Genomic DNA, 57671 nt, shown 5'->3' with positions numbered 1-57671 from the left:
CCACGATATCGTTTTCATCTATACCGTATACCTGCAAGTCTTGCCAGGCTTGTTCCATATCATCCTCGGCAAACTCCACTGCCTTTCTGATCGCTATGTCACCACCTGCTATGATGCCCACGATCCAGTCATACGGAACCCCGAAGGTCGGAGGGCACTCCGATGCATCCAATACACCAAGACGTCCGCTGGTGCCGGCACCTATATAAAACATCCTGCCCCCCCTACGCATTCTGTCCGTCGCCACCTTTACCAGCGCCTCTATCTGCGGGATAGCTGCTGCGACCGCTAAGGGCACACTCTGATCCTCCCTGTTCATATTGGTCAACAGCTCGCCAACCGACATCTTGTCTAAATCACTGTAGTTGGAATCTCTCTCCGTCGTGTTAATCATGATTTACTTAAAAAAACAATGTTGCAAGATATGCATTTTTATACGTTAATATAAACAAAAACCGCTAAAAAACGCAAAATTTAATTTATCAATTCGTCCATTCTTCTAAAGACATATCCTTTTTCTGTCAGCTTTTTGATCAGACGAGGTAATTCTTCATAAAATCCTTTTTGTCTCCTAGGATCAGCCCCAAGGTGAATAAGCAGGAAAAAGCCATTCAACCCGCCGTTGCTATTTTCTTCGTATTTCATTATCGAACGCCAAATGGTCTCATTATCGCGGTATCTATTTCCCATCTCAGGATAGGTATAGTCGGCCGTGCTCAGCGTACCCACCGAAAAATTCACTAATTTAAGCCCCTGTTCCTTCGTCCAATCCACAATTTTCTTATTGTACCATTCGTAAGGGGGTAAAAATAATAAAGCTTTTGATTTATCAATACCAAATTTTCCTAATTTGAGATAGGCTGCTTGCAAATCGTTATAAAATTGCTTCTTGTCCACCAATAATTTATTTCTATCTTCCCAATCGCAATAAAGCAAATGTTGATCAGAATGCACTCCAACGTAATGTTTCGCATTCACTAAGCTCTGAACGAATTCCTCATTATCTTTATTATCCAAAAATCTGCCTGTCAGAAAAAAGGAGGCCTTGACATCCTTGTCGTCCAATACGTTTTCTATAATACGCGCGCCACCACCAAATTCATCCGCTGTAAACACCAATGCCAGTTCTTTTTTTGTAGTATCTCCTCGCACAATGGCCCCATAAGGGTCTAAGACTACTTTTTTACAGGAGTCTCCCCCCTTGACTCCCCTTCTTTACTTGCCAATAAATAAACCAGCGATGCTGTTCCATCCATAGTGGGCTCATTGGTACTATAATCGCCATAATCATCGTGATAGACAGCAAGATTCGACTGAAAAGGCGCGTATTCATCTGGTTTCACCAATTGGATACCGATAAGGCTATTGAATATACTACCATATACAGGTCCGTCTACTAGACCACCGTCAATGGGGAAGTTCCCCAAATGCGTAAATGCAGAATGAGGATCTGTGGGCGTGTCGCCATCTGCTGGCAAGCCATATACCATACCGGTTCCCCAAGGGTTGCAGCCAAACAACCAATCAAAATTAGCTTGCTCCAATTCGGAATAGGCTTCATCGCTCGACAAATTCCTGTACCACAAACACTGCATGGCAAATGAAACCGTGAGGTTATTGCTGCACCAAATGAAGGGCACTCCCCTATAGAAGGCATTCTTACTTGCCCTGTCCCACACCTTTTCTATACCTTCTTTGTAATAAGAAATAATTTCTTCCCTTTCGTTTCCTCTCAGCTGCTTGGCCAGTTCATAGTGCCCAATATTGATGAAGGGATACCACTGATAATGGGCTGCCGTATCCGTTTCGAGCCAGGGTGTTATCTTCTCCTGCCGGGCGAAGTGCAGCGCTTCGTCTGCAAACTGCTTCTGTCCCGTGACAAGCCAATTGGTAGCCGCGGCCAATTCCATATCATCCATCCAATTATCTTCTGCATAGATATAAGGTGATTTTACGGAGACCGTCTGTGTCGCTCCTGGCATCAATTTAGCAAAGGCATATGCGCTGATAGCTTTGCTACGCAAGTGATCGGCGTATTCTTTATCTATGGTCTCGAACAAAGCACTTCCCAAATTGAATGCACTGGTAAACTTGGCGGCGGTAGAGCTTGTCCCAGTGGTATTGTTCACGAACTTTCCCCTTTGTTGTGGTTTGCCATCGATAAAATAGACCGGACGCTCATACCCCCGACCATACAGCGAGTCCTCGCTGGGCATCCGCATACCTGCATGGTCCCTATCGTCGGCTATTTGGTTGAACAGAAGATGGGGTTCGGGATGCATCTTCAGCAACCAATCCAATCCCCATTTTGCCTCATCCAACACATCGGCCCTACCGTTTCCACCGTCTAAACCATTGGCTTGTTTGTCATCGCCAAAAACTTCGGGGAAATCGCGATATGCGGCCAACAAGTGGTAAGTGGCATTGGCCGAAGTAGTCGAATACTGCAGATAATCGGATGCGTCATGCCAACCACCTCCGACGTCTATCTTCGTACTATCGGGAAGACCGGCCTGCGCGGCATACAAGGTAAAGCCGTCATGTGTATGGCAACTATCTTTCAGGTAGGGATTGAACAAGGTGCGCTGCTGCCTCAAATAGCGCAAGGCAAAATCGGCGGCACCCTTGTACACATCCGAGGCAATTCTGAATGCCTGTGAACGGCTTTTACCTACGCGGATGTAAAAGGTACCCGTATCTGTAAACTGGGAGAAACGAAGCCGATAGCTTTCTTGGAATGGCCCGTAGGCTCCGAACGCCTCTCCGGCATCGCCGTTAAACACCGTCTTATTGCTTCTCGCGTCTACCAGCTCAAATTCACCTATTTTTTGCGAGGACTTCATGCCCAGTACCACAACTTTAATTCCCTTTGGCGTATAGCCCAATTGATTGATGCGAATATAAGCCTCCTGCTTGTTTTTGGGCAAGCTCGAACAAGCTTGCCCTATAAGCACTGCAACTACGAATATAGCCAAAACACCTCTATGAACTCTCATCATCTGCATACAGTTAAATCTCCGGATCTGCAGGTGTATTGGGATTGTTTAGCCTTTCCTGATCGGGATAAGGATAAAAATTACGATTGCGCTCTTCGGTACTAGTCGGTGGCCCCGGCCTTCCAAAACGACGGCTATCCTCCACTTTTTGTCCCGTCAAATAGAGCTCTGCACAGCGTTGACGATACACCTCCAGCAACAAGGCTTCTTGCGTTATATCTCCACTGTAAGGGGGCAATCCGGCATATACGCCAAAAACATCTCCCGAAGTTTGGGTACGTACTTCATTTATTAGGGCCAGCGCCTCGGTTATCTCTCCGTTATTCCGCAATATTGCTTCCGCTTTGATCAGTTTCATTTCATCGGGCAGAAAGACCGGAATAGAGCTCATTTGCTCGGTAAAAAAGCCGTTTATACTTTTTATGACATCGCCGTCAACCACTACGTCTTCACCCCCCATATAGAAAGACAAACGCTGATCATCTTCGTAGAACAGCCCCGCAGGCAAACCAAAACCGGCCCTTGGCTTATAGTAATTCTGTGTGACCAGGTAATCCCAGATAGGATTGATGCTTTGCGTATTATATTCAAATTCACTCCTCCCGGACAGGTTTACTTGATTGGCCCTATCCAGGGCGGCCTGGTAATTGCCCGCCATGAGATTATATCGCGCACTGTAGGCATAAAGCACGTTTTGCAAATCGAACGAACTGCCGGCCACCAATGTGGTAAAAGCACCGGAAGGAGGAGTGGCGGCAACGGACGAGATGGCTTCATCCAGCAGACGTACAGCTTCTTCAAGTACCTGCTGCCTCGGCACAAAAGTGACATTCTCGGTCGTACTGGTAGCCAAATTAGCCTGCTCAAAGGCTGTAGCCAAGCCCCCAAGTGCCATGGCCTTGAACAGCTTGGCATGGGCTACGATCCCGCTCAATAGAGCTGGGTCGATACCCGAAATCTGAGGGGCATATTCGACGATATCTTCGCTCATGCTCATAATGCGCTGCATGCGCAGCCACAGATTCAAAATGCTCGAATTATTGTTAGGAATGGCGCTTCCCCCGGCCCCTAGTTCCAGCACATTGGTAAAAGTAGCGATGCCTTTTGTCTCCCGGCCTGTCACTCCTTGGTACAGATACAGTGCTTCAATGCCCGAGGTAGCGTAAAACTGCCTTACGCCTATGCTAAGTGCTACAATACCCTCCTGCGTGCTCAATACTTCGGCGTCTGTGGGATTGTTCGGATTTACTGTATCCATTTCGCACCCTGAAAACAGGGCAGAACATATCAAAATAGCGAGCCAAAAAATAGATTTTACAAACCTTTTCATATCTTTCAAATTTATCCTTAATAATTATGTCCTTTCAACAAAAGACATTAAAATGTCATGTTAACACCCAGCACAAAGGTTCTCGGTATGGGCACTTCCACAAAATCGAAGCCCCGCACTCCATTGCTTTGGCCTGCAGCATTGATCTCCGGATCATAACCGCTGTAGTCATCTATCGAGAACAGGTTCCTGCCTGCCAGGCTAAGCCGCATATTGCCCGTTCCCAAGAACTTAGGCCGTAGGGTATAAGAGACGGAAACTTCCCTCAACTTCACATAAGAACCATCCTCGATCCAGTTCTCGAATATGCTCCACAGCGCAGCGGAAGTCCCTTTGGGCACCTCACCCCTCAGTTCGGCCTCATATCCTTCCAGACCACCGTACAGGTTACGTTCTCCCACTCTTCTGGTAAAGTTGAAAACATCGCCTCCGTAAGAAGCATCCAGTTGCGCACGAAATGAAAGATTCTTGCCAACATTAAACTCATTGATCAAGGAGGCTATCCAAGCCGGATTGGGATCTCCGATTACCTTACTCAGGTTACCGCCCGTTGGCTGTCCATCGGCATTTCTTCCCGCCTGTTCGGTTTGCGGTAAACCAGCTGCATTCAACAAAAGAGATCCGTCTTCATTCCTGGCAAAATAAGTGGAATAAAAAGTACCAAGTGGATAGCCGTTCACTGCAGCCACTTGCCCAAACCCGCCTGAAAAGGCCAACATACCACCGGGAATATCGTTCACTTCGTTTTTATTCTTGGAAAAAGTAGCCGTAGCATTCCACGTGAAATTCTCCTTCTGAACGGGGGCACCTCGCAAGAGCAACTCAAATCCCTTATTGGTCATCGTGCCTATATTCTGAAGTTGACTGCCATAGCCGGATGTAGGCGGTAAATTAACCGAGAATAACAAATCTTTCACATCCTTGTTATAGTAGGTAAACTCGAGTCCCAAACGATCGTTGAAAAAGCCTATGTCCGTACCAAATTCCATCTCCGTCTGTCTTTCCGGCTTAATGCCCAAATTGCCCAATAAGCTGGGGGACACAACACCCGGCTGTCCAGAAAAGGAAACCGGATCGTAATTGCTTAACCTGGCATAAGCACCGATAGCGCTCATATTTCCCGCTTGCCCATAAGAAGCCCTCACCTTGAAATTGGACACGACATTTAGGACACTTCCGTTTTGCCAAAAAGCCTCATCAGATAACGAATAACTGACACTTGCCTTGGGGTAGAACTGCGCCCTATCTTCCGATCCAAACACGGATGATTCATCATACCGTAAAGCGCCTGTCACGAACAGTTTGTCCCTGATGCCGAAGGTCTGCTGCACAAAGGCACCAAAAATATTGATGTCACTCCGGTTCTCCGAAGCCACGATGGTGGCGCCATTATCTATCGTCTGCCCGATTAGACCAAGTTGGGTGGCTGTAAGGTTGGTAGAATAAATCTTTTCGACTTGATAAGTAGCCCCAAGCCCTGTTGAAGATTTTAGCCAGCCATTTACCTGCTTTTCATAGGCAATGTTCAGATCATTGTTAAGCAGATAAGTGGTCTGGTCTGCCCTTCTGGAATAGCCGCCATCATAAGTGGGGGTGGTATTGCCCACGGGGATGTAGCCCGTGCCAATCTGTGTGGCATTATCATAGCCCAAGACATAGTTTATGGAAAGCCCTTCTACCGGGGTTGCCTGAATATTGAAATTGCCTATAAAGCGGCCGGTCCTTTGGCCAAAGTCGAAACGGTTGATAGCCTCCAATGGATTAGTCCTTCTCACTACCGATGAAGGTGCCGTGGAGGGATATATCTCTGTCACGGGATCGGGATATGGGTTGACAAAGTTATTGCTGAATATAAAACCCGTCAAAGCGCCATAAGCTTCTTCCATCCCCCCATTGGGGATTTCCGCACTGGTGCTTAAGACATAGTTTGCCCCTATGCCGACTTTGATCTTATTTCCCAAATTTTGATCGATGCGTAGCCTCACGCCGCCACGTTTAAAATTTGTCTGATCTATGATCCCCTGATTGCCCATATAGCTCCCGCTGAAATAGTATTGGGTCTGCGCCGTTCCCCCAGCGACGGAGACGTTACTTTCGGTACCAAGGCCTGTTCGGAAAATATCGCTCTGAAAATCGTACCGTTCGACCGCCGTTTGGCTTAGGTCGTCGGCCGCGGTATTGTCAAAAATATATGGATAAGTATTGTATGGGAGTGTTTTCCTGACGGTATTGGTCCTCAGTTGGGTAGAAAACGTAATGACTGGCTTTCCTTCCTTTCCTTTCTTGGTGAAAATCTGTACTACCCCATTGCTTGCCCTGGATCCGTAGATGGCGGCAGCGGCGGCGCCCTTTATGATCTCTATGCGTTCTACATCATTTGGATTGATATCTACCAACCTGTTTTGGGCATACCCCCCCAGATCCAATAGCTCAGTAGAATTGTTGTTGATAATGACACCATCAACGATATATAGCGGATCTCCGGATCCTACTACGGTACTGGTACCTCTCAACCTCACGCTGATACCTCCGGCAGGGTTTCCCGAATTCTGGGTAATCTGCGCTCCGGATATTTTCCCGCTCAAAGCCTGGTCAATGGATGTTGCTGCACTGTTCTCAAAATCACGCGCATTGACCGAAGAAATGGCATTCCCCAATTCCCGTTTGCTGGTTGCAACAGCCGTGCCCGTTACTACCACTTCGTCCATACGGGAGACGTCTTCCCGCAAAAGGATCTCCCTATTGATCGTCGCTTCGCTGCCTAGCTGGACTTTATCGACATAAGCCGCATACCCAATGAGGGCGTATCTGATGGTATAGCTTGCCGGCACCAAGCTTACGTTTAGCTCAAACTCCCCCCGGACATTGGTGACCGTGCCGATAACGGTATTGTCGATTTTTACCGACACTCCGGACAAAGGAGTTTGATCTAATCTATCCTTGACGATTCCTTTTATTACATACCTCGTCTGTCCTAATACTTGCCCTGCATACACCCAACTGCAAAAAAGGATGACGCAAACAAAACAAACCTGTTTGAATTTGAAAGATATAACCATAGTGTTAAAGTTTTATTGTTGTTGATGATTGAAAAAGATCCATCTATATAGGAAAGCTGATTTTTCCCATCGTTACCGATGGTATAGCTCCGTCCTTCGGAAATTCAATATTCGATCCGGCCATTGTTTCATTGGCCAATACGGCGAACAGTACGGCTTCCTTGGCGTCCGGATTAATTCCCAACTGCGCAGTAGTCTTTTCCAAAGACTTCCCCAGAATATTGCCGATATGCGCCAGTAGTAAAGGATTGTGTGCCCCCCCGCCACTTAAATAGACTTCAAAGTCGGATTGTCCGCCATATTGCAGCAGGGAAAAAGCAATTGCTTGGGCCGAGAAACGGCACAGGGTTGCCATTATATCCTCATTGGTCATGTTTGCCTGTCCACTGGCTGCCATGGCATTTTCCAGATAAGCCAGATTGAACAGCTCCGGCCCGGTAGTTTTGGGAACTGGCAACATGAAAAAAGGATGGTCCATAAGCGCCGCAAGCAAAACCTCGTTGACCGTACCCGAATAGGCGATTTTGGCATCTTCATCAAAGTACTTCCCGGGATAATGCTGTTGTATAAACTGGTCCATCAGCGTATTGCCAGGCCCCACGTCGGTAGAAAACACTTCATCCGATCTAAACCCCGAGGGCAAATACGTAAAATTGGCGATACCGCCAATATTTAATAGTACACGGTTCTCCAGTGGGTCCGAGAAAATCAGGTAGTCGCCATAAACTGCCAAAGGAGCGCCTTCACCACCGGCAGCGATATGTTTCTGCCTGAAATCGCTCAATGTGATAATGCCCGTACCAACGGATACATGGTCGCCATCGCCGATCTGCAAAGTGGCATTTGGATACACAGCTTTTCCATGGATGGACCGCGGCGCGTGAAAAACAGTCTGCCCGTGGCTGGCAATCAAGTCGACCCCTTGTGGTGCAACACCCCATTCCTTCAGGCACATCAGCACCAGTTCGGCATGATATTTTCCTACAACAGCATTCATTAGCACCAGCTTTTCCATGTCCACTGATTTCTTGGAAAAGACAGCCTTCAGATCTTCCTTAAAATCGGAAGTATACTCCATCGTCTTAAAATGAAGCACCTGCACCTTTGTGCCTATCCCAGCTCCCTCAAGCTCGCACAAAGCCACGTCAAGTCCGTCAAAAGAGGTGCCTGACATAAGGCCGATTATTCTTCTGGCAGGTGCACGGGCTATGGAATAGAGTTTATTTATATTATTGTTCATACCCAAACTTAATAGATTACCATGAGCAACAGACTTTCTTTTTACGAAAGAATAGATTAATTGTTCTTTTTTATCGTAAAATTTGAACTCAAAAAACGCAATAAAAAAGACACCATCCACAAAAACGCAATGCATCTTTAAGCAGCCCCTGCACATGAAATCTACCCCATAAAGGGTGTTAGGACATCAATAGGTTTAATATAGCTCGTTAATTAGCTTTACAATATTAAAAATAACAAATCATAAATGCAATTTTTTGCGTTTTTTATTTATAGATAAATAAAAAACGCACATAAACATGCAAATGTACGCTCTCTTTCGGGTAAACAACTGCAAAAAGGGCATATGTATCATGAGCAACAAACTTCTTTTCGGAGATTAAATAGATTAATATGCTAGACAAACAATCTTACCATCCATCGTACTCGCAATAACCCGTCTTCCATTAAGGGGCAACAACGGATTGAGCATTGAATTTGAAATTTTATATTGCCACGCGATTTCTCCGCTTTTCGCATCAACCGAGCTAAGCAGTCCGGAATGACTTGGGACAAGCACGAGGTTGTCATTTGTAGTTATGGCTGATGGATTAAGCTCACTGGAGACACTTGATAACCTGCAGGGTAATTACATAACAAGAAACGAAGAATAAAGTGGCTCCTACCAACATGTTTCAACAAACTACCAAAAGGGCGTAGATTTGACCTTTGTCACCAAGGTAAAAGTATCAACTTAGACCTGACAAAAATCTCAAGGAAGCGACATATAGCACAAAATAAACTTCCCAAGCGATCGATCGCTTGGGAAGTTTATTTTGTGCAATTTTATTTTTCTTACTCTACCGTATCCCACCAAACCGGGTAAGATAAGATTGTTCTCGCTTGTGCTTCCGGGTTTGAAGCCAACCAATTTTCTGCATTATAGTTTATTTCATGGCTACATTGTTGTATTCTACGAGGCCAGTAACGTGGATTTTGCGGATCGCTCGAAGGATAGCATTCGGCTGCAGCCGCATCAAATTCGAAAGGACGTCCAAAATCAGGATAAACAACGCCAAACTGCGGATGGTTAGCTGCATAATCAAACCTTCTCATATCATTCCAGTTCTGCATCGTCAAAGACATGGCAATTTGTTTCTGTTGCATAATTTTAGCCATCGTTAGCTGTCCCGGATTCTGCGCTACTGCCGCACTTGCCAAAAATGTGGCAATCTCAGTTTCTGAAATTACTTCCTTGCCATAAACATCTTGTGGGTACTCCCTTAATTTTTCGTTCATCGCTTCCATATGTGCCCTAATTCCAGCTTTATAGGCGGTCAGCGCATTTGTCAAGTCTCCTTTTCGGAATAAAACTTCTGCTTTTATAAAGCACATTTCATGATAGGTAAGAAGATGTGCAGGTGCATCGGCACGAATATAAAAACTACCGGTAGAATTAATGTTAATCACACTGCTGTTGAAATTAGGGTTGTCTATCGTCATCCCATTATAACGGCTAGCTATATAATTGTCATTCCGAGGATCCGGAAATTGCGCAATCCAATCTAAACGGTCGGAATAGACAGAAATATAAACAGAATCTCCTTGTCTATCTGCTGTGGCATTTGTCGTAAACCATCTATTTGTAAATTCGGCATCACTTCGTTGAGCAGCGGTTGCACGGACATAACCGGATGGATGTGTAGTAGGAGCTTGTCTTGCCGCCATAATTTCATACGCTACAGGACCGCCTTTAGTGCGGATGTCCGAATTAATCATATCCACCCCTTTGGACAAACGCCATTCTTTTTCTCCTGTTGTACTATTATAAAACTCTGCACTTGGTATAATACGTGTTGTGCGCGGGTCCATTACTCCAGAACCACCGGTAAAGGTATTCGTCAATAAATCCGTATACCATTTAGTCATTCGATTTGCGGTTCCCCCCAAGTTGCCATGTTGCATTGAACGAACGATCCCTGCAATCTGTGTTTCCGAGGTATTGATTGCGTCCATCACGGTATTATCGCTGTTTGATTGAGGGGCATTTTCAAGAGCGGCAAGAACAGCCTCTGGATCATAAAAAGATTTTTTGCTCAGGTTATTCAGCCACCTTGCTTTCAAGCCATAGGCCAATTTAATCCATTTTCCTGGATCGCCACCGTTCCAAATATCACCACCGGACAATGGAGTTGCCCCCGCAGGTTGCGTTTTAGACAAGTTTTCAATCGCATTTTCGAGCATTTCCAAACATCCGTAAAAAATGGTTTCTCCATCATCGTATTCCGGCGTAACATCCGAACCAAGCGCATGGGTATACGGCATTTCTCCATACAAATCAAGCATCAACATAAAACCCCAGGCATGGATTAGCTGAGCGGCTCCCACATAATGCCAAGCCTCTTCTGCCGTAGCTTTTTCAATCATTGGTTCCAAATTGCTCGCCGTATAAACGAACCAAGCTTGATATGGCCAAGTGGCCGATGCCAAGGGAAAATTCCACCTAGCAATCAAATCGTTGGTTGCATTGGCTCCTATCTTGGTGATATTTTGAGTAATCCATGATGCCCTCGTACCCGAGGATTCGTAAGCATCGACAAATTGCATTTGTATAGACCTCAACCTTAAATCAGGCGTGGGCACCACATCGCTTGCTTTGCTCGGATTGTCGTTAATATCCAACCATTTTTCACACGATGTAAGGCTTAACAATAGTAAAGCACTTATTATATAAGATAATTTTTTCATGTCTCCTCGTTTTTTAAAAAGTCACATTAAGTCCAAACGCCACGCTTGAAAGAGCAGGAATGCCGTTGTAATCAATGCCAACGGAACTGGAGCCAATCGCACCAGAACCGGCAGCCGAAGTTTCAGGATCCATTCCCTTATAATTTGTCCACAACAATAAGTTCGTTCCGGTTACGGTAGCCGTCAATCCCTTGATCGCTTTAATCCGGCTCAGCACAGCAGGAGGAATTGAATAGGCCAAAGAAAGGGTTCTCAACCGTAACCAATTGGTGTTTGTCATATAGTTTTTAGACTCCAAATTATACGCGTTTTGCCAATAATAGTTGTTAATAATATATTCTCCGCTTAAACTTTGATTACCGATCTGATACATCTGTCCCGCTTGGTATTCAAACGTCCTAGGTTCTGAATAAACGGGAATCGTCACACCGCCAGGCCCAGTAGTCTCACCCGTTCTAACAACACCGGTGATAGATAGCGTTTCACGATCCATAGAACGGCTACTCATTCCATTATTCGTCATATAATAATCTGTGCCATTATAGACATGCCCACCAATCCGATAATCCAATAGGAAAGAGAGGTTCCAGTTTTTATATTGGAAGCTGTTGTTAAGGCCTCCAAAGAGCTTTGGCTCTCTGTTGCCAATTTCATGGGTCACCAGTCCATCAGAAGTCGGCATGCCCGACTCGGGGTTCAACACAAGATATCCTTCAGGGCTTCTCAACCATTCCGATCCGGAGATTGCCATGAAATTCCCGCCATTGAAAGAAGCCGCTTTTGCGTTTCCGACTTGTACGTCGGTCACGTACAGAATTTCCATTCCCGGCAGCAAATCTTCTACCCGGCCACGGTTACCCGAAGCATTGAGGGTCAGATCCCACCTAAAGTTTGTGTTCTTGATAGGCGAAACCTTTGCCGATAATTCGAGGCCCCTGTTTACAATCGTACCAGCATTGGTCCACATCAAAATATAGCCCGTTGTCTGACTGGTGCGGGGTTGCATCAGCTGATTGATACTGCTGTTTTTGTAGTACGTGAACTCCAGGCCCAATCGATTGTCAAAAAGATTTACATCGAGGCCGTATTCTTGCGATTCTGTAATCTCTGGAATCAATTCACGGTTACCACGCAACCAGTCGTTGCGCACACCAACACCCTGACCTCCGTTGTATAAGGTATATTCAGCAGGTGTGACCACATAGGTATTGGTCACGTACGGGTCAGCATCCTTACCCACTCTTGCCCACGAGGCGCGCAATTTACCAAAGGAAAGAATATCATTCTGCGGTATAAACTCGGAGAAGATAAAACTTCCCGATACCGAGGGATAGAAATAGGAACGATTGGCCATCGGAAGCGTAGAAGTCCAGTCGTTACGTCCTGTCACTGTCAGATAGGCGAAATCTTTATAGGATGTGCGAAATTCTCCATACACACCGACCATACGCTTTTGTGTTTGTTGCTGCGCTGCATCACGATCGGTAACCGCTGTGTTAACAAATGTATAATAACCGGGGATAATAAAATTCCATGCTTTTCTTCCGTTGTAATCGATATTGGTGTTCTCTAACATGGAACCCAATAACAGATTCATATCAAAATCGCCGACTTTCTTTTTAAAGTTTGTCATGATATTCGAACTCAGGTATTCATAAGTTCTGTCGTTTTCAGACAACAGTCCGTTTTGATAAATCAAAGAAATACCGGAACCTGGTGATGAAAAACGATTTGTGTTAGACGTATAACGATCCAACCCTACAATATAGTTAACACTCCACCAGTCCGTAATATCTATACCCGCCTTAATATTACCAGTAAACCGTTTTGTCTTGTCAGTTCTCGGCATCTTGTTAAGCACCCAATATGGATTATCAAAATCATTTTGCACCAATTCCCAGTCGAACTGGCGGTATTTGGATCCGTCTTCATTGAGCCAGTGCTCCATATCAAGGTCACGCGGCCATATATAAGCCCCTTGAACCGCACCCTCTCCGCTTGAGTTATAAAGCCCGCCTGAAGTCAACGAGCTCAACTGATCAGCATAGGAATAAGCCACGTTGGCACCCACTTTCAAGATACCATATGTTTGCTCACCATTGAAACGAAACGTAGTCTTGTCGTAAGACGAATTAGGTATGATGCCGTTTTGCCGGAAATCAGAGGCAGAAAGGTAGAAGTTCCCCGTCTTTGAGCCACCCGAAATACTTACCGAATTATCCCAAATGTTTGAGCCCTGAAAGAAATTGCCAAGATTGTCGTACATTACGTCGTTAGATCCAAATGGGGCACCCCACGAACCCAATGTCGTTGTTGCGTCTCCCTCCATCAAGGTGCCGTCTTGTTGATAGAATCCTCTTTTGTAACGATCCTGATATTCGGGCAGGCGATTAGCCCAGTTGGAGATCAAACGAGAACTAAGGCTTACGCTTGCCGTGCCCTCTTTTCCTCTTTTTGTAGTAATCAAAACGACACCAGATGCCGCGCGCGACCCGTAAAGTGCAGCGGCCGCGGGCCCTTTCAATATGGAAATGTTCTCGATGTCCTCTGGGTTGATATCCATCACCCGGTTACTATAAGTGGAGTTGGTCGACTGCGCACCATCAAAGCCGCTATCGCCGTTTATACTCGTTGAGTTGTCATAGATTACCCCGTCTACCACGAACAAAGGTTGGTTGTCCCGTTCAAGCGAAGTTCCCCCACGCAGGATAATGCTAGCTCCGGCACCTGCTCCCCCACTCGTTTGCGTGACATTAACACCTGCAATTTTGCCGGCTAAGGAGTTAATGATATTGCCTGTTTTATTTTTCATCAACTCCTCGCTGTCGATGTCCTGCACGGAATACCCCAAGCTCCTTTTCTCTTTTGTAATTCCCATCGCCGTTACAACCACCTCGTCCAAGCTTTGATCACTCGTCACCAAGGTGACGTTTACGGTGGCAGAACTAATGACCACCTCTTGCGTTATATACCCAATCATCGAAAATCGAAGGGTGTTGCCTGGTTCGGCAGAAATCGTAAAATTACCGCGGCCATCTGTACTGGTTGATACTTGCCTCCCCACGACCGCCACGCTTACGCCAGCCAAGGGGCCCTCCGCGCTATTTACATTACCGCTTACCGTTTGCTGCGACGCAACGCTCGGTGAGCTTTTTTCCATTGCGCCCGTTGCTCCTGAACGGTTTGGAACGCCTTCCTTTTCAGCGAAGCCAAAAGCCCCTAAAGGAATTCCCAGCACAATCATCATAGAGAATCGTATTAATTTTCTCATTGTTTAAAGCGTTTAGTGTATTAAATGGATAATTGTTGTTATTTAGACAGTAAAGAAGTAATTCATTCAAAATCAACGCACAATAGGTGTTTTTTTGTATTATATACCGCCAACTCTTCACACCCATGAGGCGTAACGAAATTGGATTTATCGCTCATCTTAATGTAATCAACTCCGACGCATAGCTTTCATTTGAAATAAACCGTTCAACGATTTTCATGTCAATCAGGAGAAAGTTTCAATTCTGAATCAACGATAAAGGCTTCCTATTGTCAAGAGCAATTCAAGTTGCTTGCCCCTTAATTGTTACGTTCATCCACCTTAATGGATTATATATCCTTTCCAGTAATCCTTTTTGGCTGAGCCAACACTGCATATGACGATGCAAACATCATCCCCATAAGCAACATGCGTAAAAACTGTTTCATTTTCTTTAGTTTTTGTTGATCGATTTAATTAATTATCCCTTTTATGTCGTAAAATTTGAACTCAAAAAACGCAATAAGCCAAAAGACACCATTCAAAAAAACGCAACGCATCTTTAGCAGCCCCTGCACATGAAATCTACCCCATAAATGGTGTTAGGATATCACTAGGTTTAATATAGTTTGTTAATTAGCTTTACAATATTATAAATAACAAATTATATATGCAAATTTTTGCGTGTTTTATTTATACATAAATAAAAAAATGCACAAAAACATGCAAACTCATTCTCTATATCGGGTAAACTACCGCAAAAAGAACACACGCACTACACATAAGACAATTTGGATTAGCTGCTATGGCAACAAACAGGGGGATAAGAAAGCTGTTTAATTAAGCTGGAGGGGATTATTCCGCTTACTAGCTGCTTTTCAGGCGGGTATAATGTCTTTAAAGGATACTTTATAGAACGATCTTTTACTCTTTCAGCATAACCATAGGTAGACATTTAGTCTCCTATCATACTATGACAGCTATCAATTCATTGTTGACAAGCTTTTTTTTGCAAAAAACAAAAGGAGCAAAGCATACTACCGCAAAAAGTAAGCGTATTGTTTCATTTTTAGATCGAGTTTGGAGAATGTTCCTTTCCATGCATGGAAGTCAGTGCTAGAAAAAAATTTACCCACGGCTTGCTATTAGATCGACCTTTGTGGGGTAAGATCTCAATCTTTTAGATAGGACAACATCAATTAGCGTACAAAGTCAAATCGAGTCCATTGCCACTATAAATTACAGTGCCTTTAATCCCTGAGATATACCTGAAATTAAATCCTCCACATTTTCAATGCCCACGGAATAGCGTATCAAACTTTCGGGAATACCCAGCTCAGAACGCTGAAGATCGTTAAGTTCAACGTGGCTCGTGGTACGGGGAGGACCAGCTAAAGTGCCCACAGATCCCAAGCTTGCCGCTAGATGTGCTAGCTTCAACTTCGGCAAAAAGCGCTCAACCTCATCGCAGCCTCCTTTTAATGTGAAGCTGAGAATGCCGCCAAAGCCCTTCATCTGTGCCTTTGCTATATCGTGCGCTTTATGTTCTTCTAAGCCGGGATAGAACTCCTGCTCTACCTGCTTTTGTTCTTGCAAAAATTTAGCGATTTTCATGACAGAGCTGTTTTGCCTTTCTATCCGCAATTCTAGCGTTTAAATGCTACCCCACGGAATAGAGGAGACACGATGGCCCCCTCGGCAAACATTCTTCTCCAGCCCATACTGCCTTGGTACTCTGTCCCTCCACTTTCTTATCCATAGCTATCTGAATTATTGAAAAACTCAAAACCAGCTGCTTCTTAATTTTTACCGACACAGCAAACCACTTTGTGTATAGTCGTATAACGCACGTGAAATCTGTGCAAGCGTCTTATCTGCCTCTTCTTTATCAATACCGTCCGACAGGAGCACCACAACATATTTTCTCCCATCTGGCAAAAAGACTACTCCCGAATCATGGCTGACGGTAGCAAGACTTCCGGTCTTTGTTGCCGTTCTCACGCCCTCCGGAAGCAGAGCCGGTATCTTGCTCCTGAAATGCTGATCCATCAAAATTTCTATCATTCTATCGCACGAGGCCTTATCTATTATATTTTCTTCCGCCAGCTGCTCAAAAAGCAGCATGAGGTCATAAGCAGTGGTGGTATTGTTTAGTCCCTTTTCATAGGCCTTCGAATCTTCCACACCACGCAATACCTGGATGTCTTTGGCGCCCATAGCTCGCATGGTCTTGTTGACATTCTTCGCCCCAACAAGATCAATGACGATGTTGGTAGCGAGATTGCTGCTTTTTGTAATCATGCGGTACAGTAAATCCGAAATTGGCAGTTTCGTTCCTACTTTTTTATAAAGATCGTGCTCGCTATCATTTATAGAATCCTGGGAATAATAGCTTCCGTCGACAATGCTCTTGAACCTATTGTAAACGAGAATAGAATCGTCAACGGAGAACTTGCCAAGGGAGGCTTGGCGAAACACCTCTACCATAACAGGTGTCTTCATGGTACTCGCTGCGTGAAAGTTCTTATGGGCATCGTGCAGGAAAGTTTCTCCTGTCGTCAAATCCTTAAAGGCCACAGCAAATCGTCCTTTTGGATGCTTCTCCATCAGTCCTTCGATCTTCTTCCGCAATGCCACACTATCCAAAATAGCTTGCTTTACGGGAAAAAGTTCCAGTCCGTTGAAATCACCATCTCCCGGAGCTTCTATGAGCAGTCTTTGTATGCTTTTGTCCGCGTTCAATACAAAATGAAGATAGGCATCGTCTCCCATATTGGGATGCACAAATCGAAGTAGGTGGCTATCTCCTCTAAATGGCAAAATAGCTGCCTCGTACATGGGCATATGCACGAATTGAAGCCGATAGCCCGTCTCATGCTTTTGAATTACCGCCTCTCCTGCCAGGGCATCTCTATACATTCCAACACATTCGTCGAGGGCCAGCACCTGCTTCACCGAACTATCCGGATAAACCAATTTATGGGCATTGCGACTAGCACGAGCCGATGCACTATCTAATTCCCTCTTGTAACCACCAATCCAGTCAAATGAATGGGCTCCCATATAATAATCCAATATGTGATTGATAATGGACCAGTAGGCACCAGTAGACAACTGATTGGTCAACACAACAATACCAAGGTTCAGATTTGGCACCATGGCTACTTGCGACACAAATCCCGTCAACAAACCCCCATGGTACAACATTTTCTTGTCCCTGTAATTGGTTGTTCTGAAACCTAACGCATAGCCCAAAAAATCCTTTTGCGCGGGCTCTAACCATTCTGGCTCTTTCGCGATAGGCATTGGGCGCACCATCTTCCACAATTCGTCGGTTGCTTTGGCAGCAAAAAGACGTCTTCCTCCGACTGTCCTTCCAGAATCCAGTTGCGCGATCATCCATTTACTCATGTCTAAGGCGCTAGAAGCTATTCCACCAGCCGCATTTCCCTGGTCACCTATTATAATATCTCGGAAATTTTCGACTACTTGCAGTTTTCCTTCTTTTTTGCGATGCGAATAAGCAAAATTGGGCTGACTACTTAAATCTGAGAAACGGCTAATACTGCTGTTCATCCCTACCTTCTGGAATATCTTTTCCTGAACAAAGTCTTCCCACTCTTGCCCGGAAACACTTTTCACTATCTCTCCCGCTACTATGTACAAGATATTGTCATAGGCATATGCCGTACGAAAATCATACGCAAGCTTCACGTCCTTTAGCTTGGCGATAAGCTCTTTGCGCGTAAAGGTAGAAGGAGGAAACAGCAAGAGATCATTTACGTAAGCAGGCAAACCGCTATGGTGCACCAGGAGGTCGCGAACCGTAAGGTGCGTAGTAACATAGTCGTCGGACATCCTAAACCATGGCAGGTAATCAATGACCTTATCCTCCCATTTCAATTTACCCTCATCTATCAGTATGGCCAAGGCAGTGGCAGTGAAAGCCTTACTATTGGATGCAATGCAGAAAAGGGTATTTTCATCCACCTTCGCCTGTTCTCCCAACTTGCGCACACCATAGCCTTTGGCCAGCACCACTTCCCCATCCTTCACAATACCAATGCTAAGGCCTGGCACTTGAAAGCTATCCAAAACCCGTTCTACATATTGATCAAGGGCAGGAGGCACGGTGCTTTGGGCTTTTCCCGCCAGACTAGCCATCAATAAAACTACAACAAAAAACAGATTGAAACAGCGCATTCTTTTGTCAGAAAAAGGAGACTAAAACTTCATATTAGTGTTTAAAGCAGAAATTCCATTTTTTACAATGGAAAAGCCTCCACAAGCGCTTCGATAAGGTTGTGGAGGCTTTTGAAACTAGTTTGCCTACGGCTTGTCCCACCAAAGGGGTGAATCCAAGCTCACCTGAGTAGGGATATTGCCAGGATTATTCACTATCTCTGAATTAGGTATCGCCACTTGGCGAATGAAAGTGGGAAGAACCGCCCCTAAAGGCATTTGAAAACTTTGGTATCCATAGTCATGTCGACGTGCATCATTCCAGGCTTCAAAGTTGAGGTATGTTGCCACGTATTTTTCTTTAAATATCAAATCAAGCGTCAAGGCCGATGCTCCAACACTAACCGAAGGTTCCGCAATATATGAATCCCTTGCAGCTGCGGCAACCTGAAACTTGGCCATTGACGCGCGAATACCCGCAAGATACGCTTCATACGCACGAGAAGTTAATCCAGCCCGAAATGCCGCTTCGGCCTCTACAAACTTCAATTCCTCAAAAGTCATGATGTAAACCGGAGCCTCTTCTGTAGTCACCGGAGAATTAGTAGATATGTAGCATTCATCGTGCACCGTATTTGCCAAGGGCCCCTGGTTTCCTCCGCCATTGGGCGTTCCCACATAATTTCCATTTACAGTCAAGTCAGTAATTTTTGCTACTCTCGGGTCAACAATTCCATATGTTTCTCCGTTTACGTGCTTAATCAAATTGCTCGACAACCATCCGCCCAACAATGAATTTGCATTGCTTATCGCAATAGAGGCCCAAGGGTTATTGCCCGAAAAGAGGCCCATTTTCATGTCGTCTTCCGCAGAAAGATAGGCATCATCCAGTGCCGACAGAACTGCTTGCGGATTATAAGCAGATTTCTTACTAATCTTATTCAAATACCTAGCTTTCAATCCGTAAGCCGTCCGTATCCACTTATTAACATCGCCCCCGTGTATTAAATCCAGCGTGGGATCAAGCGCCATTGTTGCATCCGTGCTGCCAAAGGCTACAATGGCCTCGTCTATCAGTTGTCCAATTGTCTGGTACAATTGTTCGGGCGAATCATAAACAGGTGTAAACGTTTCCACCCTACTAAAGGCCTCCGTATAAGGTGCCGAATCCCATGTGTCGCTTACTAAGCTCAAGTTATACGCAGTGAGCAACTTACCCACTCCTACGTGTAAATTCGCGCCAGATTCCTCGGCAGCAGTAATCATATCATACGCGTCAGACATGGCATAGTATGCTTCTGCCCAAGAGGTAGACAAGTCCGTGATATCGTAGATATCCGTGGCTGATCCTTCGGATGGACTAGCCAAATATTGCACATAATACGATGCCGTGCTTCCATATCGATAGGCATTCATCCCTGTTCGGTGCGTTACCGATGAGAGCAAGGAGTTCAGACTCGGTTCCGTGACCAGATTGGGATTGTTACCCACATCAAAATAATCACCACAGCCTTGGAAGAAAAGGGTTGCTGATAATAACCCGATATATATGCTTTTCGTAACGTTTATCAATCTCATTTTCATAATCGTGCCCCTTCTCTAATTAAAATCCGACATTTAAGGTGAATAAATAACTTCTTAACGCAGGGTAGGTCATTCCAGCGAAACCTTCTACATTCGACCCGCTATTGGTCGTTGAGTTCTCTGGATCATATCCATTGAAGTCAGTGATCACAAACAAATTGTTGCCAGTTATGCTCGCAGAAACGTTTTTGATGAGCTTGTTACTGAACCACCTGGATGGGAAATTATAGCTGAACGAAAGCGAACGAAGTTTCACCCAGCTCGCATTTTGAACAAAGAATTCCGAATTTCCACGATAGTAATCCCGATAATAACCATTGCCATAATTGCGATCGGTTACTTCATCATATCCCTGGCCCAACCAAACCTGCTGTGTATTGGGAGTGCCATCTGCCAAAACTCCCTCAAACACTACGTGATCATTTCTGTTAAGAGTGTATTCGGCCATACCAAACGCTGCCAAGAAGTTATCCATCTGATTATAATATTTTTGGCCAAACTGCCCATCGACAAGCATGGATAAGGAAACATTCTTATATCTAAACGTATTATGCCATCCGCCTATCCATTTAGGAAATACGTTCCCTAGTTGCTTCACATCGGCCACAGCACTGAGGACCGGAAATCCATTTGCGCCAATAAGCAATGGCCTGTTTTCGTCCACTGTCAGTCCTCCATTGAGTCCCGCAGCTTTCTCTGCGTCCGTATAATAACGTTGATAAGTTCGACCATATAGGATACCATATGGCTGTCCGGGAATAACTCGCATAGATACATTTGAACTCAGGTATCCAAATTCAGAAGCTACAACAATCTCGCCGCCTAGGTCTTCATTGATGGACAGCACCTTATTTCTATTGGCAGAAAGATTTATTTCTGTATCCCAGGTAAAGTTGTTGTTTTTAATCGGTGTTCCACCAATTGTTAGCTCAACGCCTGTATTCCTAATGTCGCCAAGGTTGACGGCAGCAGTGCTGTATCCCGTAGCTGTCGAGATAGGCACGGACATAATCTGATCCTTTGAGTCCGAACGGTATATATTCCCATCAAACCTTAGACGCTGTTTGAAGAAATGCAATACCAAACCAGCTTCATAGGTATTGGTAAATTCAGGTCTCAAATTGGGCTCTCCCAATAGTCCGTTTCTGGTGAAGCCTGTATATCCAGTGGGCAAAGCGGCATAAGGTTGATAGCCCAAGCTAGTAGAATAGGCAAGCGCATCCTTTCCAATTTGAGCATAAGAAAAACGCAATCTAGCGTGATCCATAACTTCCGGCAAACGGACATGATCGGACAAAACATAACTGAGGCTGGCCGATGGATAATAGAACGAGTTATTAGGCTTAAGGAGCGAGGAAGTAATATCGTTCCTTAATGTAGCATTAAGGAACAGGTAGTCCTTAAAGTTTAGGGTAACATCTGCAAATGTACCCATCAGACGGTAATCTTCGCGATTAGTACCTGCCCTAAGCTGATTGGCATTAGCCATACTAAACCAATTCCAAACAGTGAGATCGAAACCTTCAGTAGCTGAACGATATATTTTCCGATCAAATATTTCATTTCCCAACCTTAGAGACGCCCCAAAATCGTCCGTGAATTGATGCGAAATGCTTGCAATGAAAGTGCTGTTGAATGTCCGATATTTTGTATCATAGACATAGTAAAAACCTCCTCCTGGTTGCCCGTCATCATCGCCATTATCTTCCACTATAATCTCACCCTCTAAACCCCGGAAGGCAGGTGCCGTACTTTGCCTGTTGTCCCGGTACGTATCTACGCCCAATGTATAAGTCAAATCCAGCCATTTAGTAGGCTTATAATTAAGTGTTGTATTTCCAATAAAGCGCAACACGTCATCAAAAAAACGATTGGTTTTGGCTACGTATATCGGATTGACCGAAAGGCCAGAATACCCCATATACATAGTTCCATCTTCTTTCTCGTAATTGGTCACATCCCATCGGGGCACCCAATAGGATAACTGCTCATTAAACCTTCCAGCATTGCCGCGATCTCCCCCGCTATTTGTAACGTTTAAATTAGTGGCAATAGAAAATTTGTCACTTGTTCTTATCGTAGTGTTCAAACGAGCTTGTATATTTTTGAAATCGGTAAAAGGCATAATGCCCTTTTGACTGAATTGGGATAGGGAAGAATAGTACGAAATCTTGTCCGATCCACCAGAAATATTAAGGACATTTTTATATTGATGCCCCGTTTCAAAGGCATCTTCTAGATAATTATAGAGCTTAGCGGGGTGTGTGGGATCGATCGCCCTGGCCTCCTCCACCGTAGGTCCAAAAGCAGGCCAAAAGGACGAAGGGTCATACACATTATTCCATCCTTGCGTATACACATCCTGCATTTTCGGTAATTTGTTTACCTCGTCCAGCCCCACCGAGCCTTGATAATTGACTCTTATATCTCCACTTTTACCCTGTTTGGTAGTGATCACTACTACGCCATTTGAACCACGCAAACCGTACAATGCCGTTGCCGCGCCTCCCCGAAGGATATTCATGGATTCAATGTCCTCGGGATTGATATCAACTGCTCGATTACTCATACCCCGGCCCGATGCGGACAATCCCTGTGTGGAAGTACTATTGTCCATAATGACACCATCCACAACAAACAGAGGGGAGTTGTCCCTAGTAGGATCCAGCGAGTTTATACCACGTATCTGGATTTTGGCACCTTGTCCTGGCGCACCTCCCGTACTGCGTATCTGTACCCCCGCTACTTTTCCTTGAAGCGCGTTTACCATGTTCGGCTGCTTATTGAAATTCAAGTCCTCAGAGGTAACGGACTGCGCCGTATAACCCAGAGACCTTTCCTCCCGCTTGATGCCGAAGGCCGTAACCGCCACCTCCGCCAGAGAAGAAGAACTTTCGGTCAACGTTACATCTACAACGCTACTTTCCCCCACTGATACCTCCTTAGTTTCATAACCTACAAACCTGAATATCAAAATGGCATTTGTTGGAACGTTAATGCTGAATTTGCCTTCAGAGTTAGTTGACGTTCCCTGATTCGTCCCTTTTACCAGTACCGATACACCTGATAAAAAGTCTCCATCTGTGCTTTTTACATTACCCGTGATAGTTGTTTGCTGTGCGAATGCATAAGAAGATGCGAACATCATTCCCATGAGCAACATACGTAAAAATTGTTTCATGTTTATTGTTTAAATGATCGAATTATTGAATTATTCTTATATTAAATACCAAATCACAATACACTCCTGCGAAAAGAAATTTGAAACTACGAAATACGCATTTTCATATTCCCCCTTAATAAAATCCCCCAATAAAGGGCATTATAATGTCGTAGGTTTAATACAGTTTGATAATTAGCTAATGCAAGATTAGAAAATAAAAAAGAAACACGCAAATATTTGCGTGTTTTTTAATTAAAAGCGCATAGATATACTATTATTTAACCAAAAAATAGCTAAAACCATGCATTACACCGCAAAGAATCTATCTTTACACCAACATTACGTGTTTAGACACGTAAACTTCATCCCCAACACACAAAAACATGCAACAATCCGTACAATTTCAGTTTAACAAATCTTCGTAAAGCACCTTGATGCAGTCTCTCCTAAAATCATCCACGCCTTTATTCGTATTTAGCCCATTGGTAATGACAACAAAACCGTATTTGTCCTCCGGATGGAAAAACATAGCACTATAAAGACCGTATGCCGATCCCGTATGCCCTACGAGCTCCACGCCAGGAAGCAGTTCCTTGTCATGCCATAGAGCTAATCCATAACCGCTTTTTTCGGTTAAGGCAGTCTGCATTCTACGCGAGCTAGTTTCCGAAATAATATGCCCCTTTTTGAACTGGCCGTAATACATATGCATATCCATGTACTTGGCTAGGTCCACCGCAGATATCTTCATGCCGCCAGTAGGCGATAAGACGGGGGCACTGTATCCAATCCTGTACTCAGAAAGTTCCTTTCGTCGAGGGGCATAAGCGTCGGTAGAAAGCTTAAATCGCTGTTCATCCTCCACGTATTCATACAGCTTCACGAAGCGCGAACTATCGAGGCCATCCACCCAATAGCCACCATAGAGCCCCAGCGGATCCAATATATGCTCTTTAATATAGCGGTCAAATCGCTGTCCAGAGACTTTTTCCAAAATGGTTCCCGCGAGGTTAAAGTTAAGGTTGCAGTACATATATCCGTTTCCAGGCTCATATTCATTGAAGCTGTTTCTCCACGTCGGAGTTTTTGTGGTATCGAGTACATCTAGTGTAAAATAGCCATTTTTATCGTTCAAGCTAGAACGGTGGGAAAGGATCATTTCCAAGGTAATTACCTTATCTGGAAATTTTGGATTCCTGATGCGAAAACCAATCAGGTCACTCACGTCGTCGTTCAAAGACAAGCTACCTTGCTCCACCAGCTGCATCAATGAAGTAGCCGTAAAAGATTTGGAAATAGAAGCGATCCGAAAGATATCTTTATTTTTGAGCGACTTGCCCTTTTCCACATCCTTTAATCCAAAGGACGATTTGTAAACTATTTTGTGCTCTTTCAATACCGCAACCGAAAGGCCTATGGCCTCGTATTTTTCCATAATCGCTTTTAACTCGTTATCCACGCGCTTTTTTTGGGCAAAAGCGGGCGGCACAAGGCATAATACAACAAAAAGCAAGTTTATTATTTTCATTTGCATGAAGATTATTTTTGAAAAATTGAAAACAAATATACAACCAGACACGACCCTTCACGAACAAAAAGACCAAAAGAATGAAAAAATAAAATAAATAACTCTTCAAAAAACATTTTGGTTCCATTCTTTCTTTAGAAAGAAAATCAAAAAAATTAAATCATGGGAATCATCAAGACCCTCAAAAAAGACGTCAGCAACTGGTGGCTTTTTCTCGTTATTGGCATCCTATTGCTCCTTGCCAGTTTTTACACCTTATCCAACCCTGTAGCCAGCTACCTGGGTTTGGCGGTCTTCTTCGGAAGTTTTATATTTATCAATGGCATCCTGCGCGTTTCCTTCGCCATCGGCAACAGCAACAATATTCCTAGCTGGGGATGGACGCTGGTGGCAGGTATACTCGACATTATCTTAGGATTAATTTTGCTGAGCTATCCCGTTATTTCTATGCAAGTTCTTCCATTTATTGTCGGATTCTATGTGCTGATGGCGGGCATTTCCCTGATCAGCCACGGCCTCGAAGAGAAAGACTTCGGCCTTTCGGGATGGGGATGGCTTGTTTTTGGCGGCGTTTTGACCATTCTGCTTGGGCTTGCGATGATCTTCAACCCTGTTATTGGCGTTGCCACCATCATTTTCTGGACTTCGGCCGCCTTTATGGTTTCCGGAATCTTTCACCTGGTCTTAGCTTTCAATTTGAGGCGATTGAAAAAGAAGTTCGGGGAATAAGTCCTGTTAATAGAAATAAACGCTAACTTTATGGGCGTTTATTTCTATATATCAACATTCATGATACGACACCTACTCATCGCGCTGTTTCTCCTATCCTATTCATTTCAGGGAACAGCACAGGAAAAGCCAGCTCTAGACTGGAAATCCGTCTCCAAATGGCAATCTATACGCCCTTATACGCAGACACTATCGCCAGATGGCAAATGGCTTGCCTGGAGCGCCGGTCCTACCGAAGGTGACCTCTGGCTCACGCTCCGGTACACGGAAGACACAACAAAATACCAGTTTCCTATAGGAGCAAAGTCTACAGAAGCTCATTTTTCTGCCGACGGCCAATTTATGGCCTTTCTTGTCTCACCCAAGGAAGCGGAGGCCAAGGCTGCCAAGAAAAGCAACAAAACGCTATCCAACAAACTAACGCTCGTAAAACTAAGCGACACGAGCAAAAGAAACTTCGATAAGGTGAAAAGCTTGTCCTTTTCCGGCGACTCTCCGGCGTGGCTCTTAATCCAGTTTGACGCTGCGGAAGGATCCCCCAAAGGCAAAGACGCTCCCAAGGGCAGCGACGCCATACTCTATGAACTGGCCACGCAAAAGAGCTTTCCATTGGGGAGCGTGTCCGAGTTTGCCTTCAATAAGGCCGGCGACCAATTGGCCTATTGCATCGATGCCGCGGGACGGAACGGCAATGGCATATACCTGAGAAATCTCGCCAGCGGAACAACGACGGCCCTCGACAACGACACGGCGGCCTACAAATCCATCAACTGGAATGAGGAAGGAACGGCCTTTGCTCTCTTAAAGGCCAGCAAAAGCCCGCTCTATAAAGAAGAACTCCATACAGTCCTTGGTGTTAGCTTACTCCCAAAAGGGCAGACCAAGCTCGTACAATACCAAGGCATTGCCGACAGCTCCATCACCAAGGGCATGGCCATCAGCAGCCATATGAAGCCCTTTTGGTCGGATGATCTACGGCAGCTCTTTTTTGGCATCAACAAGATAGAGGCCGTTGAAAAATCGAAAGCAAAAAAAGACACCACTAATCAAGATAGCAGCAAACAACAAGAGCTGGCCGCGAAGGCGAAACCTACCAGCAAAAAGGACGATATCGAAAAGCCAGACATGATTATCTGGAACTGGCAGGACAAGAGGCTACAATCTGCCCAGAAGACACAGGAAATGCGCGACAAGAACTTCAGCTACCTGAGCAGCTATTCCGTAGATGATAAACGATTCACGCAATGGGCAGACAGCAATGTACGCAATGTAACCATTGCCCCCAAGCAGCTGTTTGCCATCGGTTATGACGATGCTGCCTATGAGCTGATGTCCAATCTGGATGGACAGCGCTTTGCCGACGTCTATATCTATAACCTGCAAACGGGAAACAGGAAGCTGCAATTTGAGCATTTCCCCATGATAGGCAGGATTATACCCTCTCCAGACGGCAAAAAAACCACATTTTACCGCGACAGCAATTACTATGCACTGGACCTAGGGTCTGGCGAAATCATTCCTTTGACGAAAAGTATCCCCAGTCTATTTGTGAATATACTGGATGACCATAACCTCCCCCACTACCCCACTACCAATTTTGGCTGGAGCAGTGATTCCAAATACGTATTTATAGCCGATAACAACGACCTCTACCTCATCCCTGCCGATGGAAAGAAATATGAGAAGCTTACTGCCAATTTCGGAGGCACCAAGCAAACCGTACAACAAAGGTATAGCCTTTATGAGAACGAAAAGGGCATAGACCTGAGCAAAGACCAATATTTCAACGTGTTCAACTCGCGCGATAAAAGGGACGGCATCGCACTTTTGCCTGCGGGCAAACGGTCTTTACAACTGCTATTTGAGGACGATAACCTATACGGCAATCTCGAAAAGGCTAAGAACGCCCAGACCTTCATTTTCAGTAAGCAGAATGCCGTACAGGCCCCGGACTTTTTTGCCAGTAAGGAAAAAACCTTGGCCGCTGCCAACCAGCTAAGCCATAATACTCCTGACCAAGATAAATACGCATGGTCTGCCGGCGTGAAGCTGATAGATTACGTAAGTGCCAATGGAGATTCGCTGCAAGCGGCTATATATCTACCTGCCGATTATCAGGAAGGCAAAAGCTATCCCACCATCACCTATATCTACGAGCGGCTCACCGATGGACTCAACGGTTATGCCATGCCCGACTTTTCCAGAACCGGTTTCAACCGCAGCCTGTACACCAGCAATGGCTACGCAGTATTGATGCCCGACATTGCTTATAAGCTGAACGACCCCGGCATGTCTGCCGTAGCCTGTGTGGTACCTGCCGTAGAAGCAGCCGTAGCCACGGGCATAGTAGATAAGGACAATGTGGCCATACACGGCCATTCATGGGGAGGTTACCAAACTTCTTTTCTGATCACGCAGACCAACATCTTCAAGGCCGCCGCCGCAGGTGCGCCATTGACCAACATGATCAGCATGTACAGCCTCATTTACTGGAATTCCGGCGGCACCAACCAAGCCATATTCGAGGCTAGCCAAGGTCGTCTCACCCCTGGCTACTGGGATAACTGGGAGGCCTTCACCAGAAACTCGCCCATTTACTATATCAAGAACGTGCAAACACCTTTATTGCTTCTCCATAATGACAAGGACGGGGCAGTAGACTTCACACAAGGTATAGAATATTATAACGGACTGCGTCGCCTGAAAAAACCCGTGGTGATGATCACCTATAATGGGGAAAACCATGGTTTGGCACAATTGCCAAACAGAAAGGACTACAGCGTGCGCATGATGGAATATTTCGACCATTTTCTTAAAGGCAAGCCTGCGCCAGACTGGTGGACGAAAGGTATTGACCGACTGGATATGGAAAAACACCTGGAAGAAAGGGCTTTTTAACAAAAACCGAGGGACGGATCACACAATCCGTCCCTCGGTTTTATGCTTTTAATTTACTGGCTTCTTTTATTATCCCGTTTTTAATTTTCAAAAAAAAGCTTAGGCGATGGAAAGAAGTACCAATTGTTGGACGCCAACAGTCGATTGCAATGTCACTTCTTCTTGTCTATATACTATAACTTGGCGAAAGGAAATATAAGTACTTCGTTTTTGCCCAAAAGTCCCGTTTTTATCTTTTCTTTTTTTACCTTTGCGGTTCAATATCTGTGTTAAAACCACATTAGAAGCAGATTTTGAAAGTGAAAAGGTATCATTATGGCAAGCATTTTAGACAAAATCAATCAATATACCGAAGAATTAAAGCATTGGAATCCTGAAAACGCCGAAAAAGTGGAGGAATTCCGGCTGAAGTTTCTCGTATCCAAGGGTGTACTAAAAAACCTATTTGACGAATTTAAGTCTGTAAGCAGTGAGGAAAAACGCGCGCTCGGGAAAGTACTGAACGAGTTCAAGCAAAGAGTGGAGCAGGCATATAACGAAAAGAAAGAAGCTCTTGGCACTACAGATCAAGACAAGAAAAACACGTCTAAAATTCAGGATCTCAGCTTGCCGGGCAGCGGTGTTGAGATAGGATCTAGGCATCCCCTTTCTTTGGTACGCAAGGAAATCGTTGAAATCTTCAAGAAACTTGGATTTACGGTGGCCGAAGGGCCAGAGATAGAAGATGATTGGCACAATTTCACGGCCCTCAACTTCCCGGCCGAGCATCCCGCCCGTGATATGCAAGATACCTTTTTCATTAAGAAACAAGAAGGCAATGACATTGCCTTGCGTACGCATACCTCTTCGGTACAGGTGCGCATGATGGAATCGGGCAAACCGCCTTTCCGTGCTATCATGCCTGGCAGGGTGTACCGCAATGAGGCCATATCGGCTCGAGCTCACTGTTTTTTCCATCAGGTAGAAGGGCTGTACATCGATGAAGGAGTCTCTTTTGCGGACCTCAAACAAACTCTTTACCATTTTGTTCAGGAGTTGTACGGAGAAGGAACCAAGGTGCGTTTTCGTCCTTCCTATTTCCCCTTTACGGAACCTTCGGCAGAGATGGACATCTCATGCACCATATGCAAGGGAGCGGGATGTAATATGTGCAAGGGAAGTGGATGGGTAGAAATATTGGGCTGCGGCATGGTAGACCCCAATGTGCTTGAAAACAGCGGCATAGACAGCAAGAAATATACAGGATTTGCCTTTGGCATGGGGATAGAGCGGATTACGAACTTAAAGTATGAGATTAAGGACTTGAGATTGTTCTCGGAGAACGACGTCCGTTTCCTCAACCAGTTTCACACGGAGCTCTTATAAATTAAAGACACATGCCCTTTGCCAAATACGTAATCGCTATCGCTGCCAGCCTGCTACTATTGGCTTCCAGTTCGTGCAGAAAGGGCGGATGTCAGGTATTCCAAACCGTGCCTTTCCAATATATCGCTAGCTACACCCAGTATGGAAGTTTGAGTGTGCCTGGAGGCTACGCAGAGACCGAACAAGGAGGCGTAAGTGGGCTTATCATCGTTCATACGGCCAATGGCATCAGAGCTTATGACAGAAGAAGCACCGTCAATCCAGAGCAAGGATGTAGAGTAAACGTGGAGGAAGGCGGCCAAACCGCCATTGATCCCTGCTCGCAAGCAAGGTATGTCTTGACCAACGGAGCCCCTGCGAGTGTAGCGGAGTGCCCCTTAAGGGAATATAGTGTATCTTACCAACAAAATGGTGTGCTAATAAGTAATTAATTGATGGAAGCAGAGAAAATAAAAGAAAGTATAAAGCGGGCTTCGAGAGAACTGTTCAGGCGCTATGGCTACAATAAAACCAGTGTCAACGAAATAGCCAAAAAAGCCAAGATAGCCAAGGCCACCATATACAAGTATTTCGAGAGCAAGGAAACCATACTACATGCTATCTTGATGGAATATGTACAACAAGGCGTGGACGAGCTCATTCATAACTCCAAAAAGGAAACCGACCAAGGAAGCTACCTGAGCGAACTGATACTGCGGGTAAGCAGGCTTACCTATACCATTTGCAATGAATTTATCGGTTGGGACTTTATCCGCGAGTCGGCCAATGCGCAAGAGTACCTCAAGATATTATCTGACGACTTGGAAAACCTACTCATCAATGCTTTCAATGAAAGCACGGTAATAGACCCCAATCTTCCACGTGAGAACCTTTCATTTCTGATCAAATCTAGCAAAAGCATTGTGTTCTCCTTTGCCTTTACGGCGGTCAGCGTGGCAGACGTGCGGAAATATTTCGTATCATTCCAAAAGGAAATACTACCTTATTTGGTGAAAGCTACGGTGAGTTAGTACTAAGATGTGAGATATGAGACGTGAGATATGAGATTAAAAGACTCCGAGCGCTCGGGGCGGCTTAACAAGCTAGAAAGCCAATCTTGATACTTGATACCCAAAAAACCGAAGATAATGAAAGTACACGTATTTCCAAACAATCCCTTTCAGGAGAACACCTATGTACTTACGGATGATAGCAATACTTGCGCTATCGTGGATCCGGGCATGAGCAATCCTGCCGAAGAGCGGGCCGTAAGCTCATTTATCGAGAAGGAGGGCTTGACCCCCACGCTATTGCTCAACACACATTGCCATGTAGACCATGTGTTGGGCAATAAATATGTTTATGAGCAATATGGCTTGTTGCCACAGTTTCACGAGGGAGAGGCACCCGTGCTTTCTGATGTACAGGTGCGTGCCCCCATGTTTGGCTTGCGTTATGAGCAATCGCCCATACCGGAACATTTCTTGCCCGAAGAGGGGGAAGTACGTTTTGGCAATACGGCCCTAAAGCTCATCTTCGCTCCTGGTCACTCTCCAGCGCACCTTTGTTTTTACCAGCCCGATAGCGCTATACTCATAGGAGGAGACGTGCTCTTCAGGGGGAGCATTGGTCGTACGGATTTGCCCGGGGGCAACCATCAACAATTGCTGGAAAACATTTCGAAAAAGCTCTATGTGCTGCCCGAAGACACGGTAGTATATCCTGGACACGGCCCCGAAACGACCATAGGCTTTGAGAAACAGCACAACCCCTTTGTCAGAGGATAGTCGATGAAATTGTTCTGCATCCATCCTGCTGTCACTCTTTGCAGGGCCTAGAGTCGCAGAGAAGGGTACTTTTTACTTTTAAATTTTTACTTTTGGCTTTTAATGAACACCGCTGCCTATATCGCTAAAAGATACCTGTTCTCCAAGAAATCGGTCAACGCCATCAATGTTATTTCCGGCATTAGCATGGTGGGTATTCTGGTATCCAGTGCAGCGCTCATCCTCATCCTTTCGGCTTTTAACGGATTGGAGGATCTAATCCTTCGCATGTACAGTTCATTCACACCGGAACTGCGCATCGAACCGGCCAAAGGCAAAGTCTTTAAGGTAGACACGACAGCTATAGAACAGATCAGAAGATCACCCATCATCAATACCTATACGGAAGTGTTACAGGAAAAAGTGCTCTTGCGCTACGATGACTATCAATATATTGGCCTGCTGAAGGGCATAGACCCCGAGGCGGGGGAGGCAATGGCCAATGATAGTCTTATATGGGATGGACGCTTCTCCTTGCATGAAGACAGCACAGACTTTGCGGTACTAGGTGCCGCCGTTTATGCCAACTTGGGGATCAGCTTAAAGAATAGGCTAACCGAAATAGAAGTTTTTTCTCCCAGAAAAGGGGTACGAAACGCCATCAATCCGGCAGACGAGTTCATTGTACGGTCAATCGCTCCTATCGGAGCTTTACGCCAAAGCCAGGAATTCGATGATCTCATCCTAGTCCCGCTCAGTTTTGCCCGCGAAATGCTGGGAGAATATGACGATGTCTCTGCCATAGAAATCAATCTGAAGCCAGGCATATCGGTCTCCAGCGAACAGAAAAAGATAAGCAAGTTGATGGGACCTTCCTTTATCGTAAAAAATAGAATGCAGCAACATCCTGCGCTCTACAAGCTGCTCAATACCGAGAAATGGGGCGTATTCTTCATACTGTCCTTTGTCCTGGTCATCGCGGCATTCAACATCGTCGGTTCGCTTACCATGCTGGTGATAGACAAGCAAAAGGACATGGCCGTATTGAACAGCTTAGGAGCCTCTCGACCCTTGATCCGACGCATCTTCTTTCTAGAGGGCATGATGATCTCCTTAATTGGCTGCCTTGTCGGCCTGATACTGGGATTGCTTATCGGCTATCTACAACAATGTTATGGTTTTGTAAAAATGGGGGACGAGAACATGGTGACCGATGCCTATCCTATTGTGTTCAGGTGGCCCGATTTTATCCTCGTATTTCTTACGGTTGTGGTAGTATCGGGCATTGCGTCGGCTATTTCCTCCCGCATCAGCGTAAAGAACGTAGAACAATTAAGATCGGCAGAATAGTTGATTGTTGATCTGTTAATTGGTGCCTATACTGTTCCAGGCGAATGTCTAATCAACTAACGACGAGTAAACAAATGCCCCATCAACCAATGACTAATCAACTGCAAAGACATTGCATATAAAAGCAAATTTAGCTAAGTTTGCCGCAACGCTCTAAAAGAGATTGCCATACATAAAGAATGAAAAGAGACGACATCATATTCGATCTTATCGAAGAAGAACTGGAACGCCAGGAAGAAGGCATTGAATTGATTGCTTCAGAGAATTTTGTGAGCAAGCAGGTAATGGAAGCCGCAGGCTCCGTATTGACCAACAAATACGCAGAGGGCTTGCCCGGTAAGCGCTACTATGGCGGCTGCGAGGTTGTCGATCAAATAGAGCAGATCGCCATAGATCGTGCCAAGCAACTTTTCAATGCAGAATGGGCAAATGTGCAGCCACACTCCGGCGCACAGGCCAATGCCGCGGTATTGCTAGCCATACTGAAGCCCGGAGATAAAATCTTAGGTTTCGACCTTTCGCATGGCGGTCACCTTACCCACGGTTCTCCTGTCAACTTTTCTGGCAAATTGTATGAACCGCATTTCTACGGTGTAGATAAAGAAACAGGTCTAATAGACTATAAAGCTTTGGAAGAAACGGCCCTACGTGAGAAACCCAAGGTCATTATCGTAGGGGCATCTGCCTACTCCCGCGATTGGGACTATGCATTTGTCCGTCAGGTTGCAGACAAGATAGGCGCCTTGGTCATGGCCGATATTTCACATCCTGCCGGCCTAATAGCCAGAGGCTTGTTGAGCGATCCGCTACCTCACTGCCACATCGTTACTACCACTACGCATAAAACATTGCGCGGCCCACGTGGGGGACTGATCCTGCTTGGAAAAGACTTTGAAAATCCCTTCGGGCTTAAGACCCCCAAAGGAGAAATACGCATGATGTCTTCTTTATTGGATATGGCTGTATTTCCCGGCACGCAAGGTGGACCACTGGAACATATCATTGCTGCCAAGGCGATCGCTTTTGGGGAAGCTTTGAGCGACGAATATATGGATTACATCGTTCAAGTAAAGAAAAACGCGGCTGCTATGGCCGATGCTTTTGTGGCTAAAGACTACAAAATCATTTCAGGGGGCACGGACAACCATTCCATGCTGATAGACTTGCGCAACAAGGGTATTAGCGGTAAGGCTGCGGAGGCTGCATTGGGCGAAGCAGGTATTACCATCAATAAAAACATGGTGCCGTTTGACGACAAGTCTCCATTTGTAACCTCTGGTATTCGCTTAGGTACTGCTGCCATCACTACGCGGGGGCTGAAAGAGGCAGAGATGCAAACCATTGTAGAGTTCATAGACCGCGCGCTGATCAATCACGACAATCTGGATGAACTGGACGTCATTCACGATGAAGTAATTGAAATGATGGGGCATTTTCCACTCTATAAATAATTACTCAGAAAGTACATATTTCAGTCAAAGGTCGCCACATTATTATGGCGACCTTTGGTTTTTAGCACTATCTTTGATCTATAATAAAACCTATGTGGTACAAGAGGGGTGCTTTTCTGCTATTGCTTGGCTTCGTCATGGGCTTGCGTGCGCTCGCCCAACAAGGGTCGGCTTCTTTTATAGACTTCATCAACAGTCCTCAACCTTGGGTAGACTCCGTATTCTCCAAGATGAGCGCCTCGGAAAAAGTGGCTCAACTTTTTATGGTTCGGCTGCATACCAATCTGGGACAAAGGCATATCGACTCCGTCCTTCAAGTAGTACGCACCCAGCAATTGGGCGGTGTAGTGCTTTTTCAGGGAGGTCCTGTGCGACATGCCACCACGGTCAATCGGCTACAGTCTGCGGCGAAGATCCCTGTGCTCGTTGCCCTAGACGGGGAATGGGGCTTGGGTATGCGTTTGGACTCTACTGTGTCCTACCCCTATCAAATGACGCTGGGAGCCCTAAGAGATGATAGGCTCATCTATAATATGGGAAGGGAAATCGCACAGGATTTTAGAGCGTTGGGCATCACCATGAACTTTGCCCCCGATGTGGACATCAACAACAACCCACTCAATCCGGTCATCAATTTTCGATCTTTTGGGGAGAACAAAAAGAACGTGACCGCCAAAGGCGGCGCATACATGCGGGGATTGATGGAAGGAAAAGTAATCGCCACTTTAAAACACTTCCCCGGTCATGGAGACACCGATGTAGACTCGCACCATGACCTGCCCCTGCTCAATCTTTCCAGGGGGCGGTTGGATTCACTGGAAATCTACCCATTTGCCCAGCTCATCAAACAAGGTGCACCAGCGGTGATGGTGGCTCACATGAATATCCCTGCACTTGACAAAACAAAAAACCTGCCATCTACGCTATCCAGGCCCATAGTCACCGACCTATTGCAAAAGCAATTGGGTTTTAAGGGGCTGATCGTCACAGATGCGATGGACATGAACGGCGTTGTAAAGTATTTCAAAAACGGGGATGCCGACGTGAGGGCCGTATTGGCAGGGAACGATTTGCTGGAACTTTCACAAAACAGCCAGCGCGCCATAGACCTGATCCTAAAAGCCATTCGGGACAAACGTATTTCCCAAGCGGAAATTGACAGACATGTCAAGAAGATCCTTGCGGCCAAGTTATGGCTGGGACTTAATCGCTGGACCCCCATTAATACGAGCTCGGTATCGGCTGCTGTCAACAGGGCAGGAAGCAGGGGCTTGGTACAACGCCTGGCCAATGCTTCTATTACCGTCCTGAAAGGGGACAGTATGCTGAAGGCCATGGACTATAGCAAGCATACGGCCATCATCAGCATTGGGGCAAACGAGATTACGGAAGTTCAAAATGCCCTTTCGACACGATTTGACAATGCCCTGAAATTCGTCATCCCTGCTGACGCAGATCCCAACGATATAGCAAAGGTTTCGGTAGAGCTTAATCGCTTTCAGCAAGTGATCGTATGCCTGCACGATAACCGAAGAAGTCCGGGCAGTAAGCTCAACTACAGTGGCACCGTGCGCCTGTACATCAACGAACTGACTCGGCTCAACAGCCTGTTCTGTGTCTTTGCCAATCCATACACACTGGCAGGATTGCCAGGAATAGAAGAAGCCAAAACCATTTTGATGGCCTATCAGAACAGTATAGAATCACAACGTGCAGCGGCAGGCGCCATCACCCGAGTATTCAAACCCAATGGAAGGCTTCCTGTTACCATCAACGCCTTTTTTCGCTATGGGCAAGGTATAGAAGTCAAATAATGCGTTTTCTTGCGGCATTCCTGCCAAATTATGCATATTTGGTTATCGTAATCCAATTTCCTTTGCTATATTTGAATTTTATAGCACCCAAATTGCATGTCAAAGAAATCACTTTTCGTCATATCCTTTCTGTTTATAGCACTGCTTCACAAAGGCAATGCCCAGACCAAGCCCGATGTGGTCGATTTTATCAATCGAGAGCACCAATGGGTCGATTCTGTTTTTAAAAGATTGTCCAAAAAAGAGCGCATTGCGCAATTGTTCCTCGTGCGTACACACACCAATTTGGGACAAGAATACATCGACTCGGTCGCCAAGGTGCTCCGCAAGGAAAAACTGGGGGGCATAGTGGTTTTTCAGGGAGGACCTGTCCGCACGGCCCAAATGATAAACCGTTATCAAGAAGCCGCCAAAGTACCCCTCCTGGTCGCGATAGACGGTGAGTGGGGCCTAGGGATGCGTTTTCCCGATTCCACCATTTCCTACCCCTATCAGATGGCTTTGGGTGCCATACAGGACGACCACCTGCTCTATACCATGGGCCAGCAAGTGGCCAAAGATTTTCTGCGTCTGGGCATCAATTTCAATTTCGCGCCTGTGGTGGATGTGAACAACAATCCAAACAATCCGGTCATCAACTTTCGGTCATTTGGAGAAGATGCACCCAATGTAGCCCGAAAAGGCGAAGCTTATATGCTAGGCATGGTCAATGGCGGCTTGCTAACCACCTTAAAACATTTCCCGGGACATGGCGATACGGATGTAGATTCACATCACGACCTTCCCGTACTCCCATTTTCCAAGCAGCGATTGGATAGCTTGGAGATGTATCCTTTCAAACAGATGATCTATGCTGGCACACCAGGCATTATGGTAGCCCATATGAATATCCCTAGCCTTGATAGTACGGAGCACCTGCCTTCTTCCCTTTCAAAAAGCATTATCAGCGACCTGCTGAAAATGGACCTAGGATTCAGGGGCTTGGCGGTCACGGATGCCATGAACATGAAGGGTGTAGTAAAATTCTTTCCAGACGGGGAGGCAGATGTGTTGGCATTTATAGCCGGCAATGATCTGCTGGAGCTATCGGAGAACAGCAAGAGGGCCATCAAGATGGTCGAAAAAGCCATTAAGAAGAAGCGGCTGGATAGGGATGACCTGGACAGAAGAGTCAAAAAGGTATTGGCAGCCAAGTATTGGCTTGGATTACAACAACCGACACCCGTAGATACCCTTGGCCTATACCAAGCGCTTAATAGCGACAGTGCCAAGGCGCTGGTACAACAACTAGCCGATGCCAGTATGACCATGCTAAGAGGCGATGCAGATAGCTTAAACACTTCCTTGCGTACGGCCATTATCAGCATCGGAGTAGATACTACGCCCGTATTTCAACAAGAACTAAAAGCGACCTATCCGCAAGCCGATATGATATATGTTCGTCCGGAAGCGGATATCGAAGAGATAAACGAAGGCTTAAGACTCGTGGCGGCGGGGAATTACGAGCAGCTCATCGTCTCCATACACGATCAACGTTTGCGCCCCCAGAGCAAGCTGAACTATAGCGAAGCGTTAAACAGGCTTATCAGTGAATTGGATCAACAAAACAGCTTTTTCACCCTCTTTGGCAATCCCTACGCTCTCTCTTCCATACCTAGCCTGACCGATGCCAAAGGCCTATTAGTGACATATCAAAATGATGCACACATGCAAAAGGCGGCAGCAAAGGTTATCGCAGGGCAGCTAAAAGCTACTGGTAAATTGCCCGTTAGCGTGGCGGGGTATTGAAACTTTAATAACCCTAGTTCTTTTAACTAATACCCCGGATTCTGATCTGCCGATGGATCCAGTGCCTCGTTGTAGTTCATCTCCGCCAAAGGGATAGGCCATAGAAAATGCTTGTCTGCAATGCTTACCCCTTTGTTTGCCTGTAGGATTTCGGCGGCCTTGCCGCTCCGTTTCAGGTCAAACCAGCGCTTGCCCTCAAACTGGAATTCGTAGGCCCTTTCCTGCAAGATGGCATCTACGAAAGACTCGGGCGACAAGTCGCCAGCCTGATAGTCAATGGGCGACGGAGCAACAATTGCCAAACCGTAGGCTCGTCTCTTCACTTTGTTCACCGTTTCTACGGCCTCGGCAGTGACGCCATTGCTGCGGGCATCTGCCTCGGCGAACAACAGCAATACCTCGGCATAGCGATATAAGGGAAAGTCATTGATAGCACCGTACTCATTGGTGGCATTCGGATCGATGAATTTTTTCTGCAACAAAGTCCTAGGCTGGGCAGGATCAAAGGCCAAGGGATACCATAGACCTTTCCGCAGGTCTTCATCATCCCATTCTTCAAAAAAAACATTGGCAGAGTCCGTATACTGCGCATAGGCGCCCATGGCACCAAAAAAGCCCGTAGAGGGGTGATTGATGATGAATGGATAATAATTTCCTTGTCCTTCCCTGCTATATTTAAAATGGAATACCTCTTCTGAGGTGACGCCCACGCCCACACCGAAAATCCGCTGCCAGTCGTCTACAGACTGTACGGGCACCAGATTAAACAATCCCGAATTGATGACGTCCTGTGCTTTTTCCCTTGCTTCTTGGTACTCCCCCCTGGTAAGCAAGTATTCGCTCAGCAGGGTTTTGGCCATCCATACGGTAGGTCTACCGGGCTGAGCACCGTTGCTTTCTGGCAAGTGTGTCTCTGCCAGGCGCAAATCCGCATCTATAAGGGCATATACTTCGTCTGCAGTACTTCTTGGCACATCCCTTTCCTCTATATTGGTCTCTATACGCAAAGGCACGCCTCCCCAATTGCGCACTAGGTGAAAGTAGCACCAAGCGCGCATATACCGCGCCTCGGCCACATAGCGGTTGATATCTTCTTCGCTGATGTCCGTCCCATCCGGCACATTCTTGATCACCAGATTGGCGTTTCTTATCGCCAAGTAGAAAGTTTCCCAAAAATCGGCTACACGGTTGGTATTTACCGCATCCAATCCCGCAAAATCATTGAACTGTGCCCAGCTCCCCCTACCATAGGCATAGTCTGTATGACATTCCAGCGTGGCGTTGTAGGTGGCTATGCCCTGCCCGCCTAACCTCAATGGCGGAAATATGGCATTTACCGCCGCTTCTGCCTCTTGTGCCGTATTGTAAAAATTCTCCTCCAGAATATTCCTTGGTTCCTGGTCTAGCTCTTTCTGACAAGCAACAAAGAGTGCACAGCCGATGCCGAGCATCCAGAAAAAACGTAAAGTATGGCGAGTAGTTCTCATATTGGTATATTTTTGATTCGCAAGCCACTATGCCTACGCTAAATTCACATCCATTGTGTTAATTTCCGTGTCCGAGATCTCGTGTCTCAAATCTGATATCTCATGTCTATTTTCCGCTAAAAGCCTGCCCTTATCCCAAATGTATAGGTCTTGGCCACCGGATAGGCCAAATAGTCCGATCCGGTAAAAGACACCTCGGGATCCCACCAGGAGTAATTGGTGATAGTAAGTAGGTTTTGGCCGCTGGCGTACACCTGGAAGCGCTTGAACCAACCCAACTTCAATTTCTCCATAGGGAGATTATAGGCCAACTGGACATTTCTCAATCTCAGAAAAGACCCGTCTTCTATCCACCTATCGGAGATATTGGCATTGACGGTGCTACTTATTTTCGGATATTTGGCATTGGGGTTTTCTGGCGTCCAATGGTCATACAATACATCCCGCACCATGTTCAATCCCGAAACATAGTCCAACGTACTGCCTATGGCACTGGCATTGAACACATCATTTCCATAATTGCCTTGAAGGAAGAACGTGAAGTCGAAATTTTTGAAGGACATGGACGAGTTCAGCCCAAAAGTGAAATCCGGGTTGGGGTCACCAATGAAGGTACGGTCCAAATTATTGATAGTACCATCATTGTTCAAATCCCTGTAGACTATCTGTCCATTCTCATCGTAGCCGTCTTCCACATAGCCATAGAACATTCCTCTTGGCGCCCCTTCTCTTAATATGGTTCGTGTATCATTTACCAAGTTGATGTTCAATAGGTTGTCAAATATATCCTGACCGCCGTATAGCTTTACCACCTTGTTCCTGTTGAAGGCTATATTGGCCGTGACGTCCCATTTAAAGGCACCATTGAAAATACCCGCATTCAGCCCAAGCTCTATCCCCCTGTTGCGAATCTGTCCCACGTTCTGGAAAGTAGATACATAACCCATAGAGGATGGCAATGGAACGGAGTTAAGGAGGTCTCGGGTATTTTTGACGTAGTAGTCCGCCGTAAAAACAAAACGGTCATCCAAAAAGCCTATGTCCAAGCCCACGTCAAATTGTTCCGTAGTCTCCCACTTGAGGTTCTCGGGCAATACGGTGCCTGGCGCCAAGGCCAAATAGACGTCCTCTCCGAAAACGGTGTTGCCCGAATACAAGGGATTGAACGTAGCATAGAAATTTTCTATCTGCGTGCCCGTAAGTCCCCAGCTCGTGCGCAGCTTCAGGTCGGAAAGCCATTCCTTGTCGTTGAGGAACCCCTCGTTGGACATACGCCAGGCGAATGCACCCGAAGGGAAATACCCCCATTGGTAACCTTGGCGATAACGCGATGAACCATCGGCCCTAAAACTGGCCGTGAACAGGTACTTGTCATCCAGGGTATAATTTACTCTCGAAAGGTAGGAGAGCAGCACGGATTTGTTGTATCCAGATGCAGGAATCATGGGTACTAGAGCTTGCCCTAGGTCGTACCATTCGCTCACGTTGCTGATAAACCCCTCCCCAGCGGCATTCACGAAGGTATTGGAAAAATCCTGGTAAGTGAAGCCCGCCAAGATGGAAAAGTCGTGCTTTTCGTTCCATATCTTGGCATAATTAATCGTGGCCTCGGCCAGTAAGCTCTGTTCATTATTGGAGGTGATACTGGCCCTGCCCGTTGAGTTTTGAAAATTGTTGGTACGATACAGGTTTTGTCGATCGTCCCGATTTTCAATACCGCCCAATAGCTTGATGCGGATTTCCTCTATGGGCCGGTAGGTCAAAGAGGCATTGGCCAACACCAGATTGGCATCCGTGCGGTTGGTTTCCTCCCTGATCCAGTTAAGCGGGTTCATCAAATCGCCCGAGACAAAAGGGTGTCCAACACCAAGCTGGCGATAAGAACCATCCTCATTGAATGGGCTCAACGTGGGAGGCGCACCTATAATGGCCGATATGAGGGAGTTACCCCTTGCTCCCCCACTGTTATCTTTTCTTCCCGTGACCAACCTGCTCAGAGTAGCGTTGGCATCTACCAAAAATTTGTCGCTGATGCTGTGCTGCAAATTACCTCGAACGGAATAGCGCTGGTAGTCACTGCCCTCGATGATACCGTCCTGGTCCAACACACTTCCGCCAATGCCGAATTGCGTCTTTTCATTTCCTCCTCCTATATTGAGATTGATGTTTCTAATCGGTGCCGAGCGGAAGATAAAATCCTGCCAATTCGTATTAGACAGTGCGTTGATCTGCTCTTGTGTGAAATAGGGATTTTCCGCCCCATCGTTTGCCGCCCTGAGATTATAGAACGTGGCATATTCCTGCGCATTCATCAAATCAAGGCCCTTTCGCAATTGTTGTACGCCGTAATTTGCCTCGAAATCGACATTGGTTTGGTCAGACCCGCCCCTCTTGGTAGTGATGATGACCACGCCATTTGCCCCCCGCGCCCCATATATGGCGGTAGCGGAAGCATCTTTCAATACCTCCATGCTTTCGATGTCGGCATTGTTCAGGATGGTAGGGTTACTGCCCGATATCGGGAACCCGTCTACCACATACAAGGGTTCATTGCTGCCCAGAATAGAATTGGATCCTCTGATACGGACAGAGGTAGCTGGCCCAGGCGCTCCCGAAGTTTGCGCAACCTGCACCCCTGCTGCTCTGCCGGAAAGGGACTGCAAGGGATTGCTCGTAGGGAAAGCATTGATTTCTTCCGTCTTCACCTGAGCCACCGATCCCGTCAAATCCTTTTTCCTGACAGTCCCATAGCCGATAACGACTACTTCTTCCAATTGCTCTTGCTCTGGATTGAGTGCCACATCAACCACTTTTCTTGCACCCACCTTTACTTCCCTAGTGGCATAACCTGTGATGGAGAACACCAGTATGGCGGCAGTATCGGCTATCAGTGTGTATCGCCCGTTGGGGTTGGTAGAGGTACCGATATTCTCTCTCCCTTTTATTTGGACCGAAGCTCCTGGTAACGCATGTTTTTTTTCATCGCGGACAATGCCGGTGATGGTGTCTGTTTCCTGTTGGTGTTTATTTAACTCCCAATTTTTATTAGACCTGCTTAATGAATGAGCACCCAGTTCATTCGCGGCAATGAGCAAGCAAAAAGCACAAATTGCCGTGCTGGAAAAACGCCGTAGTCTTAGGGTAACCAATATTTTCTTCATAGGTAATGGTATATAATGGTTAACAAACTATATGTTGACGACAACAATTATCTTTCCATTTTGTGGTGATTCACTGTACGTTACACTGTAACAATCCTGTTTCAAGCAAATAAACAGTTGCCTCGCCTGATCTTTATAATCATAGCCCAATCAGAAAAAATCACGACAGAAACAGCTCTTTTGGCCTGATTCCGCTACACAATGAGCATAAACCCGAACAATTTGTGGAGCTTTTTCCATATATTTACGGTGAACACAAATAATCGAAAACTAACAGAGTATATGCAAGCACTTCAACCTTTAATCGGCGTTCATAAGCTCGAAAAATGGTATGGCCCCAAACAAATCCTTAAAGGAATCAATCTGGATATCTATCCCGGTCAAGTGATTGGCTACATAGGCCCAAATGGCGCTGGGAAGTCGACCACGGTTAAAATACTTACGGGTCTGATAGATGATTTTGAGGGAAAAGTGCTCGTAAATGGAATAGATATAAAGAACGATCCCATTGCCGCAAAGGCGCAGATAGGTTATGTGCCCGAAAATGCCGAGCTATATGATGTACTGACTCCTATGGAATACCTCGATTTCATTGGTAAGCTCTATGGCATGGAGGAAGATGCCATCGCAGAAAGAGCCGTAAAGTTGCTGAAAGCCTTTGATCTGGAACCCAATGCCCACAAGCGTATGGATTCTTTCTCCAAAGGAATGAGACAAAAAGTATTGCTCATATCGGGCATCATCCACAACCCGAAAATTATCATATTGGACGAACCACTTTCTGGCCTTGACGCCAATGCCGTCATCATTGTAAAGGAACTGATAGCCCTATTGGCAAAGGAAGGAAAGGCCATTTTCTATTGCTCGCACATGATGGACGTAGTAGAAAAGGTTTCCGATCGCATTATGCTTATCAATCAAGGAAGCATTGTAGCCGATGGCAGTTTTGAACAACTCAAGGCTGAGCATGGTGAAAGTCTAGAACGCATCTTTGCCAAGCTAACCGGTAATGGGGACAGCGGTTCGGATGCTGCCAATATAATTTCTGCCATAAACTAACAAAGGGACAATCAAGTGAATGTATTATTCTTAAAATTCATTTTGCTCTTCAAGTCGCTGTGGACTAGCCTTGGAGTGGATCCCAAATTACTGGAGACCATCCTTCAAACCAAATTGAAAATGGACGATCGCACGCCCATGACTTCGTTTGGAAGGCAAAAAGAACAAAAACCTACCACCTTCGCCACGGTCTTTCAATTCGTGATGCTCATCTTGTTGGGCAGCGTTTTTTTACTATTTTTCTTTTATGTCGATGATAGATTTACAGCCTTGTCCCTCTATTTTTTGTCATTCATGAGCGTACTGGCCCTCACCTTAGTGGCCGACTTTTCTACCATATTGCTGGATACACGCGACCAGTATATCATACTGCCCCGCCCCGTGAATGACCGCACGGTAGCCATGGCCCGCATACTGCACATGGGCATCAAGCTAATGAGCCAGTTGATAGGCCTTGCCATTCCTGGAATAATCTGCGTATTGTTCTTATGGGGCTGGGTTCCCATGTTGCTGTTTATTATGCAGGTTTTCATCGCGGGGCTCATGAGCCTGCTAATCATAAATATTTTTTACCTGGCCTTTCTCCGTTTTCTTTCCATACAAAGATTTAAGGACATGGTCAGCTATCTACAGATATTTTTGTCCATATTTATTTTTGCCGCCTATTACGTAGGCCCTCGTCTATTGGAAAGCCAATTTGTTCAGGAAATACGCATTCCCAACATGCCTGCCCTTTGGCTAGTGCCCGCCGTATGGGTTGCAGCCCTGCAGGAATTGCTAGGTGGGAACATCAGCATGCTGACCATATTGCTGAGCGCACTTGCCATAGCCACGCCATTACTAGCCTTCGGCTTGGCCACTAACATATTCTCGTCCGGTTTCAACGCCAAGCTAGCTGGTCTGAGCATCGGCGACACCCCAAAAAACAACAAGGCGGAAGCAGATGGACAGAAGCAGCCATTCTACAAATTACTGGCACGCTGGCTCACCAACAGCCCATTGGAAAATGCCGGTTTTGATCTATTGTGGGGCATGACCTCACGCACGAGGGAGTTTAAACAACAGTTATATCCCTCGCTCGCTTATATTCCCATGTACTTCTTTTTCCTGTTTTTTAACGGAAAGGGAGAAGAAGGAAAAAGCGTAAAAGAACGTATCGCCGATTTGGACCACAGTGGGCTTTATATCGTCATGTTCTATTTCTCCATCCTCTCGCTCATTAGCGTATTGCAACTAGTGACCAAGAGCGATCGCTATAAGGCCGCCTGGATCTATTATGTGGCCCCTATGCGGCATCCCGGCCACCTCATGTCCGGCGTATTGAAAGCTTGCCTCGTGAAGTTTTATTTGCCTTTCAGTTTATTTTTCTTGGCGATAAGCCTTCCTCTATTTGGCCCAAAAATCATCAACGACATCCTTCTGTCCATGGCCTTTGGTGGCATAGAGGCCGTGTTATTAACCTTGTTTCTCGTAAAAAGTTATCCTTTTTCCCGCCCCATGACCAAGGGAGAAAGCAAATTCATCACCAACTTGGTCGTTATGGGCTTTATAGGCGTCCTAGGCCTGATACATTATGCAATAGTGCAGTACGAGCTGTTAGTATGGGGGGCCACTTTTTTATGCTGGCTCATTTTTTTGCTTATGCTCCATTATTTCAAAAAAGACAAATGGACAAGTCTAGCCTATGACGATTGACGAATCATCTATTATTAAAGTACCTCGTTGATTAAGTTATCGCCCTGTTCAAAATCGGTAATGTTTTCCAAGCTTGTATCGGCGATATTTTCTACCGCATTGCTGGTAAGAAATGCCTGATGTCCAGTGATAAGCACATTATTGAAGGCCAGCAGCCTCGAGAATACGTCGTCTTGGATAACCGTTTCGGAAAGATCTTGAAAAAACAGATGTTCTTCTTCCTCGTAAACGTCAAGTCCCAAGTACTTTATATGTTCCTCTTTCAATGCCGAAATCACCGCTACCGTATCAATCAACGCACCTCTACTAGTATTAATCAGCATCACGCCCCGCTTCATTTTGGCAATGGAAGCATCATTGATCAGGTGATGGGTATGAGCGTTGAGCGGACAATGCAAGCTGATGATGTCCGACGAAGCATAGAGCGTATCCAGATCGCTGAATTCAATCCCGATGGCATCTGCTTCCTGCGGTTTGGCTATATCATAGCCCAGTACGCGGCATCCAAATCCCTTTAAGATCTGGGCCGTGATCAACCCAATCTTTCCCAGGCCAATCAGCCCGACGGTCTTGCCGTTTAAATCAAAGCCCATCAGCCCATTGAGGGAAAAATTGCCTTCCCTTACGCGGTTGTATGCCCTATGCGTTTTGCGGTTCAATGTCAATATCAAGGCCAAGGTATGCTCGGCAATGGCATAGGGCGAGTAGGCTGGAACACGTACTACTTTGATGCCGCTTTGACTAGCTGCAACCAGGTCAACATTGTTAAAACCAGCACAACGTAAAGCAATCAAGCGGACATCCATGCTCGAGAGGGTCTTGATAACTTCCGCATCGGCTTGGTCGTTGACGAAGATGCAGACAGCATCGTGGTTCTTTGCCAACACGGCGGTCTGAACATTCAGCGGAACATCCAAAAAATTCAGTTCATGTCCTTGGCTTTCGTTCGCTTTCTGGAAGATACCCATCTCGTATTCTTTTGAGCTAAAAAATGCCACTTTCATATATCGACGTTTTGGTGAATGTCTGGCTAAGATATGAATTTATGGAGAAACACCTAATGCCTTACCCGACTTATCAAGCTACAAGCCAATGTAAATCCTTGTTTTCAGCCATTGCATCATTGCAATTTTTATTTCTATCTTGCTCTTCTTAAATGTATCCGATTATATGCAAGAAATACTAATCATCCTCTCGATCATAACCCTAATTATCGTTGCAGGAATCAGGGGCATTATCAACAGTAAGACGGAGCTCCTCAATCGAAAATTGGATTTTTTGTATAAGGAAGTAAATGCATTGAAAGAGCTATTGTCAAAAGCTCCATCCAGCACAATGAGCACGGAATCTCTTTCAGAGCAGCAGGCCGAAACCGTGCCCGAGTTCCCTCCGGAAATGACGGAAACCGAAGCGCCTACAGAGGAAGATGTGCCAAGCGAAACCATCATGGAGAAGCACGAGCCTCCCCAAATGCGGCCCACATATACTTATACCAGACCAACGGACGAAGAGCTTGATGCACTGACAAAAGCCCAAAAGCACCAAGAAGAAGCGCAACCCGAGGAAGAAACTACCCCTGCGCCTAGTTTTTGGCAGCGAAATCCCGATTTAGAGAAGTTTATCGGAGAAAACCTCTTTAACAAAATCGGGATTGCCATTTTGGTCGTTGGAATGGGCTTTTTTCTCAAATATGCCATAGATAAAGACTGGATAAATGAGATAGGCAGGGCCTTTATCGGCTTGCTGTGCGGAGGGGCACTCATTCTGCTCGCTCATCGCCTAAGAAAGACTTTCATAGCTTTCAGCTCTGTGCTGATAGGCGGTGGCATAGCTATTCTTTATTACACCATTACCATCAGCTTTCAGGAATATCAGCTAATCAACCAATCGGTAGCCTTTGCACTACTTATCCTTATAACCGCCTTTACCGTCCTACTGTCTATAAGTTACGACCGCAAGGAATTGGCCATATTGGCTATCCTGGGAGGGTTTAGTTCCCCCTTCATGGTAAGCACTGGCAGCGGCAATTATGTGGTGCTGTTCTCTTACATCTTATTGCTGAATATAGGCATGTTAGCCTTGGCTTATTTCAAGAAATGGAATCTTGTGACCATCGTCTCCTTCGTAGCTACGGCCATCCTGTTTGGCTCCTGGTTGCTCAGCGAAGTGATAGGCAAGGTTGCCGCCCCCTATGGTGGGGCGCTGGTGTTTGCTTCCCTTTTCTACGTGGTATTCCTTGTCATGACGGTGATCAACAACCTCAAGGAAAGGACAAAGTTCAATGCCATAGAAATAAGCATCCTTCTAAGCAATACCTTTCTTTACTTGGCAGCAGGTCTAACCATCTTGTCTTACATTCAGCACGGCATATTCAGGGGACTATTTGTCGGAATACTTGGCATCGTCAACTTCATCTTTGCTTATACACTGTACAAAAATGAAAGAGCAGACAAAAATCTTATATACCTCTTTATCGGCTTGGTCATTACTTTCGTCAGCCTCATGGCACCCGTTCAGCTCAAGGGACATTTTATAACTTTGTTTTGGGCTTCCGAAGCCGTGCTGCTACTATGGCTCTCCATCAAATCCGAGCTGAGCTTGTTAAGAAAGACCTCATTTATCGTACTAGCGCTAATGCTCATCAGCCTCGCCATGGACTGGCAGATCTACTACCGCATCCTGTATACGGAGACGTCGCATCGCTTTCCCCTATTCAACAAGGCCTTTATCACATCTGCCTTTGCCGCAGTGGCCCTTATCCTGTTCCAGCGCCTGTACAAAAAACTGGCAGCAGGTTGGGCTGACGATACAAAAGACTGGGGATTCACGGCGGGCCAGCTTGACCGAAGCTTCAAACTATTGACTATCTTCCTGATCTACATGGGCGTATTGCTGGAACTGAACAATCAAGTGGCCTATTACATCCCTGAAGTACAACGCGTAGCCAACGGGATATACCATTACCTTTTCGTTGCTATCTTGCTTTTCCGTACACCGCCGAAGAAGTCTCCTCTACAGATTTTATTATTGCTTTTTTCCGCCTTACTGCTATTCCTTTACCCCTTGTTTTACAATCACGAAATCGTACTGGCGAGGACCTGGTATCTCCTGGGAGATTTGGGATTGAGTCCCTTCCTGTTACATTACATATTGATTGCCTGTTTTGCCGTTTGTCTATTGGGGGTGAAAAAACACCTCGCCGTATCAGGAACACCGGATTTGATGACGCTGTTCCACTGGACGACCAGCATACTCCTTGTTTACCTGGCCAGTGCCGAGCTAGATCACCTCTTGGTACTCGCCAAGTTTAAGGAAGTCCAAGACACATGGGCCATCCTTTACGACAGCCATCGAGTAGGCTATGCCGTTCTCTGGGGAATAAGCTCTTTCTTGATCATGTACCTCGGCATGCGCTGGAAATTGAGGACCTTGCGCATCATTTCCATTATGCTTTTTGGCATCACCCTATTGAAACTCTTCCTCGTAGACTTGCGCGGCCTATCCGAAGGGGGTAAGATCATCGCATTTTTGTCATTGGGCATATTGCTTTTGATCATTTCTTTTATGTACCAGCGCTTAAAGCTGTTGTTGAAAAAAGACGAAACGCTATCTTTACATACGGAAGATGAAACCACACAGCAACAGGGAGATGAATAGAACGTGCATGCTATACCTTTGGAGTATTATCGTAACCTTTACGGGGGTACTGCCAAGCGCGGTTCTTGCCCAAAAGGCTTCTTACAGTTGGCAGGCCGATATACAGCCAGTCGAGGAGACAGGCTTTTACAGCCTGCCGCTCAAGCCAGAGCTAGTGGGGCGTTTGGCACAGCCCCATCTGGAAGACATACGGATATACCGCGACAAGCAGGAAATCCCTTACATCATTAGGAGAAAAGATGTCAGGCCTGTATCTTCCTTCGATTCCTTGCCGATCATTTCCTATGCGCAAGACACCGAACAGCATTCCGTTCTAACCATCAGAAACCCCAAAAAGCAGTCCCTGAACCACCTGCTTCTGACTATGAACAATGCCTCTGCTGACAAACAGGTGCAGGTAAGCGGGAGCTACGACAGGGAAAAATGGTATATCGTCAGGGAAAAATTTTGGCTCAACAGTGCCATATCCAGTAGTGCGGCCAGCAGGATGATCGCTCGCATAGAACTCCCCGAAACGGCCTATCCCTTTTACAAACTGATTATTTCGGACTCCACATCAGCTCCTTTGTATATCATGTCTGCGGGTAGAGATACGGTTCAAGTCGCGCAAACAAATCCGCATGTAGAGAAACTACCCCATGCGGCCATCAAAAAAACGCAAAGCTCCTCGTCGTCTACCAGCTTATGGCAAGTCGCTTTTGACCGTCCTTACTTGGTTTATCAACTATCTTTTGACGTTTCCAGTCCAGATCTATACCGTCGGGAAGTCAGGTTTTTACAAAAGCATCAATCAAAGGACAGGAGGGGAAGGCTTCGGGAACAATATAGCGAAATAGGTCGGGGCATACTCGACCCCAATAAACGGCTATTCACATTGGACAGCGAAGTAAAGACGGATTCCATCTATGTAGAAATAGACAATGGCAACAACGTCCCTTTGCAGCTAAGCGCCGTAAATGCCTGGCAAATGCAGTATGATCTGGTCGCCTATCTCGAAAAGGGCACAAAGTATGAATTGGCTCTTGGCAATCCAGAGGCTCGCGGGCCCGACTATGACCTAGGCTATTTTGAGAATAAGATAAAGGAGAATGTCCCCATCATTCGCATAGAAGCCCTTAGGCTCATGAAACAGGGCGAAAAAGAGGGATCCTTTACCTTATTTCAATCCACCTATTGGATATGGGCGGGATTGGCACTCCTCATCCTCCTGCTGCTCTGGATGTCAAACAGGTTGCTAAAGGACATGAAAAAGAAGGCCTAAAGACTGGTGCATTGTTCCTTCATCTCGGTGGATACCTCGGGCTTTCCCTGAATTAAATAAATACCCAATAGAATCAGAAAGCAGCCCAATGCGTGCATCAGCGAAAATTTCTCACCATCCAGAAATCCCCAGCCCATGGCTACCAAGGGCATGAGATAAGTCACCGTAGAGGCAAATATGGGTGATGTGGATTGAATAAGTTTATAGAAAAGCGCCATGGCAAGAGCGGTGCCTACCAGCCCCAGGATGGAGACATAACCCAAGCCCACCCATTGTTCTTGCGTGCCGTGAAATTCGGAGAAAAAGCCCGACAGCCCCAATATAATCAATGATGGCCCTAACCAAATGGTGAATACGGACGAAGATAGCTTAAATGAAGGAATACCCGACAGGAAATTGCCTACGATCAATCCGTTGATGCCATAGAATGCCGTCGCCAAGACGATCAGCAAGGAATAAAACAGGTTGCTCGTACCACCGCCCCCGTCATCGCCCATCAAAATGGCCGCTCCCAAAAAGCCAATGACAGCCCCAGAAACCTGCTTCAAACTACTCTTTGTACCAAAGAACAAAAAGCCAAACAGCAAGATAAAGATCGGCACCAATGAGTCCAGTATGCCTGCCAGCGAACTGTTGACCTGCTGCTGCGCCAGAGGGAACAAAAACATGGGAATGAAGTTGCCAAGACAACTGGCTAAAATAACCCATGGAAAAAGCTTTCTTGGGATATGTTTGAGGTTCTTGATTCCAAAAAATGCCAACGCCAGTCCAGCGATGCACATACGCAAGGCTCCAACCTGATAGGGAGAAAAAACCAGTAAACACTGCTTAATCAATATAAACGAACTTCCCCATGTGAGGGAAAGGATCGCCAATAACAGCCATTTGAGATACGATGAATTCAAGCTTTTCTTGTCTTTTGCCCACAAACATAGACAAACGGCCCTCCATATCCAATAGTCCGTAAATTACTGACTTGTTTCTAACAATTCGGCTATCAGTTGCTCGCTCCTTTGAGCGACCAGCATGTAAACATGTTCAAAAAGCGTATCGTCCCAATAGGGGTCTGGCACCTCCTCCATGGGCAAGAAAAGCGCTATTTTCTCTTTCTCTTCTTTGGTGGCGGCTATGCCTAACAGGTCGCGGTAATTGCTTTTGTCCATCGCAAAGACACGGTCGAATTCTTGCAGATCATCCCGTTTAAACTGCCTTGCTCTCTGGCAAGAAATATCAATGCCATGCCGCTTGGCTATAGCCATGGAACGTCTATCAGGCGGCTCACCGATATGCCAATTCCCCGTACCTGCAGAGTCGACATACCAAGGCAAGCCTCTTTCCCTCACCAAATGTTCGAATACGCCGTGCGCAAGCGGTGAACGACAAATATTGCCTAGGCAAACCATGAGTATCTTCATGCCGTAAAATTATGCTTTTTCCAGATAACTGATGATGGCCATGACGTCTTCGTCTCCAAGCCCCTTTTCCAATGCTCGTTGATAGCTTTCTATTACCGGCTTTGCCACTGGCGTTGTTATGCCTTCATCCCTAATCAACCGCAGGTCCTTGGCCATATGCTTAAGGGCAAAGGCAGGAGGAAACTCGCCTTTCAAAATGGCAGGACTTTTCAGCTTGGTAATACCGCTACCACACGCCCCTTCATTCACGATGCTAAGCATCTGCGTTGGCTCTATACCATGTGACTTGGCAAAGAGTACAGACTCTGCCAATCCTTGGAGCGTGAGTGCCAGAAAATAATTGATGGACAATTTGGCAATGGCCCCTTTACCTATCGCTCCCGTGTAGAGCACCAGTTTGCCCAATTTTTCCAATAGGGGCCTTGCTCCTTCCATATCTTCCTTATCCCCCGCAGCCAAGATAACCAGCGTGGCATCTTCCGCCGGTTTCACACTGCCAGACACCGGTGCCTCTATAAAGTTCGCATCACGCTTCTTGGCTTTGTGGTACAGCTTTTCCGACGTGCCGGGTGCCACGGTACTCATATTGATAAATAGCGTGCCCTTAACAGGTTTTGTAAATAGGCCATCATTCCCTAAATAGACCTCCTCCACAGCTTTGTCATCCGAAAGCATCGTAAAGATAACGTCACATCCCTCCACCAGTTCCGCCTGATCTTTGGCCTGCTTAGCCCCCTTCTCAATCAGTGGCTTTGCTCTTTCTGCTGTTCTGTTATAGACAGTGAGCGAATATCCAGCCTTCAACAAATTGCCCGCCATGGGATTACCCATGTTTCCAATGCCTAACCATCCTAATCTCATATCCAATTTTTTTGCTTATTGCAGTAAATTATTCTTTCAAAATTACGCATATGGACTTACAAACTACTTTCAAAAAGGAGAAAAATAAAGTTATTGTGTACCTCAATTCTATTATTTACCTTTGGATACAGGCTATTAACGCCCTCTTTAAATATAACCAAGACAACAAACAGGAATATAATGACGAATTTTAGATTGGGCGATTATGTGCGCTTTGTGGATGAGGAATTGGAAGGTCATGTCACCAACATCTTAAATGAGGAGCTGATTGAGGTAACGGGCGACGATGGCTTTGGCATTCCCGTGCCAACATCCAAGGTAACATTGGTCTATGGCCAATTCAGCAAGAAAGACGAAAACTTTGATGAGCCCCCAGCCTCTAAAATCGTTCCTTCCAGTCAGTTTGTCGAGGAGGGCGTTCACCTGGCCGTTACGACCGACCTACGCAACGAGCTTGCTTCTTTTTACCTGATCAACGAAACGAGCTTTGAATTGCTCATCAGCTTTGGCACAGAAAAATCGAATAAACTCGAAGGCGTTTTTGCAGGTATGGTAGGCCCTCAAAAGACAGAAAAAATATACGCTGCAAAGATGAATGAGCTAGGAAATTGGCCGACGTTTCATTTCAAGACAATATTCCATACCTCCAGTTTGCGTATCAGTATAGCCCCTAGAGAGGAAAAGCTGAAAATCAGGGCCTTTGATTTGGCCAATGCCAAAAAGACCGCGCCGATACTGCAGGAGAAAGCCTGGCTTTTTGCTCTAGACAAGGAAAACGAGCCCTTGGAAATTGAGAAATTGAAAGAACAGTTCTACAGCCATAGACCCGAACGTAAAAACAAATAGCCAACAGTCCCAGCCTTCCATTTTATGAGATCCTTTTTGAAGAGAAGCCTCTACGCACAGGTCATTGTAGCCATCATCATCGGTATATTTATCGGCTATTTTTATCCCAATGTGGGCATTGCCCTAAAACCTTTTGGAGACGGCTTCATCAAATTGGTAAAAATGGTTATCGCTCCACTCATCTTTTGTACCATAGTCTTGGGTATCGCCGGTATGGAGGACGTAAAGAAAGTGGGCAAGGTGGGGGTAAAGGCCATGCTTTATTTTGAGGTAATGACCACCATAGCCCTAATCTTAGGGATGGTCATTGTCAACATTGTACAGCCGGGTACGGGCATGAACATCGATCCTGCCAGCATGGACACCTCGGGTGTTCAGGCATACATCAAAGAGGGAGAACAACATGAGTCATTGAAAGATTTTCTGCTGGGCATCATTCCAGAAAATGTAATAGGCTCCTTAGCCACCGGCAATCTGTTGCAGGTGCTCTTCTTCGCATTGCTACTTGGTATTGCCTTCTCCAAAATTGGAGATGCCGCAAAGCCCACGCTTACTGTATTGCAGTCTTTCCTCGATGGTTTATTTGCGCTGATAAAAATCATTATGAAAGTGGCCCCGCTGGGCGCCATGGGTGCTATGGGCTATACCATAGGCAAGTATGGGCTATCATCGCTGGCCTCCCTGGGCATACTCATGATTTGCTTTTACGTTACCTGCCTGCTATTCATCTTTTTCATCATCGGAGGCGTACTTCACTTTTGTGGCTTCAGCATATGGCAACTGCTCAAATACATTAAAGAGGAACTGCTCATCGTACTGGGCACATCCTCCTCCGAGTCGGCCTTACCTGGCATCATGAAAAAGCTGCAAGACATGGGCTGCTCCAAACCGGTGGTGGGACTAGTAGTGCCCACGGGTTATTCCTTCAACTTGGACGGTACGTCTATCTACCTTACCATGTCTGCCATATTCATTGCCCAGGCATTGGATATGCATATGAATTTCAACCAGCAGCTGACATTGTTGGTAGTATTATTGCTCACCTCCAAAGGAGCGGCAGGCGTGACGGGAAGTGGCTTTGTGACGCTAGCCGCGACACTGCCCGTGGTGGGCCATGTTCCGGTGGAGTCGGTGGCCCTCATACTGGGAATTGACCGCTTCATGAGCGAAGCTAGGGCACTAACCAATATCATTGGCAATACAGCTGCCACGATAGTTATCGCCAAATGGGAGAAAGAACTAGATGTAGAAAAAGCTAAGCAAGTACTAGCTTCTGCTTAGCGAAAGAATGTCTTTTACTTTTGACTTTTTATTATTTACTTAGCGTTATGGCCGATTTTGATTTCAGTTTTTTCAGCATCCGCTTCCTCGATGTGGTAGATATCTTTCTCGTAGCCATCATCATCTACTATATCTACAACCTCATTCGTGGTACCATCGCCGTGAACATCCTAGTAGGGCTTTTCATCATCTATATGGCCTATTTGGTGGTAAAGCAATCGGAAATGCGCCTCCTAACCGAGATCTTCGGTGGCTTTATCAGTGTAGGCTCCATCGCCTTGATCGTGGTGTTTCAACAAGAAATAAGACGATTTTTACTGCATATCGGGAAAAACATTTCCATCAAGCGCAACAGGAAGCTCTGGTCCCTGCTATTGGGCAAAAAAGAATTGGACAAGGACAATTCGGCACACATAAAACCCATCATCGATGCCTGTAGGAGCATGGCCAAATCCAGAACAGGAGCCCTTATCGTGTTTTCCAAATTCTTTGACGAGGAATATTATCAAAATAGTGGCGAATACATAGATGCCGAGATATCCAAAAGACTCCTAGAGAGCATCTTTCAGAAAAACAGCCCGCTACACGATGGTGCTTTGATTATTGTAGACTGGCGAATAAAAACTGCAAGTTGCGTACTTCCGCTATCGGACAGCGAAGACCTTCCTCTCCAATTCGGGCTACGTCACCGTGCCGGCATTGGCGTAACGGAAATGAGCGATGCCGTGGCAATTATCGTCTCGGAAGAAACGGGCGAGATCTCCTACGCCAAGCAAGGGAACGTCAATATGAATATCAGCCACGAGGAGCTGGAAATCTTTCTGAATGAAGATGTGTAGCTAATGGTTAATTATTAATGGTTAATGGTCTGCTCTCCCGTTGTCATTCCGAGCGTAGTCGAGGAATCTCATCCCGCCAAAGCGGGAGCGAATAGACAACAAGCTGATAAGAGTTTTTTTTAATTGTTTTTTTATGCCTTATATAAAAAGTGTTCATCATGTAGCCATCATCTGTTCGGATTATCCCAAATCAAAAAAATTCTATACCGAAATACTAGGTTTGAAAGTACTTAGGGAAGTCTATCGGGAAGCAAGGGGTTCCTACAAACTGGATCTGGCCATTGGCGAGCATTACGTCATCGAGCTATTCTCCTTCCCCAATACTCCCGCACGCCCCAGCAGGCCCGAAGCTCGGGGACTTCGTCACTTGGCTTTTGCGGTAAACAACGTGGAAGAAATCGTTAGCTACCTGCAACAGCACCACATCGAGGCCGAGCCCATACGCATCGATGAGTACACCGGAAAAAAGTTCACCTTCATTGCCGATCCAGACGATCTACCGATAGAATTTTACGAAATCTAATACTAGCGTTACACAGCATATTTACCCTAAACCTTCCTGCTGCCCTTCCTAGTTCCAAATTCAAAAGAAACGCAGAAATGCGCAAACCGAACTTCTTTTTATTTGTTTTTATAAAATGATCCCAAAAACATAAACCACCATTTTATAAAACTTAAACATGAAAAAGGAAGAAGAACAAGGCATTCGCCTGTATATGTTTCAAACAGGTGTTTTGAAGTGTAAAGAAAACAACATTAAGATGAACGCATCGCTAGAACCCTATGAGATTCCCGTCCCTTGGTATCTCATCACCCATCCTAAGGGAAACGTGATTATCGATGGGGGCAATGCCGTAGAATGCGCCACAGATCCCGTAGGCCATTGGGGTGACATCACGCAGGTCTATTGGCCGGTGATGCAAGAAAAAGAGGGCTGCGTCAACGCGCTGAAAGAATTGGGAATAGCGCCCGAGAGCATCAAATTTGTGCTGCAGAGTCACTTGCATCTCGATCATACGGGAGCCGTGGGTCGTTTCCCAAATGCCACCCACATCGTGCAGCGCAACGAGTATGAATATGCCTTTACCGCCGACTGGTTTGCCGCGGGCGGCTATATCCGTAAGGATTTTGACAAACCAGGCCTCAAATGGCATTTCCTAAAGGGCGAAGCAGATGATGGCTTTGACCTCTTTGGGGATGGTAGCATCCGAATCATCTATACTCCAGGGCACTCACCGGGTCACAGTAGCTTTTTAATTACGCTGTCCCAGTCCGCCCCACTCTTGCTGACCGTAGATGCGGCCTATACTACCGACCATTGGGACGACAAGGCTCTGCCGGGATTTCTCGCTTCGGCGGTAGATTCGGTACGTTCCGTGGCCAAATTACGCTTTTTGGCGTCAAAACACGGAGCTACCGTCGTGACGGGCCACGATCCGGATGCTTGGCCTTCGTTTAAGAAAGCACCGGAATTTTATGATTAGGACAACCATTTAGAACAAAAGGAATAAAGATGAAAACTAGAGCTGCCGTACTGCACGACATGAAACTGCCCCGTCCATATACGGAGAGCAAACCTTTAAAGATAGAAGAGGTAGAGCTAGATCCACCAGGCTTGCGAGAAGTACTGGTAAAGATCAAGGCTGCGGGGCTATGCCACTCCGATCTTTCGGTGATTGATGGTAACCGCCCACGTCCACTGCCCATGGTGCTAGGCCATGAAGCCGCGGGCGAAATTGTCGAAGTGGGTGAGGGGGTAACCAAATTTGAGGTGGGCGACCATGTGGTCTTTGCCTTTTTGCCCACTTGCGGCCATTGTAAGTTTTGCCAGTCGGGCCGTCCGGCACTATGCGAGGTAGGAGCGAAGGCCAATGGAGAGGGTGTACTGTTGGGAGGTCACCGCCGCATCAA

General features: G+C 46.0%; 39 protein-coding genes (2 of these 39 cut by a window edge). 20 read left to right on the top strand and 19 right to left on the bottom strand.

The genetic code is table 11. The features are described 5' to 3' along the window. From murQ to A37S_RS0106935, 13 genes are all read right to left on the bottom strand, one after another. Nucleotides 1-394 carry the 5' portion of an N-acetylmuramic acid 6-phosphate etherase gene (murQ, locus tag A37S_RS0106995; RefSeq protein ID WP_028296371.1) on the bottom strand. It extends 422 nt beyond the left edge of the window, so 394 of the gene's 816 nt are visible here — the first part of the coding sequence; the start codon lies at nt 392-394; its stop codon lies off the left edge, out of view. Between the two features lie 80 nt (nt 395-474). Then, nucleotides 475-1116, bottom strand: a complete 642-nt coding sequence (locus tag A37S_RS27965) for a polysaccharide deacetylase family protein (protein ID WP_245586335.1) — start codon at nt 1114-1116, stop codon at nt 475-477. 59 nt (nt 1117-1175) lie between these two features. After that, entirely contained in the window at nt 1176-2999 is a 1824-nt protein-coding gene (locus tag A37S_RS0106985; protein ID WP_245586334.1) for a glycoside hydrolase family 9 protein, read from the bottom strand. Between the two features lie 10 nt (nt 3000-3009). Beyond that, nucleotides 3010-4326 carry a RagB/SusD family nutrient uptake outer membrane protein gene (locus A37S_RS0106980; RefSeq protein ID WP_036601654.1) on the bottom strand — a complete coding sequence of 439 codons (1317 nt, stop codon included), beginning with the start codon at nt 4324-4326 and terminating at the stop codon, nt 3010-3012. A gap of 47 nt (nt 4327-4373) precedes the next feature. After that, nucleotides 4374-7385, bottom strand: coding sequence for a SusC/RagA family TonB-linked outer membrane protein (locus A37S_RS0106975; RefSeq protein ID WP_028296368.1), 3012 nt, complete (start codon nt 7383-7385; stop codon nt 4374-4376). 43 nt (nt 7386-7428) lie between these two features. Then, the gene (locus A37S_RS0106970) at nt 7429-8625 is read right to left on the bottom strand and encodes an anhydro-N-acetylmuramic acid kinase (protein WP_028296367.1); all 1197 of its coding nucleotides are present in this window, start codon (nt 8623-8625) and stop codon (nt 7429-7431) included. Between the two features lie 833 nt (nt 8626-9458). Beyond that, complete coding sequence (locus A37S_RS0106965; RefSeq protein ID WP_028296366.1) at nt 9459-11351, bottom strand: SusD/RagB family nutrient-binding outer membrane lipoprotein; 1893 nt, start codon at nt 11349-11351, stop codon at nt 9459-9461. A gap of 13 nt (nt 11352-11364) precedes the next feature. Continuing rightward, a complete protein-coding gene (locus A37S_RS0106960; RefSeq protein ID WP_028296365.1) occupies nt 11365-14622 on the bottom strand; it encodes a SusC/RagA family TonB-linked outer membrane protein in 3258 nt (1085 codons plus the stop codon). Nucleotides 14623-15840: 1218 nt separating this feature from the next. Continuing rightward, on the bottom strand, nt 15841-16245 hold the full coding sequence (locus A37S_RS0106955; protein ID WP_281169859.1) for a PLP-dependent transferase: 405 nt from the start codon (nt 16243-16245) through the stop codon (nt 15841-15843). 162 nt (nt 16246-16407) lie between these two features. Beyond that, nucleotides 16408-18765: a serine hydrolase gene (locus tag A37S_RS0106950; protein WP_245586333.1), complete on the bottom strand. Its 2358-nt coding sequence runs from the start codon at nt 18763-18765 to the stop codon at nt 16408-16410. A gap of 165 nt (nt 18766-18930) precedes the next feature. Beyond that, on the bottom strand, nt 18931-20361 hold the full coding sequence (locus tag A37S_RS0106945) for a SusD/RagB family nutrient-binding outer membrane lipoprotein (RefSeq protein ID WP_084163787.1): 1431 nt from the start codon (nt 20359-20361) through the stop codon (nt 18931-18933). A 25-nt stretch (nt 20362-20386) separates the two neighbouring features. Further along, nucleotides 20387-23548, bottom strand: coding sequence for a SusC/RagA family TonB-linked outer membrane protein (locus A37S_RS0106940; protein WP_028296361.1), 3162 nt, complete (start codon nt 23546-23548; stop codon nt 20387-20389). 385 nt (nt 23549-23933) lie between these two features. Beyond that, complete coding sequence (locus A37S_RS0106935) at nt 23934-25058, bottom strand: serine hydrolase domain-containing protein (protein ID WP_028296360.1); 1125 nt, start codon at nt 25056-25058, stop codon at nt 23934-23936. 162 nt (nt 25059-25220) lie between these two features. Between A37S_RS0106935 and A37S_RS23845 the strand changes: the two genes are divergently transcribed. The 10 genes from A37S_RS23845 to A37S_RS0106880 all read left to right on the top strand — a co-directional run bounded on the left by A37S_RS23845 (nt 25221) and on the right by A37S_RS0106880 (nt 38198). Then, nucleotides 25221-25787, top strand: a complete 567-nt coding sequence (locus A37S_RS23845; protein WP_051292791.1) for an HdeD family acid-resistance protein — start codon at nt 25221-25223, stop codon at nt 25785-25787. A gap of 60 nt (nt 25788-25847) precedes the next feature. Then, a complete protein-coding gene (locus tag A37S_RS0106920) occupies nt 25848-28685 on the top strand; it encodes a S9 family peptidase (protein ID WP_028296359.1) in 2838 nt (945 codons plus the stop codon). A 315-nt stretch (nt 28686-29000) separates the two neighbouring features. Next, nucleotides 29001-30050 carry a phenylalanine--tRNA ligase subunit alpha gene (gene pheS, locus A37S_RS0106915; protein ID WP_084163786.1) on the top strand — a complete coding sequence of 350 codons (1050 nt, stop codon included), beginning with the start codon at nt 29001-29003 and terminating at the stop codon, nt 30048-30050. 11 nt (nt 30051-30061) lie between these two features. Continuing rightward, nucleotides 30062-30481: a hypothetical protein gene (locus A37S_RS23840; protein WP_051292790.1), complete on the top strand. Its 420-nt coding sequence runs from the start codon at nt 30062-30064 to the stop codon at nt 30479-30481. A gap of 3 nt (nt 30482-30484) precedes the next feature. Next, nucleotides 30485-31060 (top strand): TetR/AcrR family transcriptional regulator, encoded by a 576-nt coding sequence (locus tag A37S_RS0106905; RefSeq protein WP_028296357.1) that lies wholly within the window; start codon nt 30485-30487, stop codon nt 31058-31060. Between the two features lie 117 nt (nt 31061-31177). Further along, complete coding sequence (locus tag A37S_RS0106900) at nt 31178-31816, top strand: MBL fold metallo-hydrolase (RefSeq protein ID WP_036601624.1); 639 nt, start codon at nt 31178-31180, stop codon at nt 31814-31816. A 102-nt stretch (nt 31817-31918) separates the two neighbouring features. Further along, entirely contained in the window at nt 31919-33145 is a 1227-nt protein-coding gene (locus tag A37S_RS0106895) for an FtsX-like permease family protein (protein WP_028296355.1), read from the top strand. A 179-nt stretch (nt 33146-33324) separates the two neighbouring features. Further along, nucleotides 33325-34596, top strand: a complete 1272-nt coding sequence (gene glyA / locus A37S_RS0106890) for a serine hydroxymethyltransferase (protein ID WP_028296354.1) — start codon at nt 33325-33327, stop codon at nt 34594-34596. A 92-nt stretch (nt 34597-34688) separates the two neighbouring features. Beyond that, a complete protein-coding gene (locus A37S_RS0106885; protein ID WP_028296353.1) occupies nt 34689-36410 on the top strand; it encodes a glycoside hydrolase family 3 protein in 1722 nt (573 codons plus the stop codon). Nucleotides 36411-36506: 96 nt separating this feature from the next. After that, nucleotides 36507-38198 carry a glycoside hydrolase family 3 protein gene (locus tag A37S_RS0106880; protein WP_028296352.1) on the top strand — a complete coding sequence of 564 codons (1692 nt, stop codon included), beginning with the start codon at nt 36507-36509 and terminating at the stop codon, nt 38196-38198. 26 nt (nt 38199-38224) lie between these two features. Here the strand turns inward: A37S_RS0106880 and A37S_RS0106875 are convergent, their stop codons facing one another. Both A37S_RS0106875 and A37S_RS0106870 read right to left on the bottom strand, forming a co-directional pair. Further along, the gene (locus A37S_RS0106875) at nt 38225-39685 is read right to left on the bottom strand and encodes a RagB/SusD family nutrient uptake outer membrane protein (RefSeq protein ID WP_028296351.1); all 1461 of its coding nucleotides are present in this window, start codon (nt 39683-39685) and stop codon (nt 38225-38227) included. 116 nt (nt 39686-39801) lie between these two features. Further along, a complete protein-coding gene (locus A37S_RS0106870) occupies nt 39802-42846 on the bottom strand; it encodes a SusC/RagA family TonB-linked outer membrane protein (RefSeq protein ID WP_084163785.1) in 3045 nt (1014 codons plus the stop codon). Between the two features lie 282 nt (nt 42847-43128). Between A37S_RS0106870 and A37S_RS0106865 the strand changes: the two genes are divergently transcribed. Then, nucleotides 43129-43905 (top strand): ABC transporter ATP-binding protein, encoded by a 777-nt coding sequence (locus A37S_RS0106865; protein WP_028296349.1) that lies wholly within the window; start codon nt 43129-43131, stop codon nt 43903-43905. Nucleotides 43906-43920: 15 nt separating this feature from the next. Beyond that, nucleotides 43921-45600 carry a hypothetical protein gene (locus A37S_RS0106860; protein ID WP_028296348.1) on the top strand — a complete coding sequence of 560 codons (1680 nt, stop codon included), beginning with the start codon at nt 43921-43923 and terminating at the stop codon, nt 45598-45600. 14 nt (nt 45601-45614) lie between these two features. Here A37S_RS0106860 and A37S_RS0106855 read toward each other — a convergent pair whose 3' ends face one another. Continuing rightward, complete coding sequence (locus A37S_RS0106855; protein WP_028296347.1) at nt 45615-46604, bottom strand: 2-hydroxyacid dehydrogenase; 990 nt, start codon at nt 46602-46604, stop codon at nt 45615-45617. Between the two features lie 166 nt (nt 46605-46770). Here A37S_RS0106855 and A37S_RS23835 point away from each other — a divergent pair, with 166 nt between their 5' ends. Both A37S_RS23835 and A37S_RS0106845 read left to right on the top strand, forming a co-directional pair. Beyond that, nucleotides 46771-49257, top strand: coding sequence for a DUF2339 domain-containing protein (locus A37S_RS23835; protein WP_051292789.1), 2487 nt, complete (start codon nt 46771-46773; stop codon nt 49255-49257). After that, nucleotides 49250-50518 carry a hypothetical protein gene (locus A37S_RS0106845; RefSeq protein WP_028296346.1) on the top strand — a complete coding sequence of 423 codons (1269 nt, stop codon included), beginning with the start codon at nt 49250-49252 and terminating at the stop codon, nt 50516-50518. The genes A37S_RS23835 and A37S_RS0106845 overlap by 8 nt, the downstream gene beginning before the upstream one ends. On the opposite strand, the gene A37S_RS0106840 is transcribed toward A37S_RS0106845, so the two are convergent. The 3 genes from A37S_RS0106840 to A37S_RS0106830 all read right to left on the bottom strand — a co-directional run bounded on the left by A37S_RS0106840 (nt 50515) and on the right by A37S_RS0106830 (nt 52794). Further along, nucleotides 50515-51423 (bottom strand): DMT family transporter, encoded by a 909-nt coding sequence (locus A37S_RS0106840; RefSeq protein ID WP_028296345.1) that lies wholly within the window; start codon nt 51421-51423, stop codon nt 50515-50517. The genes A37S_RS0106845 and A37S_RS0106840 overlap by 4 nt on opposite strands. A gap of 63 nt (nt 51424-51486) precedes the next feature. Continuing rightward, entirely contained in the window at nt 51487-51933 is a 447-nt protein-coding gene (locus A37S_RS0106835; RefSeq protein ID WP_028296344.1) for a low molecular weight protein-tyrosine-phosphatase, read from the bottom strand. Between the two features lie 9 nt (nt 51934-51942). Next, the gene (locus A37S_RS0106830) at nt 51943-52794 is read right to left on the bottom strand and encodes an NAD(P)-dependent oxidoreductase (RefSeq protein WP_028296343.1); all 852 of its coding nucleotides are present in this window, start codon (nt 52792-52794) and stop codon (nt 51943-51945) included. Between the two features lie 180 nt (nt 52795-52974). Between A37S_RS0106830 and A37S_RS0106825 the strand changes: the two genes are divergently transcribed. The 6 genes from A37S_RS0106825 to A37S_RS0106800 all read left to right on the top strand — a co-directional run. Further along, nucleotides 52975-53640: a hypothetical protein gene (locus A37S_RS0106825; RefSeq protein WP_036601622.1), complete on the top strand. Its 666-nt coding sequence runs from the start codon at nt 52975-52977 to the stop codon at nt 53638-53640. Between the two features lie 24 nt (nt 53641-53664). Next, entirely contained in the window at nt 53665-54921 is a 1257-nt protein-coding gene (dctA, locus tag A37S_RS23830; RefSeq protein ID WP_036601620.1) for a C4-dicarboxylate transporter DctA, read from the top strand. A gap of 47 nt (nt 54922-54968) precedes the next feature. Continuing rightward, the gene (gene cdaA, locus A37S_RS0106815) at nt 54969-55760 is read left to right on the top strand and encodes a diadenylate cyclase CdaA (RefSeq protein ID WP_028296341.1); all 792 of its coding nucleotides are present in this window, start codon (nt 54969-54971) and stop codon (nt 55758-55760) included. 133 nt (nt 55761-55893) lie between these two features. Next, a complete protein-coding gene (gene gloA2 / locus A37S_RS0106810; RefSeq protein ID WP_028296340.1) occupies nt 55894-56283 on the top strand; it encodes an SMU1112c/YaeR family gloxylase I-like metalloprotein in 390 nt (129 codons plus the stop codon). A 157-nt stretch (nt 56284-56440) separates the two neighbouring features. Beyond that, entirely contained in the window at nt 56441-57244 is an 804-nt protein-coding gene (gene attM, locus A37S_RS0106805; protein WP_028296339.1) for an AttM family quorum-quenching N-acyl homoserine lactonase, read from the top strand. Nucleotides 57245-57273: 29 nt separating this feature from the next. After that, nucleotides 57274-57671, top strand: partial view of a zinc-dependent alcohol dehydrogenase family protein gene (locus tag A37S_RS0106800; protein WP_028296338.1) — the beginning only. It continues 730 nt past the right edge of the window; 398 of the gene's 1128 nt are visible here — the first part of the coding sequence; it begins with the start codon at nt 57274-57276; the stop codon falls past the right edge of the window.

Source organism: Olivibacter sitiensis DSM 17696 (assembly GCF_000427965.1).
GTDB lineage: Bacteria > Bacteroidota > Bacteroidia > Sphingobacteriales > Sphingobacteriaceae > Olivibacter > Olivibacter sitiensis.
This window is presented reverse-complemented; position numbering and strand designations above follow the sequence as displayed.

Excerpts from the sequence above, each read along its gene's own strand:
- cdaA (WP_028296341.1), top strand. The coding sequence starts at position 54,969 with ATGGCCGATTTTGATTTCAGTTTTTTCAGCATCCGCTTCCTCGATGTG.
- A37S_RS0106855 (WP_028296347.1), bottom strand. The coding sequence starts at position 46,604 with ATGAAAGTGGCATTTTTTAGCTCAAAAGAATACGAGATGGGTATCTTC.
- A37S_RS0106970 (WP_028296367.1), bottom strand. The coding sequence starts at position 8,625 with ATGAACAATAATATAAATAAACTCTATTCCATAGCCCGTGCACCTGCC.
- attM (WP_028296339.1), top strand. The coding sequence starts at position 56,441 with ATGAAAAAGGAAGAAGAACAAGGCATTCGCCTGTATATGTTTCAAACA.
- A37S_RS0106985 (WP_245586334.1), bottom strand. The coding sequence starts at position 2,999 with ATGATGAGAGTTCATAGAGGTGTTTTGGCTATATTCGTAGTTGCAGTG.
- A37S_RS0106935 (WP_028296360.1), bottom strand. The coding sequence starts at position 25,058 with ATGAAAATAATAAACTTGCTTTTTGTTGTATTATGCCTTGTGCCGCCC.
- pheS (WP_084163786.1), top strand. The coding sequence starts at position 29,001 with ATGGCAAGCATTTTAGACAAAATCAATCAATATACCGAAGAATTAAAG.
- A37S_RS0106885 (WP_028296353.1), top strand. The coding sequence starts at position 34,689 with ATGTGGTACAAGAGGGGTGCTTTTCTGCTATTGCTTGGCTTCGTCATG.
- A37S_RS0106875 (WP_028296351.1), bottom strand. The coding sequence starts at position 39,685 with ATGAGAACTACTCGCCATACTTTACGTTTTTTCTGGATGCTCGGCATC.
- A37S_RS0106940 (WP_028296361.1), bottom strand. The coding sequence starts at position 23,548 with ATGAAACAATTTTTACGTATGTTGCTCATGGGAATGATGTTCGCATCT.
- A37S_RS0106900 (WP_036601624.1), top strand. The coding sequence starts at position 31,178 with ATGAAAGTACACGTATTTCCAAACAATCCCTTTCAGGAGAACACCTAT.
- A37S_RS0106950 (WP_245586333.1), bottom strand. The coding sequence starts at position 18,765 with ATGGCTAGTCTGGCGGGAAAAGCCCAAAGCACCGTGCCTCCTGCCCTT.
- A37S_RS23845 (WP_051292791.1), top strand. The coding sequence starts at position 25,221 with ATGGGAATCATCAAGACCCTCAAAAAAGACGTCAGCAACTGGTGGCTT.
- glyA (WP_028296354.1), top strand. The coding sequence starts at position 33,325 with ATGAAAAGAGACGACATCATATTCGATCTTATCGAAGAAGAACTGGAA.
- A37S_RS0106880 (WP_028296352.1), top strand. The coding sequence starts at position 36,507 with ATGTCAAAGAAATCACTTTTCGTCATATCCTTTCTGTTTATAGCACTG.
- A37S_RS0106980 (WP_036601654.1), bottom strand. The coding sequence starts at position 4,326 with ATGAAAAGGTTTGTAAAATCTATTTTTTGGCTCGCTATTTTGATATGT.
- A37S_RS0106945 (WP_084163787.1), bottom strand. The coding sequence starts at position 20,361 with ATGAGATTGATAAACGTTACGAAAAGCATATATATCGGGTTATTATCA.
- A37S_RS0106905 (WP_028296357.1), top strand. The coding sequence starts at position 30,485 with ATGGAAGCAGAGAAAATAAAAGAAAGTATAAAGCGGGCTTCGAGAGAA.
- A37S_RS0106960 (WP_028296365.1), bottom strand. The coding sequence starts at position 14,622 with ATGAGAAAATTAATACGATTCTCTATGATGATTGTGCTGGGAATTCCT.
- A37S_RS0106895 (WP_028296355.1), top strand. The coding sequence starts at position 31,919 with ATGAACACCGCTGCCTATATCGCTAAAAGATACCTGTTCTCCAAGAAA.
- A37S_RS0106845 (WP_028296346.1), top strand. The coding sequence starts at position 49,250 with ATGAATAGAACGTGCATGCTATACCTTTGGAGTATTATCGTAACCTTT.
- A37S_RS0106830 (WP_028296343.1), bottom strand. The coding sequence starts at position 52,794 with ATGAGATTAGGATGGTTAGGCATTGGAAACATGGGTAATCCCATGGCG.
- A37S_RS0106865 (WP_028296349.1), top strand. The coding sequence starts at position 43,129 with ATGCAAGCACTTCAACCTTTAATCGGCGTTCATAAGCTCGAAAAATGG.
- A37S_RS0106975 (WP_028296368.1), bottom strand. The coding sequence starts at position 7,385 with ATGGTTATATCTTTCAAATTCAAACAGGTTTGTTTTGTTTGCGTCATC.
- A37S_RS0106920 (WP_028296359.1), top strand. The coding sequence starts at position 25,848 with ATGATACGACACCTACTCATCGCGCTGTTTCTCCTATCCTATTCATTT.
- A37S_RS0106835 (WP_028296344.1), bottom strand. The coding sequence starts at position 51,933 with ATGAAGATACTCATGGTTTGCCTAGGCAATATTTGTCGTTCACCGCTT.
- A37S_RS0106870 (WP_084163785.1), bottom strand. The coding sequence starts at position 42,846 with ATGAAGAAAATATTGGTTACCCTAAGACTACGGCGTTTTTCCAGCACG.
- A37S_RS23840 (WP_051292790.1), top strand. The coding sequence starts at position 30,062 with ATGCCCTTTGCCAAATACGTAATCGCTATCGCTGCCAGCCTGCTACTA.
- A37S_RS0106965 (WP_028296366.1), bottom strand. The coding sequence starts at position 11,351 with ATGAAAAAATTATCTTATATAATAAGTGCTTTACTATTGTTAAGCCTT.
- dctA (WP_036601620.1), top strand. The coding sequence starts at position 53,665 with ATGAGATCCTTTTTGAAGAGAAGCCTCTACGCACAGGTCATTGTAGCC.
- A37S_RS0106825 (WP_036601622.1), top strand. The coding sequence starts at position 52,975 with ATGACGAATTTTAGATTGGGCGATTATGTGCGCTTTGTGGATGAGGAA.
- gloA2 (WP_028296340.1), top strand. The coding sequence starts at position 55,894 with ATGCCTTATATAAAAAGTGTTCATCATGTAGCCATCATCTGTTCGGAT.
- A37S_RS23835 (WP_051292789.1), top strand. The coding sequence starts at position 46,771 with ATGCAAGAAATACTAATCATCCTCTCGATCATAACCCTAATTATCGTT.